Raw genomic sequence first — 57,109 nt, 5'->3', positions numbered from 1 at the left:
TTCATGTCCGTTTGTGACTGTTGCATTTCGACCGTGCTACGCGGCTTGTTCCACATGAAACAATCCGCGGTTAGGTTGGGCGCGGATAACGGAATCCGGCGGATGGGCCCGGCAGCGGGCCCGATGGCGGGACGACAGGACGACGGAATGGAAGGGAAGAGAACGAGATGAGTTCGATCGTGCTGGGAATGGGCAACGGCAAGGCGATGTTCGGCGACGAGAAGGTGAGCGACGCCGATCTCATCACGCTGGTCGACCCGAACGGGCTCAACATCAATGCGTTCGATCTGAGCGTGCTGCGCGGCGACGGCATCTTCGAGGCGACGACCGTGTGGAAGGGGTACCCGGTCTCGCTGGAGAACCATCTGCGTCGTCTCGCCCAGTCCGCGGCGATGGTCGACCTGCCCAAGCCGAACTTCGACGCGATCACGCGCGGCGTCGAACAGGTCATCGACGCGTACGACGACCCCGAACCCGGCCCGCTGCTGCGCATCATCGTCTCGCGCGGCCTCGATCCGGACACCGGCGTGGGCAAGGCGTCCGACCGCACGCCCACCGTCTTCATCTTCCTTGATGCGAAGGGCACGCTGCACGAGACCGACCCGATCACGATGGCCTCGATGACCCGCGGCTACCCGTCGGACATCACCGAACGCGCGCCGTGGCTGCTCAACGGCGCGAAGACGCTCAGCTACGCGTTCAACTGCGCCGTGCACCGCGAGTGCGCGCGCCGCGGCATCGGCGACGCCGTGCTCTACACCGAGGACGGCTACACGCTCGAATGCCCGAACTCGTCGATCGTGGCCCGCTACGGCGACACGTTCGTGACGCCCGACCCGTCGATCGGCATCCTCAACGGCACGTCCCAGCGCGAACTGTTCGCATGGGCGCGGCAGGAGGGCAAGTCCATCGAATACCGCAAGCTGCCGATCGCCGAACTGCGCGAGGCCGACCGTCTGTACATGACGCACGGCGGCTGGATCATCCCCGTCAACGAGCTCGACGGCCGCGCGCTCGACTATTCGGCCGACGAGATCGCCCAGGCCAACGAGGCGATCCACACCGGCCGCACCCACGACGACGCCCTCACCATCGGCCCGGACTACCGGTACTGAGGGTTCCGGCTGTTCGGGGTTTCCTGCGCCTTCTTGAGGGGGAGCCGTCCGGCGCACGCCGGACCGAGGGGGTGCCCCGACAGTCCGGTTGGAGTAAGGTAGCTCGTATGACTGAAACGACGAGCACGACCGCATCCGAAGACGGCGGCGACTGGCTGAGCGCCACCGTCACCCGCAATCCCGGCGAACACGCCACCGTCATCGACTCCGCGAAGGCCGCGGAGGATCCCGAGACCGCCGAAACCGTGGTGAAGATCAAAGCGCTGCGCCAGTCCATCGACAACGTGGACACGGCCATCGTCTCCCTGCTCGCCGAACGCTTCAAATACACGTCGCAGGTGGGCGTGCTCAAGGCGCGCGCCGGCTTCGCGCCCGCCGACTACAAACGTGAGGACTACCAGATCGAACGCCTCCACCGCATCGCCGTGGCCGCGGGTCTCGATCCGGACATCGCCGAGATGTACCGCGAATTCGTCGTCACCGAGGCGAAGAAGCGCCACCAGCGCATCGCCGAGGCCGGGGGAGACCCGGGCGTGCTGGACGTCTTCGCCTGATTTCTCCGTTTCCCCAGGCGGCTGCGCCCGATTCCATTCGACTATGCGACGGCCGAGTGCACTCACCGGTCGACTATATTTACTGACGTACGCGCGATGAGGCCGCGACACCATGCCGGTGCGCGGCCTTTCGCATGGAGGAACGGGGTCGCGCGACACGCGGCGTCGGGAATCCGGTACAAGGATTCCGGCCGCCGGATTCCCGTGGGAGGATGCCGGTAACGGGACGCCGGAAACGGGAACGTCGGCAACAGGAACACCGGAACAAAGACACCGGAAACAGTTGGGAGGTGAGGTGCCATGGGCCACGCTACGGACCGCCGCCGCAACGCGTTGACCTGCGCGATTGCGGTCGTCGTCGCGGCGGCGCTCGCCTTGGGCGGCGCGGTCGGCTCGGCGGCGCTCGCCGCATACCGCGCCATCCCGGCGCTCGCCGGCCACGACGTGCTCACCGTGACCGAGGTGGGCGGCGGCGCCGGCGCATTGTATCTGACGGACGGCGGCGACGCGGCGTCGGCGGCATCGCGCGCGGTCACGCGCGTGCGCGCCGGCGCGCGACGGCTGCCGGTCGGCGCGCACGTCACCTATTCGCTCGACGGTCCGAACGTGAGCCGCGAGAAGGTCGCCGGTTCCAGCGGACTCGTCGGCGTGCACATCGAACTTTCACCGTCGTTGTTCGGCGGCGATGCGGCGCGTGCCATGCGATCGCGGCGCATGCTCGTCGCGTTCACGATACCGACTCGCGTCGCCGACGATGTGAACGCGAACCATGACGCCGTCATCACGACGCAAGGCTCGAGCACTGTCGTCGCCGCCCTGCTGCGCGTCGGCGAACGCCTCGACTGTTACATGACCGCGGAGAAATTCACAATGGGCGATCTCGTCGTCGCCTCGGCCGGTGACTCCGACGATGTCTCCGCGCTCGCCACGACCGCCGCGGCGATGGGCGACGGAACGCTGGATCCGGATTCCGGTGCGGGCGTCGGGGGCGGCGTCGGTGCGGGAGCCGGGAATGCGGGCGCGCATCAGGACCTCATCGACAAGCTCACCGCGTTGCGCGACCTCGAACGGTCGCTCGCCACCAGCGAAATCGCCGCGAAACAGGCCGATTACGACAAGGCGTTCGCCGAATACATGACCGCCTACGTCGGGTCGTACACGAACCACCTGTCCGGATCGATCGGGTCGTCGACGCAGCTGACCGCCCTGATGGGCACGGCCGGCGAACTCAGCGGCGACACTCCGCTCGCCGCCGCCGTGCTCGGCGAGGCGGACGCGACCGACGCGCTCGCCTCCGCACACCAGCACACGGGCGCCGCCGACGCGCTCGACCAGGTGATTCGCATCGTGCGCACGCAGGGCACCGTCGGACTTGCCGACACGTTGCGTCGTCGCGCCGGCGAAGAGACCACCGAAGGCGCGAAGGAGTACGCGGCCGGGCAGTCGCAGCTCTCGCAGGCGATGATCCCGTATTCGATGGCCTACACGGACGCGTACACGAAGCACTTGAGCGAGCTGACCGGCGGGACGTCGGCGGAGGCGTCCGTGCATGCGGGCGAGGCGAACGAGGCCACGGCGAAGGAGTTCGGAATCACCGGCGTCGGCGGTGATGGTGGCGATGCTGGTGCGGCGGATGGTGGTGCAGATGGTGGCGCCGCTGGTTCTTCCGGTAATGCGCATGCGGATGATACCGCGAAGGTGGATGCGGCGATGGCTGCGCTCGCCGCGGCGCGCGAGCGTACCGGCGCGGGTAGTGCGTATCGGCAAGTGCTGCTGCGATTCGCGGGGGAACTGAACGGTTCGGGTTCGGCTCGTTCCGGCGCGGGTGCTGGCGTGGCTGATGGCGATACGACTGGCGGCAGTGACGGTGCTTCTGGTGACGGTGCCAAGAGTGCGGGGGCCGCATCCGGTGCCGCGTCGGCGGGACGGTTCGTTGATCGTGCCATGGCCGGCGACGACTCGCTCGCCGCACGCGCCGAGACGACACGTCTACGGCGTCAGGCCGCGGCCGAGCGTCGCGCCGCGAAACAATCGAGCGACGACGTGACGACCACCGTGGTCGACGAGAACGCGGGCAAAGCCGATGCCGGCGACGTGATGAAGTTCGCCGGCGGTGTGCCGGGCGTCAGCGGCGGGAAGTCGGATTCGAACGGTTCGGGCGACTCGGCCGGTTCAGCTGGTTCGGATGATGCGGCGGACTCGGGTGACGCGGCTGGCTCGGGCGATGGTGCGGCGGATGGTGCATCCTCGGCGACGGGCACGGCGGGTGACGCGACGAAGTCGGCGTCGGATTCGTCCTCTGCGGCCAGCGCGGTGGCATCCGCGCTGGCGCAACTGTCGCCGTACATCGGCATGAACGGTGCCGCCGGTGCGGCGGGTTCGGGTGCGGCGGGTTCGGGTGCGGCGGGTTCTGCTGGTGCCAGTGGTTCCGGCACGCGTCTCGTCATCGACACCACGCAGCTCATCGACGATGCCGCGTCGCTCGGCGACGCCGGCGCACTCATCCAAACGCTGCTCGCCAATGCCGACGTTCAAGCGAAGCTGGGTGGCAGGACGTCCGGTGCCGCGGACGCTGCGGGTGCGGACACCGCGGGTGCCGCCGACAACACGTCCGCTGCATCCGCCACGGGCTCCCTCACCCGTTTCCTCATCATCCAGCCCGGCCTATGAGCTCCGCGCATAAATAACCCCATGATGCGGTAACCACACCCGTGCAATACCTCCCACCGTGCGGTGATTCTCCCATGGTGCGGTAAATCCCTCATGGTGCGGTGCGCGAAAATGGCGGAATTCCAACGTTGTGGAGAAAGTGTGTTGCCGCACCATGGGAAGGCGGAGCCGCATGTGGGCCGCGCATGTGGGCTACGGAAGCAATGCGGATGTGAAGAAAATGTGTTTTAGACTTTTTTAGAGTTTTTAGATTCTTTAGACTTTTTTAGATTCCTTGGCACTTCAGAATCGTTGGTTCCGTCGTCGGGATTTTTAGCACTGCCTCGAATCGCTCGGATGATGGAGGCACCGGCAATGGCGACTCCGGCGGCACCACCGAGAATAGCCGCGGCACTTTGCCCGTTAAGCAGTCCTACGATACACACAATCCATGGCAGCGTGGATGACGCTATCGATGCGACGATGACGGCAGTTACGTCTCCAAGTACCAGACGCGAATCGTTGGTGATATTGGCATTCAGCTGTGCTTTCGCCATACCCACGATTTCTCCGGGAAGAGCTGGATCTATGCGATGGTATGCTTCCAACGTTTCGGGAGCCGGCAACGGTCCTGAGAAACGTCGTTCCAATACGAGGTTCAGCTCTTGGGGGTCATGTCGTAGGAGTTCATCGATTGCGTCAAGCTCCTGCCTACGGCGGTCCAGGATTCCGCCATCAGATTCCTGTTCCGGAGTTCTTCGCGGCGGTGGTGCAGTATGTCCATCGGCATCGGTCTGGTCACGATGTCCAGCCCACGCAGAGTGCCGGTTGATATGGCTTTCAGCATCGTTTTGGCCGTCATAGGCATCTCCTTCGTTGTTGGTTTCGATAGTACCCTCTTGCTGATCGTGTGGAGGATTATCGGGCGCTGGCTTCTTTACTGTACCCTTCCTTTCCGTGGATTCCGTGATTCGGTAGCCGAACATTGGGTGGTACGGACAACGGTAAAGGAGCAGGGATGGGAGAGGGAATCTTATCGGAAGGATGTGGATAATGCCCTCCGGACGCTTATTCCGCAACGATGCGGTACCTCTTGCAGGGATGTGGATAACTCAGGCGGTGCGTTATCGCCCGGAATAAGAGAGGGGCTCCGACCGGGTGTAGTGGTCGGAGCCCCTTGAGGTGAGGTGGGTGGAAGGGTTGGGCCTTCTTGCCCCCCCTCAGTCCGGCCTTTGGCCGGACAGCTCCCTCTGAAAGGGGGAGCGGGAATCGGATGCGCGGAGCGCGGGTCTTTGGCGCCTGTGGCGCCTGTGGCGCGGTCTCTCCCTCCGGCGCTGCACGCCACCTCCCTCATCAGAGGGAGGCAAAGGGCAGGGACACTCGCTGCGCGGCGGGAGACCGCCGCGCCCGCTGCTACTTGCGCGGCTTCTTGGCCGGGGGCTCGCCGAGTTCGGACTGCTCGACGATGATCTCGGCGGCGGCTTCGGTCTCGGCCTTGGCTTCCTTGGCGGCGTCCTTCGCTGCCGCACGGGCGGCTTCGACGGTCTCCTTGACGGCCTTGGCCGCGGCGGCGAGACCGGCGAACTGGATCTTGCCCACCACGCGGCCGGCCTCGGCGATGTCGTCCAGCGCACCGGCCAGCGATTCGCGTACGTCGTCGGCCACGCCCAGCGTGACGGACAGGATCGGCGTCTTCATCGAGACCTTCGCCTTGGACTTGATGCCACGCAGCGCGGCCAGCGCCTCGCCGGCGTGGTTGAGCAGCTCCGGGGCCACCTTGAACGCGGCCGCCTCGTACACGTCCGGAGTCGGCCATGCGGCGCGGTGCACCGAACCGGAACCGGCGTGCATCCAGCTCCACACCTCTTCGGTGGCGTACGGCAGGAACGGCGCGAGCAGGCGGGTGAACGCGTCGAGACCGAGGCCCAGCGCGGTACGCGCGGAACGCACAGCCGCCTCGGAAGGCACGTGGCCGGTCGCATCGGCGGTGCCGTAGGCGCGGTTCTTCACCAGCTCGATGTAGTCGTCGCAGAACTGCCAGAAGTAGTTCTCGATGGCCTCGAGCGCCTTGGAGTGCTCGTAGTTGTCGAGCGCGGCGGTCGCCTCGCGCACCACGAGCGCCATGCGGGCCATGGCGGCGCGGTCGAGCGGCTCGGTCACGTCGGCCGGATCCCAGACCGCCTCGGCGCCTTCCGACACGTGGTGGTTCTCGTCCTCGCGGCCGATGGCCAGCGCGAACTTCGTCGCGTTGAGCAGCTTGATCGCCAGACGGCGGCCGATCTTCATCTGACCCTCGTCGTAGGTGGCGTCCAGGCCGAGGCGCGCGGCGGCGGCCCAGTAGCGCACCGCGTCGGCGCCGAACTGCTCGATCGGCTTGTTCGGCACGACGACGTTGCCCTTGGACTTCGACATCTTCTTGTGGTCCGGGTCGAGGATCCAGCCGGAGAGCGTCGTGTGCTTCCACGGCAGGCACTTGTTCTCGAGGTGCGCGCGGTCCACGGAGCTGAACAGCCAGGTGCGGATGATGTCCTGGCCCTGCGGGCGCAGATCCATCGGGAACGTGGCCTTGAACAGCGCCTGGTTCTCCTCGCCGGGCTCCTCCCAGCGGGTCACGATCTGCGGGGTGAGCGAGGAGGTCGCCCACGTGTCCATGATGTCCTTCTCGGCGGTGAAGCCGCCAGGCACGTCACGCTGGTCCTCGGTGTAGCCGGACGGCACGTCGGTGGTCGGGTCGATCGGCAGGATGTCCTCGGACGGGGTGATCGGATGGTCATAGTCGGCCGAACCGTCCTCCTTGACCGGGTACCACAGCGGGAACGGCACGCCGAAGAAGCGCTGGCGGGAGATCAGCCAGTCGCCGTTCAGGCCGTGCACCCAGTTCTCGTAGCGCACGCGCATGAAGTCCGGGTGGAATTCGAGCTCGCGGCCGCGCTCGATGAGCTCGGCGTTCAGCTTCTGGTCGGTGCCGCCGTTCTTCAGGTACCACTGGCGGGAGGTGACGATCTCGAGCGGCTTGTCGCCCTTCTCGTAGAAGTTCGTCATACGCTTCGTCGGCGTCGGCTCGCCGTCCAGGTCGCCGGACTCGCGCAGGTGGTCGACGATGATCTTGCGGGCGGAGAACGTGGTCTTGCCTTTGGTCTCCGCGAAGATCGCCTTGCCGCCCTCGTCGGTGATCCAGTCCGGCACGTTCATGATGATGCGGCCGTTGCGCTGGATGATCGGGCGGGTCGGCAGGTCGAGGTCACGCCACCATTCGACGTCGGTCACGTCGCCGAAGGTGCAGCACATGGCGATGCCGGCGCCCTTGTCCATCTCGGCGGCCGGGTGCGCGAGGATCGGCACCTTCACCTTGAACAGCGGGGAGTAGACGTACTGGCCGAAGTACTGCTTGTAGCGCTCGTCGTCCGGGTGTGCGATCAGCGCGCCGCAGGCGGCCAGCAGCTCGGGGCGGGTCGTCTCGATGTAGATCGGGGTGCCGTCCTCGAAACGGAACGCCACCTTGTGGTAGAAGCCCGGGTATTCGCGGGATTCGAGCTCGGCCTGGGCCACGGCGGTCTGGAAGGTCACGTCCCACAGGCCGGGGGCGTCCTTCTGGTAGGCCTCGCCGCGGGCGAGATTGCGCAGGAACGCCTTCTGGGCGACGCGGCGCGGGTGCTCGCCGATCGTGTGGTAGGTCTGCGACCAGTCGATCGACAGGCCCAGCTTGCGCCACAGCGCCTCGAACAGCTTCTCGTCCTCGGCGGTGAGCTTCTCGCACAGTTCGATGAAGTTCTGGCGGGAGCACGGCACCTGGTCCTTGGCGTCGATCTTCTTGCCGTCGGTGCCTTCGAACGGCGGCTTGAAGTCCGGATCGTACTTGAGGGAGGTGTCGACGCGCACGCCGTAGTAGTTCTGCACGCGACGCTCGGTCGGCAGGCCGTTGTCGTCCCAGCCCATCGGGTAGAACACGTCGAAGCCCTGCATGCGCTTGAAGCGGGCGATCACGTCCGTGTGCGTGTAGGAGAACACGTGGCCCACGTGCAGGTGGCCGGACACGGTGGGCGGCGGGGTGTCGATGGAGTACACGGCCTTGCGGTCGCGGGTGTCGTTGAACTTGTAGGTGCCCTGTTCGTCCCAGACGGCACGCCACTTGTCTTCGAGGCCGTCCACGCCCACGCGGTCGGGGAGCGGGGTGAGGTTGGCCGTGATGGATTTGGCTTCAGTCATACACGCGAGTTTATGCGGCTTAGGTGACATCAGGGAATACGCGGTCATTCGGTCTCTCCCCCACCTGCTGCGCAGGAGCCCCCTCGTCAGAGGGGGGCCAAAACGGGGTCAGGAGAGGGCGAGGTCCTTCAGCGGCAGTCGGGTGTCGGTGAGCTGGGTGGGGTAGCCGTTCAGCGTCTTCTTCACGACGACCGCGTTGCGCTTCGCGTACAGCCAGTCGCTGGCCGCGTCCTCGCTCACCGTGCGCGCGTACGTCTTCAGTCCGTTCGCGTAGTCCGTCTCGTTCGTGGCACCCGCCGCCGCCGCGTACTGCGATTGCGCGTCCGCGTTCGTGTAGTGCGGCGTCGAGTCGGGCGTCGCGAAGATCGCCGATCCGTCCTCGCCGTCGAGTTCGGTGAGCATGAGCTGGAAGTCGCGTGACTGCGCGCGCTGGTCGAGCTGCGTGGCGTCGACCGTCTCCACGTCGACGGGGATGCCCACCGTCTGGTACTGCGCGGCGATCGCCTGCGCCAGCGCCGTGTACGTGGCCGTGGTGACGAGCTTCAGCGTGCCGATGTACCCGGAGGAGAAGTAGCTCATCATCGACCGTCCCTTCGCGCTGTCGAACGGCAGTATGGAGGTGAGGTCCTCGTAGCCGGGTTCGAGCGGGCCGATCGGGCCGCCGAGCACCTGCGCGACGTCCGCGCGGCCGTTCGCCAGCGCGGACTTGTCGAGCATGAGGCGCATCGCCTGCCGCGCCTGCACGTCGGAGAGGATCGAGTCGGCGTCGTTGTTGTAGAGCAGCGTCACCTTGCGCGTGCTGGAACCGGTCGTCGTCGTGAACGAGGAATCGCCGTTGAGATGGTCGGCGGAGGTCGCGGAATCCGGCAGGACCATGTCGAGGCCGCCGAAATCGGCCTGCTTCATCATCGTGTCGTCGTCGGCGTAATACTTGAGCGTGACGGTGCCGACCTTCGCGCCGCCGCCGGAACGCGCCTTGAGCGTCATCACGCCGTCCTTGAACGAGTCGACGGTGAACGGGCCGGAACCGGCGGTCCGCTTCGCGTAGTCGATCTTCGCCTCCGAATCGTAGACGATGCCGAGGCGGCCGGTGAGCGTGCGCGTGAGCGTCGGATCCGGCTCGCTGAGCGTGATGACCACCGTCGTCGGATTCGGGTTCGTGACGGAGGCGAGGCGCTTGAACTTCGCCTCCGCGTCCGGCCATTTGCCTTCCACGGCCTGCTGGATCGACCACACGGCGTCGGTCGAGTCGAGCGTGTGGCCGTTCGCGAACGTGAGGCCGGAGCGCATCGTGAGCGTGAGCGTTTTGCCGTCCGCCGACGTCTCCCACTTCGATGCGAGACCGCCGGTGATCTGGTTCTTGTCGTCCACGTCGAGCAGCGTCTCGTACACGTTGCCGAGGAGCACGCGGCTCAATCGGTCGGACTGCGCGCCGGACGCGGTGCGGATGTCGAGCGAGTCGGGCGCGCCGGTCAGTCCGATCGTCACGGCACCGTCCGCCGCGTCGCCGCCTTCGAACACGGCGGCGACGTCGCGGTTCCGCACGACCGTCCAGCCGAGCCAGACGAGCGCGGAGAGCGCCAGCGCGACGCCGAGGAAGACGCCCCAGCGTCTGAGTTCGTCGAGGGCGTTGCCGTTGCGTGGATTGCGTGTGCCGTTGCCGTGATTCGCCATGTGGCTCAGTCTACGCGGAAGTCCGCCGGCGGGAGCGGAAGGAGCGGGAGGCTACGCGACGGACGGTGCGGACGGACAGGTGGCGGCGAGCGGACAGTCGGCGCAATCGGGCGTGCGCGCGTGACAGACCGCACGGCCGAACAGGATGAGCCGGTGGCTCAGATCCGTCCACTCCTCGGGCGGGAAGCACGCGGTGATCTCCTTCTCGACGGCCACCGGATCGGGGTGACGGTCGCGCCAGTCGCTGCGCCAGCGCAGGCGTCCGGTCACGCGCATCACGTGCGTGTCGACGGGGAAGCCGGGCACGTCGAACGCGTTGCCGAGCACGACGTTCGCCGTTTTGCGGCCCACGCCCGGCAGGCTCGTGAGTTCCGCCATCGTGCGTGGCACCTCGCCGCCGAAACGCTCGTCGAGCGCGGCGGCGAGTCCCAGCAGATGCTTCGTCTTGGACCGGTAGAAGCCGAGTGGATGGATGATGTCCTCCACGTCCTCGGGATTCGCGACGGCCAGCGCCGCGGCGTCCGGGTAGCGGGCGAAGAGTTCCGGCGTGACCGTGTTGACACGTTTGTCGGTGGTCTGCGCGCTCAGGACGGTCGCGATGAGCAGTTGCAGCGGCGTCGAGAAATCGAGTGCGCACTTCGGTTCGGGGAACAGTCCGGTGAGGATCGCGTATTCGCCGTGCATGCGGGCGATGCGGGCCCGCTTTGATTCACGTGGCATATCGGATGCTTTGGGTGATTGGGATGATCGCGCTCGGATGATCGATGACGGCGCGGACCGTCACTCGCCCTTCGGCGCGTTGCGCGCGGCGGATTTGGCGGCCGACTCCTCGGACTCCTCGTCCGGCGGATCGAAACGGTAGCCGACGTTGCGCACGGTGCCGATGAGATGCTCGTATTCGCCGCCGAGCTTGGCGCGCAGACGACGGATGTGCACGTCGACGGTTCGCGTGCCGCCGTAGTAGTCGTAGCCCCACACCTCCTGCAGCAGCTGCGCGCGCGTGAACACGCGGCCGGGATGCTGCACGAGATACTTGAGCAGTTCGAACTCCTTGTACGCCAGATCGATCGGGCGGCCGTGCAGGGAGGCGGTGTAGCCGTTCGTGTCCACGATGAGGTCGCCGGAACGGATCTGGCCGTCCTCCGTGGTCACGCCCTTGTCACCCGCGGCCGTGCTCGCGCTCGCGGCAGGTGCGTTGCCGCGTTCGGAGACGAGGCGCAGACGGCCTTCGACCTCGGCGGGGGAGGCGGTCGCGACGACCACGTCGGCGATACCCCACTGCGAGTTGACGACGGTGAAGCCGCCCTCGGTGAGGATCAGCACGATCGGCGTGGACAGGCCGGACGCGTGGATGAGATTGCACAGGGTCTTCGCGGTGGCCAGATCGTCGCGCGCGTCGAGGAACAGGATGGTGTTCTCCGGCATCTTCACCAGACTGGCCGCGTCCATCGGCAGGACGCGTACGCGGTGGGAGAGCAGGGCGAGCGACGGCAGCACGGAGGCGGGGTTGCTTGCGAACGTCATCAACGTCAGATCAGTCACGTCTTGCCCCTCTCTTGTATCGGGCTCCGGCGCGGGCCGGGCCTTGTCAGATGGAAGGCGACCATTGCGGGAATGACCGAGACGGGTGTGGCGCACCGAATCGGAGATTCGTGATGGAGACCCTTACGAATTCTGCGCCTCATTGTACGCGCACAGATGGGACACATGATGTTAACTTCTGTGACAACAAGCGGCAATATGCGTGCGGAAAACGTTGCGTTTCCGGGGGTCGGCGGCTGCTCCGACGCGGACCGGGATGGGAAAACCGATGCGAAAACGGGGGAAATCGGGGCGGGGATGCATCCACCATGTGGTCATGTCCACTATGCGATGGCGTCTGCGATGCGGTCGCGGATATGGCCGGCGTGCGGTGCCGTGGGTTCGGCGGCGTGCGGCGGGAGCTTGCGCGGATGTCCGGCGGGTGGCGGCCCGGCATCCGCCGCGGCGGGTAGGATTGGTGCAGTTAAGAGGCCGCATTGTGGATTCGGGAGTGGATTGGTATGACCGGTGAAGCCGTAAGCCAGTGGAACGCCAAGCGCGGGGCGATGCTCGGCGTGCAGGCGCTCGCGTACGCGTTGCTCATCGTGGTCGGCGCCGTGTGGGGGCTGGCCGGCGCGGGAGCCGGCATCGTCGCGCAGATGGCCGTGATCGTGCTGTTGGCCGTGGCGCTTGTGCTGTTCCACGTGTTCTGGCCGTTCCGCGCGACGATCGTGGACCGGGTGATCGGAATCATCGCCGGCGCGCTGTCGCTGGTGTTCGTCGCGTTCCCCGCCGCGGGCGGACTGTTCATGGTGAAGGATGACGCGCGTGGCGCCCTGTTCGACGCGAACTCCGACGAGATTCGCTGGGCGGCCGCCGTGGCCGGCCTGCTCGTCGTGCTCACCATCGTCTCGTTCGGACGGCAGATGCTGCGCGAGGAGCGTTCGCATCTCATCCGCGCCCTGTCGCATTGCGTGACCGGCGGCGCCGCGTCGATCTCGCTCGCCGGCTGGTACTTCATCCCGTACGTGGTCTCCGGCGGGTTCAGGGTGTCCGACGGCCTGTTCGCCGGCGTGGTCGTGGTGATGGTGCTGTTCGCGCTCGTGCTCGCCTACACCTCCGTATGGTGGCTTAGGGAGCTCGATCCGGATCCGGCGCAGCGTGCCCCCTGGATCGGCGTCGCACTGCTGCCCGTCATGTTCTACGGTCTCGTCGTCTTCGCCGCCGCCCTGCTCCTGCAGATCGTCGGTTGAGGCTTATCCGCATCCGGCCCCTTCTGACGAGGGGGCTCCCGGCGAAGCCGGGTGGGGGAGAGACCGCGGCCGTAGGCCGCGGGGGAGACAAGGCATCGGCCGGAGGCCGATTCAGTTTCCCCCGCGGCCTACGGCCGCTCTTCTTCTCTCCCTCCGTCATCGCTTCGCGATGACACCTCCCTCGTCAGAGGGAGGCAGCGAAGTCCGAGCTCAGAACGCGATGATGCCCAGGTGTTCGAGGAGCACCTTGACGCCGATGAGGATCAGCACCACGCCGCCGGCGATCTGTGCGGGCTTCTGCCAGCGGGCGCCGAACGCGCGGCCGATGTAGATGCCGGCGATCGAGAACAGGCCGGTCACCACGCCCATCGCGGCGACCGTGAACGCGATGTTGACCTTCATGAGACCCAGGCTCACGCCCACGGCGAACGCGTCGATGCTGCACGCCACGGCGAGCGGCAGCATGTGCTTCCAGTCGAATTCGGGCGTCTCCTTCGCGTTCTCCTCGTCCTCCTCGAACGATTCGCGGATCATGTTGCCGCCGATCACGGCCAGCAGGAAGAAGATGATCCAGTGGTCCACGCTCGTCACGTAGGAGGCGAACGCGGAGGCGGCGAAGATGCCGAGCAGCGGGAACAGCGCCTGGAACCCGCCGAACCACAGGCCGTATTTCAGGGCGTCGATGAACCGTGCCTTCTTCACGGTCAGGCCCTTGCCGATGGACACGGCGAACGCGTCCATCGAAACGGAAACGGAAATCAGCAACGATTGGATAATCATCGAAATCATGGTGTGTGCGTGAATGGTTCATCCCCCGGCGGCCCGATGGCCGTCACCACGGGATGGGCCTCGACCAGCGTTCCCACACGCCGCCTACGCCTAGGTGAAATTACGGTATTCGATTATATACCGATGCCGGTCTTTCGGCTCCCCTTGCAGAAGGGCCGTCGTCGTTCGATGGGGCATGTAGCTCCAGTGAAACCGGCTCCCCTTGCAGGGGAGCTGTCGTCGGAGACGACTGAGGGGTAGTGGATGCTTGATCCGACTACCCCTCAGTCCCGCTTCGCGGGCCAGCTCCCCTGCAAGGGGAGCCTAATCACGCGAAATCACTTCGCGTCACGCGTTTCACGCGTGCTTCGCGGCAAGCCGCTCACTTCGGCTAGTGACAGTCCACTGGACTGTCACTTAGACGCCTCAGCAAGGCGCTCGCGCGCTTCCTTGATTTCCTTCTCGGCGACGTCCGCACCGGTCCAGTAGTCGCCCGGGAGGACTTCCTTGTTGGGCTCGAGGGCCTTGTACTGCTCGAAGAAGTGCTTGATCTCCTTCAGGTGGTACTCGTTGACGTCCTTGACGTCCTGGATGTCGTCGTAGCGGACATCGGCCGGCACGCACAGCACCTTGTCGTCGCCGCCCTCTTCGTCCTCCATGTGGTACAGGCCCACGGCGCGGCACTCGATGACGCAGCCCGGGAACACGGAGTTGCGGACCATGACGAGCGCGTCCAGCGGATCGCCGTCCTCGCCCAGCGTGCCCTCGATGTAGCCGTAGTCGTCCGGGTAGCCCATGGCGGTGAACAGCTCGCGGTCCAGGAAGACGCGGCCCGTCTCCTGGTCGACTTCGTACTTGTTCTTCGAACCGCGCGGGATCTCGACCACGACGTTGAAGGTTTCAGCCATTTCGGTTTCTCCTTGATTGGTTGTTGTTCGCTAATCACCTTACCGCGAAACACGCGGCGGGCGGAATCATTCGCCGTATTCGTGCACGACGCTGAACACGTGCGCCACATCCGCCCACGGGGCGAGCGAGACGAAGTTGTCCCAGCCCCAGGCGAAGTCGCGGCCGGTCAGCTCGTCGCGCAGATGCGCGCCCCACTTCGGATCGACGCCGAACTCCGGCATCTCGAAGTGGACCATCGCCTGATGCGCGTTGTGGCAGTCGAGGTTGACGACCACGATCAGCGTCTCCGGCTTGCCGGACTTCGTCAGGTTCGCCGGCGTGTGGCGCGCGAACGCGACGATGTTCGGGTCGCTGGTCTCCAGCACGTGCAGGTTGTGGTAGCTGAACGCCTCCACATGCTCGCGGCGGATGCGGTTGAGCGAGGTGAGCAGCTCGGCGATGCCGAACTTGTCCGCCTCGGACCAGTCGCGCACCTTGATCTCGTACTTCTCGTTGTTGCGCTGCTCCTCGAAGCCGTCGCGCTGCTGGTTCTCGATCAGCTCGAAGCCGTTGTAGATGCCCCAGCTCGGCGAGCCCATCGCGGCGAGCACCGCGCGCACCGCGTGGCCGGCGATGCCGTTGTCGCGCACGTAGGCGGTGAGGATGTCCGGCGTGGTCGGCCAGAACGTGTTGTGCTGGTAGTAGCCGTCGTCGCCGTTCGTGGTGCCGAGGTACTCCTCCAGCTGCTCCTTCGTGTTGCGCCACGGGAAGTAGCAGTGCGATTGGGTGAAGCCCACGTAGCTCAGCGCGCGCATCATGCCCGGGCGGGTGAACGCCTCGGCGAGGAACAGCACCTCCGGGTGCTTCTTCGTGACCGCGGCGATGACGTCCTGCCAGAAGCGCACCGGCTTCGTGTGCGGGTTGTCGACGCGGAAGATCGTCACGCCCGCCTCGACCCACAGGTCCATGATGCGTTCGACCTCGCGCTCGATGCCCGGCATGTCCGCGTTGAAGTCGATCGGGTAGATGTCCTGGTACTTCTTCGGCGGGTTCTCGGCGAACGCGATCGTGCCGTCCGGCTTGGTGCGGAACCAGTTCGGGTGCTCCTTCACCCACGGGTGGTCGGGCGAGCACTGCAGGGCGAAGTCGAGCGCGATCTCCAGCCCCAGCTCATGCGCCTTCGCGCACAGGGCCTTGAAATCGTCCATCGTGCCGAGCAGCGGGTCCACGGTGTCGTGGCCGCCGAGCTCGGAGCCGATGCCGAACGGCGAACCCGGATCGTCCGGGCCGGCGACGAGGGAGTTGTCCTTGCCCTTGCGGTTCGTGTGGCCGATCGGGAAGATCGGCGGCAGGTACACGATGTCGAAGCCCTCGGCCTTCGCGCGCTCCAGGCCGGAGACGGAGGTCTTCAGCGTGCCCTGCACGATCTTGCCGGTCTCCTCGTCCACATACGCGCCCTCGGAACGCGGGAAGAACTGGTACCAGGCGGCGAAGCTGGACTTCGGGCGCTGGACCAGGAAGCGCTGCGGGGCGCTCTCCGACAGGCCGTCGCGCAGCGGGTTCGTCTCATGCAGCTCGGTGACCTCGGCGGTCGTGGCGGCGGCGAGACGATCCTCGGGGGAGAGGGTCTCGTCGGCCATCGTCTTCGCGGCGGCCTCGAGCACCTTGCGCTGGGCGGCCTTGAGCTTCGCGTCCGGGGTGTGCGCCCAGCGGTCGAGCAGCTGCGCGCCGGAGATCAGCGCGTTCTCGACGTCGTCGTTCACCTTCACCTTGATGGCGGCGTCGTGCAGCCAGGAACGGTAGGTGTCCTCCCAGCCCTCGACGGTGACGGACCATTCGCCAAGCTGGCGCTTGATCTGGGCGAACTCCGGCTCCCACGGCTTCACGTCGGAATGCTCGCCGCAGGTCAGGGTCACGGCCCAACGGTCGAGACCCGGGTTGGCGCAGGTCATCGGGATGCGCTGCATCTCCTTGCCGCGGTGGTTGCGCACGACCGCGGTGGCGCCAACCTTCGTGCGGCCTTCGATGAACACCTGCGCGGTGACTTCGAACGGCTCGCCCAGCTCGACGCGCGCCGGGTAGACGCCGCGCTCCTCGTTCGGCGTGACGTCCATGATGTTGATGCGGCCGAACTGGCCCGGTTCGGTGACGGGAATCGACTGCGCCGGGGTCTCGCCCACGACGGTGACCTCGACCTGGGTCGGCTTCGCGGCCTTGCGGCGGCGCGTGGTGGTCCTCTTCCTCGTGGTCTTCGCGGTCTTGACGCCCTTCTCCGCCGTTGCCGCCTCGTGATCCTCCGACTTCGTATCGGCCACGGCGTTGTTCGTATCGCTGTTGGTCGTCTTCGACATGGCGACCTCCTCCTTACTTCTCACACGTATCGCACGGACCGCAGCGCAATGTTGCGGCCACGCGACCTTGGATGTGCCACGGCACCCATTGTAGGGGCGGGTGTGCCGGAAATACAGCCTTTTCGGCCCGTCGCGGTGGATAACCCGGTGGACGGGCGACAACGTTTGTGGACGACCGTCGCGGGAAGCGCCCCGAATCGGCGGAATGTGGACAAGCAAACGTTTGAACTTATCCACAACACGCCCGGCCTCGGGGGCTCCGACCACAAGGCCCGGAAAACGGGGTGCGCGCCGCCCGTTTCCGCGAACATGAACGCATCCGTCCGACGGCCCCGGCACGAGGGCGGACGTAGGGAACAAGCAGCGCCCCATCGGGGCGCAGGACAGGGAGGACACGAGCATGACCGACGAATCGAATCTCGGGTCGCATGGTGAGACGCGCGCACGGAAGCGCCCCAGTCTCGCCGCGATCATCGCGGCCATATCGGCGATGATGACGATGATGGCCGTCGGCGTACCCGCGGCGCTCGCCGACGGCGGCATGAGCTGGGCGCCGGTGAACACGTATCTCGAATACGACGTGGGCACGCTGAAGGGGCAACGGATCGGCGCGATCACCAGAACCGCCGACGGACGCCTCGTCTACTGCATGGAAGCCGGCAAGACCGCCGGAACCAGCTACTCGTCGTCGCACATCCGCGACGACGGCGAGGCGGCGAGACGCATCGGATGGCTCGCCGACCACTATCGGGAGAACCGCGACGCACGCACCCATGCCGCCATCGGCATCCTCGTGCACGACCACTTCGACGCGGATCCGGGCGAATGGCAACGGCACTACGCGGCGATCCTGCAACGGCATCCCGGACTCGACGCGCGGGCCGCCGAACTGTGGCAGGAGGCGGGCGCGCGCGTGCCGATGGGCATCCGCGTCGAATCCGAAACGGTCGACGGCGTGCGCAACGGATGGGTCGACGTGCAGGTGACCAACGCCGGCGGCCAGGGCATCGCCGGCATCCGCTACGAACTGCGCATCGAAGGCCCGGCGCGGTTCGACGCGGGCGACGGCGGCGCGGCGGGCGCCGTCGTGAGCGGCGTGACCGATCTGAAACCGATACGGCACACGTGGACCGCCACCGGCAAAGGCGAGGTGAAGGTCCACTCAAGCTACGACCGTCCGCGCATCGAACAGTTCGTCAGCGACCAGGACTACATCGGATTCGGCAAGCAGGAAAGCGTGTCCAACGTGGGCGTCGCCTTCCGCGTGCGCAAGGACTTCACGCCGACGCTCGCCACCGTCACCGCGGCGAAGATCGTCGACGCCGGGCAGGAGGTCGGCGACCAGGTGACCTCCGGCGTGGCCGGCGACGACGATCACTGGAAGGACGGATTGAAGCTCGTCGCCGACGGCTGGTACTTCGACGACATCCCCGCCGACCGGCTCGTCGACCGCATGGAACCGAAGGAAGGCGAAAGCGTCGAGGACTTCCTCGCGCGCGTGAAACGACGCGGCTACGAGCCGGCCGCCCAAGGCGAGGCGACGTTCACCGGCGCCGGACAGCAGGTGACCGCGAAGGCGACCGGCAAGGACGGCAAGCCGTACCACGCGCCCGCGCGCGGCGGCTTCGGCACCTGGGTGTGGGCGATCGACGCGTCGAAACAGAGCGACGAAGCCAAGGAATACGTGCTCGCTGACGTGGTCACGCCGTTCCTCGACGCGACCGAAAGCAACTCGAACCGCGCGAAGCTGGAGGTCGAATCGACCGTCACCGAGCACGCGGCGCAGGTCGGCTCGCACCTGAGCGACACGATCACGGTGAAGGGATTCCCCGACGACCACGGCACGTTCGCCGGCGACGAGGCCTACGGCATCGGCGCCGACCAGCCGCTCGCGCAGGTGAGCGTCTGGTGGTCCGGCGACCCGGACGATCCCGCGAACGATGACGCATACGAGCCGAAGGGTGCCGAGGAGCCCGCCGAGGACGCCAACCACCGACTCGTGGGCACCTGGGAGTATCCGGCCGTCAACGGGCGGATCCGCGTGGGAGCGGGATCGCCCGACGCGCACGGCAATCCGGTCGAGATCAAGGCGGACGGCCACGGCTGGTACGTGTTCGTCTGGAAATTCGCCGGCGACGACCGCGTGATGCCCGCCGCCAGCCGCTACGACGACAAATGGGAGCACACGCGCGTAACCGTCGAGGAGCCGGACGAGCCGTGCGAGCCCGAGGAGCCGTGCGAACCGGAGGAGCCGGAGGAACCCTGCGAACCGGATGAGCCGGTCGAGCCATGCGAACCGGAGGAACCCGAGGAGCCGTGCGAGCCCGAGGAACCGGTCGAGCCATGCGAACCCGACAACCCCGACGAGCCGTGCGAACCGGTGGAGGAGGAGTGCAAACCGGACGAGCCGAAGGAACCGCTGCCCCAGACCGGCGTGAACGTGGGATTCGTGTTCGGCGTGGGCATCTCCGCGCTCGCGGTGGGCGCGTTCATCCTCGCCGTGATCAAGCGCCGGAGCCTGTAGCAGAGGTCCGCCTCCGTGGCGGCCCACCTACAGTGGACTGCTTCTCTGAAGGGTGACCAGCGGTTTGCGCCCCCTTCAGGGGGAGCTGGCGGCGAAGCCGGCTGAGGGGGTATCTGCCCGGCAAGCGCCCGGCTCGGAAAACGAAAAACGCTAGGAATCGTTGTGATTCCTAGCGTTTTCTGTTGGTAGCGGGGCATGGATTTGAACCATGGACCTCTGGGTTATGAGCCCAGCGAGCTACCGAGCTGCTCCACCCCGCGTCGGCTTGTCTTTGCGACAGCTCTATCTAAGATACCGGCGAATCGGTATACGTCAAATCGGAGCGCTATCGGCGTGTCGCGTTTGCGTGGTTCGCGGGGCGGGGGTTGATAATCCGCGATAAGAAAGAAGTATGGCGTCGGGGAAGCCTGCGACGTGCGGCAAATCCGCGTTATGGCCATAATGAAGACATGCCTATCAAGATTCCCAGCGGCCTGCCGGCCAGAGCCATCCTCGACTCGGAGCGCATCTTCGCGCTTGAGAAGCCCGAGGCGGAGCGTCAACGCGTCCGCCCGCTCAAGCTGGTGATCCTGAACCTCATGCCCAAGAAGATCGAGACCGAGACCCAGCTGCTGCGTCTCATCTCGAAATCCCCGCTGCAGGTCGAGGTCGACTTCATGAAGACCTCGACGCACGAGGCCACGCACGTGTCCGCCGACCATCTGCTCAAGTTCTACGAGAACCTCGACGCGTTCGCCGACAACTACTATGACGGCTTCGTCGTCACCGGCGCCCCCGTCGAGCACATGCCGTTCGAGGAGGTGGACTACTGGGAGGAGTTCCAGACGATTCTCGACTGGGCGTCCACGCACGTGTTCTCCACGATGTACCTGTGCTGGGGCGCGATGGGCGCGCTCTACCGGCGCTACGGCGTGCGCAAGGTCGACTACGCCGAGAAGGTGTTCGGCGTGTTCCCGCAGTATCTGCAGGACGAATACTGCTTCCTGACGAACGGCTTCGACGAGATCGCGCTGCAGCCGCACTCGCGCCTCGCCGGCGTGGACGAGCGCGATGTGCGCGCCAACCCCGATCTGCAGATCCTCACGTGGGGGCCGGAGTCGGGGCCGGGGCTCATCGCCACGCGCGATTTCTCCGAGGTGTTCGCGCTCGGGCATTGGGAGTACGGCAAGTACACGCTCGCCGAGGAGTACGAGCGCGACATGGCGAAGGGCATGAGCAACGTGCCGTTCCCGAAGAACTACTTCCCGCACGATGACCCGTCGATCGAGCCGCTGTTCGCGTGGCGCGCGCACGCGAACCTGCTGTGGCGCAACTGGCTCAACTGGGTGTACCAGACCACGCCGTACGACCTGACGGAGGTGCCGGAACTGCGGGCCGAGAAGCGGCTCGGCACGGACCGGTCGATCCGGCATGAGCCGGGCGGACCCCGCAAGGACGGTTTCGCGCCGTTCGCGCACGACGGCTACGGGGTGATCCGGGGCTGATCCAAGGCCGATTTCGGGTTGCTTCGGAGCCGGCCTGCTTGCGATGCGGACAGTGAACGTCCATTATTTGGTCTGGTAAATGGTCACAATATGGCAACGGATTACTTCTGGAAAACCGCTTGAAAAAGCCGGAAACCCGCGTCGTTCCAACGATGTAATACGACAACACGCCGATGTGGCGGCCATTTGGTTTTGTCCCAAGACCGGCCAATAATCGGCAATCAGTCAATTTCGGAGCTCGACGCCGGCCCGACCCCATGCCGAGGCCGGTGGTTCCGAAGAGGGAAGACGGAAGACGAATTCATCGACACGTCACATTCGCCGACCCAGTTGGTCTAAACTGACACCTGACTAGAAGAAGCAGGAGGCGCGAATGATTGGTGCTGCACTCAACTCGCTGACGTTGGCGAGTGCCACGCAACCGGAGTACCCGAGCATCGACGATTTTCTCCCTCCGGAACTGCTGTTCCAGGGAACCCCGTTCGCCATCAACCGAATCATCCTGGTCCGCATTCTCGCGACCATCATCATGCTGATTGTGCTGGGCATCACCGCGCACCGCGTGAAGCTGATCCCGGGCCGTTGGCAGGGCGCGGTCGAATGGCTGATCGAGTTCGTGCGCGACCAGATCGTCTACCAGGTGATGGGCGAGGTGCGTGGCAAGCGCTACGTGCCGATGGTCACCACCGTGTTCTGCACGCTGCTGGTGTTCAACCTGTGCGGCATCATCCCGGGCTTCAACATCGCCGCCTCCGCGACGATCACGCTGCCGCTGGTGTTCGCCATGTGGTGCTTCTGCCAGTACTGGATCGCCGGCATCCGCGAGAAGGGCCTCGGCCACTTCCTGCGTGACGAGCTCTTCCCGAAGGGCGTGCCCGCGCCGATCTACATCCTGCTGTCGCCGATCCAGCTGCTCGAGCTGCTCGTCATCCGCCCGTTCTCGCTGACGATCCGACTCTTCGCCAACATGGTCTCCGGCCACCTCATCCTCGGCCTGTGCCTGTCGGCCACCCAGTTCTTCCTGATCGACATCGCCAACAAGGCGATGGCCCCGTTCGGCGTGATCACCTTCGCCGCCGGCATGTTCATGTTCCTGTTCGAGGCGCTGGTCGCCTGCCTGCAGGCCTACATCTTCGCGATCCTGACGACCGCGTACATCAATATGAGCTTCCCCGAGGCCGACTGACCCAGGGACAACAAACTGTTGCTATCACGGCAATAACCAGAAAGGAAACAACCATGGATATCGTTACCCTCGCTGCGGTTGCGGGCAACCTGAACGTCGTCGGCTACGGCCTCGCGGCCATCGGCCCCGGCATCGGTCTGGGCATCCTGATCGGCAAGACCATCGAGAGCACGGCCCGCCAGCCCGAGCTCGGCGGCCGCCTGCAGACGCTGATGTTCCTTGGTCTGGCGTTCGTCGAGGTGCTGGCGCTGCTCGGCTTCGTCGCCGCCTTCATCTTCCAGTGATCGATAGCCCATCCGAAACGAATCTCCAAGGACATGAAAGGAGGAAGACGTTATGGTGACTGAAGCCGCGAGCGGCGTCGAGCTGTTCCTGCCTGAGACCTATGACATCGTGTGGTCGCTGATCATCCTCGTCATCGTCGCCGTATTCTTCTACAAGTTCTTCCTGCCGAAGTTCCAGGCCGTGTTCGATGAGCGCGCCGCCAAGATCGAGGGTGGCATCGCCAAGGCCGAGCAGGCCCAGAAGGACGCCAACGCGGCCAAGGCCAAGTACGAGGCCCAGATGAGCGAAGCCCGCGTCGAAGCCGCGAAGATCCGCGACGACGCCCGTGCGGAAGCCTCCCACATCGTCGCCGACGCGCGCACCCGCGCCGAGGCCGATGCGGCGCAGATCACCGCCAACGCTCAGCGTTCCCTCGAATCGCAGCAGCAGCAGGCCCTCGTCTCCCTCAAGGGCGAGGTCGGCACGCTCGCAACCGCGCTGGCCGGCAAGATCCTCGGCGCCAAGCTCGAGGACAAGGACGTGCAGTCGTCGATGATCGATTCGATGCTCGACGATCTGGACGCCAAGAAGTGAACATCCGCAACGAGAAAGGGAGGTGACCATGCGAGGAGAGGCATCTCGTATTGCAGACCGCGAGTCGCGTGATTCGCTGGCCCCGAAGCTTCGCGACACCCGTGAGGACGCGTGGCGGATCGGCAACGAACTGTTCACGATCACCCGTGTGCTGGATGACAACATCGCGCTCGAGCGCGCGCTGACCGACCCGTCCCGTCCGGTCGCCGACAAGGTGGCCGTGCTCAAGGAGATCGTCGGCGACCGCGTGCACCCGATGACGATGGAGATCCTGACCGATCTGGTCGGTCGCCAGTGGAGCAAGGCCCGCCACATCGCGAACGCCGTCGAGGACTTCGGCGTCGACGCGATGATGTACTACGCGGACGCCACCGGTGCCACGCTCAAGGTGTCCATCGAGCTGTCCCAGCTGAACTCGGCGCTGCTGACCCTGCCGGTCGTGCGCGCCAAGCTGTACGACGACCAGGCCACGAGCCAGGCGCGCGTCGCGCTGTTCCGCGAGTTGTTCGGCGGCAAGGGCCTCAACAAGGTCACGATGCGTCTCGCCGAGCACGCCACGTGCAACCTGCGCCGTCGCCGCTATCTGGAGACCATCCAGTGGCTGATCAACAAGTTCTCCCGCCACATGGGCGAGTCGATGGTCACCGTGACCACCGCCACCCCGTTGACGAAGGAGCAGATCCTGCGACTGGTGAAGATCTACACGGCGAAGGTCGGACGCCCGGTGCACATCAACGCCGTGGTCGACCCGTCCGTGCTGGGCGGCATGCGCATCCAGGTCGGCGACGAGGTCACGGACAACACCGTGGTCGCGCAGCTCGAACATCTCCACCGCACGGTGAAGGCCGGCACGAACTGAGCACCGACTGACAGGCCCGCGTGCGCCGGGCGGGGCCATCGGCCTCCGCAAGCGCCGCACGGCTGAACACACAAGCAAAGACTTGCACTGAACAAGAAACCAAATGAAGGAGTGATCATGGCAGAACTGACCATCGATCCCGCCTCGGTACGCAAGGCCTTGGACGACTTCGTGTCGTCCTACCAGCCGAGCGACACTCCCACCCAGGAAGTGGGCTATGTCGCCACGGCCGGTGACGGCATCGCGCACGTGACGGGGTTGCCTGGTTGCATGGCCAATGAGCTGCTGACGTTCGAAGACGGCACGCTCGGCCTGGCGTTCAACCTTGACGCCCGTGAGATCGGCGTGGTTATCCTCGGCGATTTCGCTGGAATCGAGGAAGGCCAGGAAGTGCGCCGCACCGGCGAAGTGCTCTCCGTGCCCGTCGGCGACGGCTACCTCGGCCGCGTCGTGGACCCGCTGGGCAAGCCGATCGACGGCCTCGGCGAGATCAAGAGCGAAGGCCGCCGCATCCTCGAAGCCCAGGCTCCGGACGTGATGCACCGCCACCCGGTCGACGAGCCGCTATCCACCGGCCTCAAGGCCATCGACGCGATGACGCCGATCGGCCGCGGCCAGCGCCAGCTCATCATCGGCGACCGCCAGACCGGCAAGACCGCCATCGCGATCGACACCATCATCAACCAGAAGGCGAACTGGGAATCCGGCGATCCGAAGAAGCAGGTGCGCTGCATCTACGTCGCGGTCGGCCAGAAGGGCTCCACCATCGCCTCCGTGAAGCAGAGCCTCGAAGACGCGGGCGCCATGGAGTACACCACCATCGTGGCCTCCCCGGCCTCCGATTCCGCCGGCTTCAAGTACATCGCCCCGTACACCGGATCGGCCATCGGCCAGCACTGGATGTACAACGGCAAGCACGTCCTCATCGTCTTCGACGATCTGTCGAAGCAGGCCGAGGCGTACCGATCGATCTCCCTGCTGCTCCGTCGTCCGCCGGGGCGCGAGGCCTACCCGGGTGACGTCTTCTACCTGCACTCCCGTCTGCTCGAACGCTGCGCGAAGGTCTCCGACGACCTCGGCGGCGGCTCGATGACGGGTCTGCCGATCGTCGAGACGAAGGCGAACGACGTGTCCGCCTACATCCCGACCAACGTGATCTCCATCACCGACGGCCAGATCTTCCTTCAGTCCGATCTGTTCAACGCCAACCAGCGTCCCGCCGTGGACGTCGGCATCTCGGTCTCCCGAGTCGGCGGCGCCGCACAGACCAAGGCTCTCAAGAAGGTCTCCGGCACGCTGAAGATCTCCCTGGCGCAGTACCGTTCGCTGGAATCCTTCGCCATGTTCGCGTCCGATCTGGATGCGGCGTCCAAGGCCCAGCTGACCCGTGGTGCCCACCTGACCGAGCTGTTGAAGCAGCCGCAGTTCCATCCGTACTCGATGGAGCAGGAGGTCGTGTCCGTCTGGACCGGCACCCACGGCAAGCTCGACGACCTCGAGCTCAAGGACGTGCTGCCCTTCGAGCAGGGTCTGCTGGACTACCTCGATCACAACACCGACATCCTCAAGACCATCCGCGAGACCGAGGACTTCACCGCCGACACCGAGGCGGAGCTGGCCAAGGCCGTCGATGCGTTCCGTGCGACCTTCGTGTCGTCCACCGGCAAGCCGCTGGTCGACAAGAAGCCGGACGTGTCCAAGGCCGCTCCGGTCGAGCAGGAAAAGATCGTGGCGGGAGAGAAGTAAGCCATGGGCTCGCAACTCGCATTGAAATCACGCATCCACTCCACCGAGTCGTTGGAGAAGATCTTCAACGCCCAGGAGATGATCGCGTCTTCGCACATCGCCAAGGCCCGTGACGTCGCCTTGAACGCGAAGCCGTACACCGATGCGATTTTCGATGCCGTGCAAGCGTTGGTGGCACACACCCATATCACGCATCCGATCGCGGTGAAGGACGAGAACAACCCGCGCGTGGCCGTTCTCGCCCTCACCTCGGATCGTGGCATGGCCGGCCCGTACACCTCTTCGATCATCCGCGAGACCGAGTCGCTGCTGGCTCGTCTCGAGGATGCCGGCAAGAAGCCGGAGCTGTTCGTGTACGGGCGTCGCGGTTCGACGTACTACAAGTACCGCAACCGCGACGTCGCGGCCACATGGGAGGGCGACACCGACCAGCCCGGCGTGGAAATCGCTGAGACGATCTCCAACGCCCTGATGGACGCCTATATGAAGCCGGCGGACCAGGGCGGAGTCTCCGAACTCTACATCGTCTACACCGAGTTCATCAACATGGTGGTCCAGAAGGTGCGCGTGCTGCGCATGCTGCCCGTCGAGATCGTGGGCGCGCCGACGGCGCGCGCATCCGAGGAGGAGTCCTCCGATTCGGACGACGTCTCGCCGCTGTACGCCTTCGAGCCGAGCCTGGACGAGGTGCTGGATGCGATTCTGCCGAAGTACATCCAGTCCCGCATCCACGAGTGCCTGCTGACCGCCGCCGCCTCCGAGACGGCGAGCCGTCAGAACGCCATGCACACGGCTACGGACAACGCACGCAATCTGATCGACGATCTCACGCGCAAGCTCAACGCCTCGCGTCAGGCCTCGATCACGCAGGAACTTACCGAGATCATCGGCAGCGCCGACGCGCTGAATACAAAGGAAGAGTAGGAACGCACTATGGCTGAGAATCAGACCACTGTGGCTTCCGAGAGCAACGGCGAGCCGATTCACGGACGCGTCACCCGAGTCCAGGGTTCGGTCATCGACGTTGAGTTCCCGGTGGGCCATCTGCCCGACATCTACAACGCCCTGAAGGTGACGATCGTCAACACGGGCGCCAAGGAGGAAGGCGAGGCCAAGTCGACCACGATCACCCTCGAGGTCGAACAGCACCTCGGCGACTCCACCGTGCGCTGCGTCGCGCTGAAGCCGACCGACGGCCTGGTGCGCGGCGCCTCCGTGTTCGACACGGGCGCGCCGATCTCCGTGCCGGTCGGCGACGTGACCAAGGGCCACGTCTTCGACGTCGCGGGCAACGTGCTCAACAAGAAGCCGGACGAGACCATCACCGTGACCGAGCGTTGGCCGATCCACCGCAACCCGCCGGCGTTCGACCAGCTGGAGTCCAAGACCCAGATGTTCGAGACCGGCATCAAGGTCATCGATCTTCTGACCCCGTACGTGCAGGGCGGCAAGATCGGTCTGTTCGGCGGCGCAGGCGTCGGCAAGACCGTCCTCATCCAGGAGATGATCCAGCGCGTGGCGCAGAACCACGGCGGCGTCTCCGTGTTCGCCGGCGTCGGCGAGCGTACCCGTGAGGGCAACGATCTGATCGGCGAGATGGACGAGGCCGGCGTTCTCGAGAAGACCGCCCTGGTCTTCGGCCAGATGGACGAGCAGCCGGGCACCCGTCTGCGCGTGCCGCTGACCGCACTGACCATGGCCGAGTACTTCCGCGACGTACAGAACCAGGACGTGCTGCTGTTCATCGACAACATCTTCCGCTTCACGCAGGCTGGTTCCGAGGTGTCCACGCTGCTGGGCCGTATGCCTTCCGCCGTGGGCTACCAGCCGAACCTGGCCGACGAGATGGGCGCGCTTCAGGAGCGCATCACCTCGACGCGAGGCCACTCCATCACCTCGCTGCAGGCCATCTACGTGCCGGCCGATGATTACACCGACCCGGCCCCGGCCACGACCTTCGCCCACCTCGACGCGACGACCGAGCTTTCCCGTGACATCGCCTCGAAGGGCATCTACCCGGCCGTGGACCCGCTGAGCTCCACGTCGCGAATCCTCGATCCGCGTTACGTCGGCCAGAAGCACTACGAGTGCGCCAACCGCGTCAAGGCGATTCTGCAGCGTAACAAGGAGCTGCAGGACATCATCGCCCTGATCGGCATCGACGAGCTCTCCGAAGAGGACAAGACCACCGTCAACCGTGCCCGCCGCATCGAGCAGTTCCTCGGCCAGAACTTCTACGTGGCCGAGAAGTTCACCGGTCGCCCGGGCTCCTACGTGCCGGCCGACGAGACCATCGAGGCCTTCACCCGCATCTGCGACGGCGTGTACGACGACGTCCCGGAGCAGGCGTTCTCCGGCATCGGCGGCATCGACGACCTCGAGGAGAAGTGGCACAAGATGCAGAAGGAACTGGGTGCGTGATGGCAGGATCGGAAAAGACCACGATGAAGGTGAACATCGTCGCGGCCGACCACCCCGTGTGGCACGGCGAGGCGAAAAGCGTGACCATCCCCGCCTCCGAAGGCGGCATGGGCATCCTGCCGAACCATGAGCCGGTGCTCACGGTCATCAAGCAGGGTACGCTCACTGTGGTCGAGCCCGACGATGCCCGTCACACGTTCGAGGTGACCGACGGATTCATCTCCTTCGACTCGAACAAGCTGACCGTCGCGGTCGAACGCGGCCACGACGTGCAGTACTCCGGTCCCGAGCAGTGACCGGGTCCCCATTGACCCGCTGACCTCGGCGTCCTAAAGCCCTCTTCAGGATTCAAGGAATCCCGAAGAGGGCTTTTTCGTCCCATGGTGCGGCAACACACTTTCTCCATATCCCCGGAATCATGCGGTTTTCGGCGACCGCACCATGGGAGTTTTACCGCACCATGGGAGTTGCGCCGGGGGTGTGAGTGGGTTGTGGGTGAGGTGTGGTGAGTGGGGTGGGGAGGATGCGGTACAGTGAGCCGTTATGCGCATTCTTGTGGCCGATTGCTCGGCGGAATACTCCGGACGACTCAACGCATCCCTGCCGTTCGCCAGGCGCGTCCTGCTCATCAAGGCGGACAACAGCCTGCTGATCTTCTCCGAACTCGGCTCGTACAAGCCGCTGAACTGGATGAGCGCCCCCTGCACGATCCGCGAAATCGTCCCGGAAGCGGGGGAGAAGGGCGCGGACGCGACGGATGCAGACGCGGCGGACGCAACCGCACCGCAGCCCGAGAAGGTGCTGCGCGTCACGGCGGACAAGTCATCGGACATCCTGGAAGTCACGCTGTACCACGTGTATTCGGACGAAAGCTATGATCTGGGCGTCGATCCCGGTCTCGTCAAGGACGGCGTCGAGGACCATCTGCAGCAGTACCTCGCCGAACAGATCCACCGCATCGGCGACGGCGCGAAACTCGTGCGCCGCGAATACCCGACCGCCATCGGCCCGGTCGACATCATGGCCGTCAACGCGGACGGCGAACACGTCGCCATCGAGATCAAACGCCACGGTGGCATCGACGGCGTCGAACAGCTCACCCGATACTGCGAGCTGCTGAATCGCGACCCGCTGCTCGCCCCCGTGCACGGCATCTTCGCCGCGCAGACCATCACCCCGCAGGCGCGCGTCCTCGCCGAGGACCGTGGCTTCCGCTGTCTGATCCTCGACTACGAGGAGATGAAGGGTACCGAGGACGACTCCCTGCGTCTGTTCTGAACAGGCCGTGATGGCGCGTCGGCCGCGTTGCTCCTCGGTCGACGTGCCTGCGCACGCCTTCCCTCGGTGCGCCTTGCCGACACGCGCATCACGGCCCGTTCTAGCCCAACAGCAAAGCCCCCTCTGACGCAGTTCAGTCAGAGGGGGCCGACATGTGGGACGTAATCGTGCGACCGATCAGTAGGCGCCGAGGATGTCGATGACGAAGACGAGGGTCGAGTTCGCAGGGATCGAACCCTGGGCGGTGTCGCCATACGCCTTGTCCGGCGGGATGATGAGCAGCACCTGCGAGCCGACGGTCTGGCCGCGCAGACCCTCCTGCCAGCCGGTGATCACCTGATGCTGGCCGTTCGTCGAATCGCTGAACAGGTCGGCGTCGAGCGTCGTGTTCTTCGACCAGGAGGAGTCGAACTGCGTGCCGTCGGTCAGCCAGCCCGTGTACTTGACGACCGCGGTGTTGTCCTTGGTGAGCTCCTTGCCCTTGCCCTTGACGAGCGTCTGCACGACCAGCGAATCCACGGAGCCCTGGCCGTTCATGTCGATGGACGGTTTGCCGTTCTTGGCGCGCGTCACCTTCGGCAGGTTCGACGGGATGTCGGTCACGACGTCGCCGGTGGCCTTGGTCAGGTCCTTGGAGCGGGAGACGAGCGTGTAGGCGAGCAGGTAGGACGTGCCGGAGCTGTTCGAGTCGTTGACGCCGAACACGATCGTCGAGTTGAGCTTCAGTCCCACCATCTTCGTGTACGGCGGAATCTGCTTGAGGTTCGAGTCGGACAGCTGGATCGAGCAGTCGGGCGTGTTCTTCTCCCACGAGCTCATCAGCTCGGAGCCGTCCTTCGCGTTGATCGCGATGCCCTGGGCGCACACGCGGTCGCCCTTTTCGATGGTCTCGCCGTCGCCGTTCTGTACGACCGCGTACGTGTTGTTCTGCACGGTCATCGGCGTCTTGAACTTGATGCTCGGCTTCGAGCCGAGGTCGCCGGTCGCCGTCACGCCGGCGATCTGGTCCATCTTCGTCGACGACGAGCTGGAGGAGGAATCGGACGAGGACTTCGAGGAGTCCTTCGAATCGGAGTTCGAACCGCCGCACGCGGCGAGCGTCGCGCACATGGCGAGCGAGCAGATGGCCGCCAGAGCGGTGCGGATCACGGAATGAGAAGTGTTGCGCATGGGCACCACCCTAGCCGCCAACCGCGATTTTCCCGCCGTTCCCACCCGGCTTTCAGGCCTGGCTTGTAGAATGGCGCTCATTATGAGTGTTGAGGAATCCAAGAACGAGAACGAGCGCGCGGACGAGGCCGGCCGCAAGGACGGCCGCACTCCGCACGATCGGCGCCGTGCGACCATCATGCGCGGCGTGGTCACGCCGTTCGTCGGCCTCCTGGCCGTCGCGGCGATCGTCGTCGGCGTGCTGAACGCCACGATCTGGCAGCCGAGCCGCATCATCACCGCCGATGCCAAGGTCAGCGGCTCCCGCTACATCGTCACCGATCCGAACGTGCTCGGACTGGTCGACAGCACCGTGAACATGAACGTGGACGCGGGCGGCGGCGACGTGTGCGTCGCGACCGCCTCGTCGAAGGACGCCTCCGGGTGGCTGTCCGGCGCCGCCTACACGCGCGTCACCGGACTGGCCGACTGGGCGACGCTGTCCACCGAGAAGGCGGACGGCGGCCAGGACGAGAGCGCCTCGGGCGCCGCGTCCGCCGCCGGCGACTCCACCGAAGTCGCGTTCAAGGACTCCGACATGTGGACCGCCGTCAAATGCGGCAAGGGCGAGGTCACGATGAAGGCGACGTCGCGCAGCTCCACCGACGTCGCGATCGTCGACCTCGGCTCGTCGACCGCCGCCGACGTGTCGTTCACGTGGACGCGCCGCACGCTGCCCGACTACGCGACCCCGCTGTACTTCATCGGCGGACTGCTCGCCGTGCTCGCCGTGTTCACCGCCACCGTCTTCGCGATGCCGCCGCACAAGCGCCGCAAGCGCCACGTCGAAAGCGCCCCGGTCGAGCCCGAGGAGGAGGTGTCGATCGGCGCGGCCGTCGCCGGCAGCCTCGGTCTCAGCCCGAGCTACGAGCCGAAGACGAAACGCGGCGGGCGCGGCCGTCGCCGCCGCCACGCCGTCGGCACCGACACGGGCACGATCGAGCCGGTGAAGGTCGATTCGCCGGTGGTCGTCGATCCGACGTCGCGCAATCTCGTCGCCGACGCGGCGGGCGCGGCCGAAGCCGCCGCCACGCCGCAGCCGGCCGCCGCCGCGCAACCGGACGTCAACGACGAGGCGACGTCCGTGATCTCCCCCGACGAACTGCAGGCGTACTTCGCGCGTCTCGCGCAGGAGGTCGGCGGCGACGGTTCGGATGATTCCGGCGATTCGGGCGCGGCCGGAGACGCCGCGACCGACGACACGACCACGGACGGGGAGGAGAACCGATGACGAAACGTATGGGAACCATCGCGGCGAAACTCACGGCGCTCACCCTCGCCGCCGGCATGCTCGTCTCGCTCGGCGCGTGCGAAGGACAGGTGCCGAAGGTCGCGACCGCGGAATCCGCGGCCCGCACGCCCGACCTGACCGTCGCGCAGGAGAAGAGGATCCGCACGGACATCCTCGACGTGATCGATGCGGCGAACGAGTCGAAGAACGTGGACGGACTCGCCGCGCGACTGACCGGACCGCAGCTCGAGGTGCGCACCAGCGAACTCACCATCGCCGCGGCGACCGGCACGCTCGACGCGAAGGCGACGATTCCGCGCAAGATCACGCAGACCGTCATCCCCGTCGACGACGGATGGCCGCGCACCGTGTTCACGATCACGACGACCACCGAGGACCAGCAGTCGAAGCGGCTGCTCGTCATGACGCAGGATTCCGCGCGCGAGAACTACAAGCTGTGGGGCGTGGCCCGCCTGTTCCAAGGCGCGAAACTGCCGAAGTTCGAAGTGCCGAAGCTCGGCACCGAGATGGGCACCACGAAGGACACCAAGCTCGTCGCGACCCCCCAGGACGCGGTGGACTGGTACACCGATCTGCTCAACAACGGCGACTCCAGCCAGTACAAGGACAAGTTCGCCGACGACCTGTTCCGCTCCGACCTCCAGCAGCTGAACGCCACCGTGCAGCAGGGTATGGAGGCGAACAAGGGCACGCAGGAGCAGGAGTTCACCGCGCCGAAGAACCAGCTCGCAATCATGCGGTCCACGGACGGCGGCGACCTAGTCGTTGCGCGCATCGACTCCACCTGGACGCGCCAGGCCGGCGAGGGCCGCGAATCGCTGCCCGCCTCCGACCAGGAGAAGGCGCTGTTCGGCGATGGCAAGGCCACCAGCACGATGAAGGTCACGTACGTGAACGTGATCGCCATGTACATCCCGCCGGCCGGTGCCACCGGCGACGCCGCGAAGATCACCGCCGTCGGCGCCGAACGCCAGCCCGTCAAGGTCGAAGCGCTGTAGTGAACGCTGTAGGCGAAGCGGGGATGCCGTCACTAAGATGAGTGGCGGCATCTTTTTGTATTCTCACGACAAGTTGGAGGCGTGGCATGGCCGATCAGCCGAAGTTCAATCCCGGGGTCTCGTTGGCGGGAGCCGTCGATCTCGAGGCGCTCGCGCATCAGGTGAAGGCCGAACCCGGCCAGGAGGGCGGCGCGCCCGCGGCCGGCGGCTACGTGATCGACACCACGGAGAACACGTTCCAAGCGATGGTGCAGACCTCCGCCACGTTCCCGATCCTGCTGCTCCTGTGGATCCCCACCGACGACCGCCTCTTCCCGATGGCGCGCGCGCTCGCCGACGCGGTGAACGCGATGAACGGCCAGATCCAGCTTTCCCGCATCGACATCAACGAGAACCCGTCGATCGCCCAGGCGCTGCAGGTGCAGGGCGCGCCCGCGCTGTTCGCTCTGATCGGCGGCCGTCCGATGCCGTTGCTGCAGGGCCTGCCCTCCGATGACGAGCTCGACCAGATCAAGACGCAGGTGCTGCCGAAGATCGTCGCGATGGCGCAGCAGTCCGGCGTGACCGGCACCGCGCCGTACTCGGGCGACCCGTCCGCGGCGGGCGCCGACGGTTCCGGCACGGACGGCGCGGGTGCCGCCGCGGCCGCCGTCGTGCCGCCGGAGCATCAGGAGGCGCATCAGCTGGCGCAGGCCGGCGACTACGCGGGTGCCGCCGCCGCGTACGGCAGGGTGCTTGAATCCGATCCGAACGACGCGCTCGCCGCGCGCGAACGCGCCAAGGCGCTGCTGCTCGCGCGTTCGGCCGACGCCGATGTGCGCGAGGTGCGCGCCGCCGCCGCGGCCGCGCCGGACGACGTGGAGGCGCAGCTCGCCGTGGCCGACATCGACATGATCGGCGGGCAGATCCAGGACGCCTTCGACCGTCTGCTCGACTTCGTGGCCGCCGGCCACAAGGCCGACATCGAACCGGTGCGCAAGCGCCTGCTCGAATACTTCGCGATTCCCGAGCCGACCGACGCGCGCCTCAAGGCCGCCCGCCGCCGCCTCGCCACGCTGATGTACTGATTTCCGCTTCCTTGCCTCCCTCTGACGAGGGAGGTGGCCGCCGTAGGCGGTCGGAGGGAGAGAAACGGAAGTGACCGTAGGTCGCGGGAATATCGCATCGGCCGAAGGCCGATTCCGTTTCCTGCGGCCTGCGGCCGCTGTCTCTCCCCCAGTCCGCTTCGCGGACAGCCCCCTCGTCAGAGGGGGCCGGGTGCGCGGTCTGCCCGCCTTGCTCACTCCATCTTGTTCTTGCCGAAGAACTGTTGGAATTGGGGGCCGGTGGCGGCGAGTTCGCGCTCGAAATCGTCCTTCCATTCGCCGAATGGGCGACCGGCGAGACCATCGTTGTTGAAGCGCGGCTGGTCGGTGATCTCGGTGACGCAGAATTTCGGGATCGTCAGGTTCGTGACGGGCGTGGCGCGCTCCGCCTCGGCGACGATGAGCGGCGCGTTCGCCCCACCGAACACGTCCACGCTCCACCCGTCCTCCGCGATCCACACGGAATACCGGTTCTTGATGATCGGCCTGCCGCCCCGCCGCACCAGTTCGACGGCGATGCGCGTGTCGATCTCGCGTTCCGCCTCATAGCGTGTGCCGCCCACGGACGGTCCTTTCACGGTGACGTAGGCGCGTTCGAAATCGTCGCAATGCTCCTCGAGCACCGCGCGCGGGTCGAGGTCGGGCGTCATGTCGATGCGCACACGTCGCGTCTTCAGGCGCACGCGCAGCGCATAGTTGTCCTCATAGACGAAATAGCTTTGCAGGATGAGGGCGGGTGCATCGCCGTCATCGTATTCGGGCGGCAGTTCACGACAGAAGAACCGCCGCTCGAACTCGAATTCGCTCACAGTCTCGGACATAATCCCAGTGTAGCTTTCACGGCGTCATATTCGCCCGATATCGCCGCGGATCACATGCCTTCGAACAGCACGCTCTTCTTGATCCAGTCGATCACGTCGTCGACGCCCGCGCCGCCCATCAGGTCGGTGAAGATGAACGGGCGGTCGCCGCGCATCTTCCTGGAATCGCGGGCCATCACGTCGAGGTCGGCGTGCACGAGCGGCGCGAGGTCGGCCTTGTTGATGACGAGCAGGTCGGAACGCGTCACGCCCGGGCCGCCCTTGCGCGGGATCTTGTCGCCCTCGTCGGTGGCGATCACGTAGATTGTCGCGTCGGCGAGGTCCGGGCTGAACGTGGCGGACAGATTGTCGCCACCGGACTCGACGAACATGATCTCGACGTCCGGGTGGGTGCGCGCCATCTCCTCGCACGCCTCCAGGTTCATCGAGCAGTCCTCGCGGATCGCGGTGTGCGGGCAGCCGCCGGTCTCCACGCCGACGATGCGGTCCGGCGCGAGACGCGAATGTTCGATGAGGAATTCGGCGTCCTCCTTCGTGTAGATGTCGTTGGTGACGACGCAGATGCTGTAGTCGTCGGTCATCTTGCGGGTGAGGCGTTCGATGAGCGCGGTCTTGCCGGAACCGACCGGGCCGGCCACGCCGATGCGCACGTAGGACATGTGTGCTCCTTGGGTTTGTAGATGGATGTGGGTTGCGTGTTGTGGTTGTGTGGTTTGTTTTTTGGTTGGTGATTGCGGATCGCGTCAGCTCATGTACAGGCGCGAGTACAGCGTCTCGTGCTGCATCGCGGCGATGTCGAGGAACGCGCCGGAGATGCCCAGGTCGTCCGGTCCGAGCGTCATCGCGATGTCGACGGCGCGCACGAGCCGTGGGAACGAATCGTGCAACGCGACTTGGCCCGCGTACTGGCTTAGTGGAATCGCCTTCGCCGCGCACATGGTGAGCGCGCTCAGCAACGAATAGCCGTACATGATGGCCGCGTCGCGGATGTCCGGCGCATGGTCGGCCGCGTACAGGCCCATCGCGATCGAGTGCAGGCCGCGGCAGCGCCGCGTGCGGATGAGCTCCGCGTACAGGCCGAGCGCGGGGGAGCGCCCGAGCCCCGGATCCATCTCGCCGGCGAGTTTGATGAGGCGCGTGCACATGCGCTCGCCGCCCTCGCGGATCTCGCGCGCCGACTGCAGCGCGCCCGACAGTTCGTCGAGCGCGGCGAGCCGTTTCGTGAGCCCGTTGCGCGACAGCCGCGCGTCGGTGGCCGCCCTGCCGGCGAGCACCATCTGCCCGATCTCCTTGTACGGCGCGACCTCGAGATAGTTCTTCATGTACTGCTCGAAGTCGGGGCCGCGGCGCAGGAAATCACGCTGCACGAAGGTCTCCATGCCGTTGGACAGCGCGAACGCGCCCACAGGGAAGACGCTGTCGCACACCTGTAGCATGGCGAGGCGGCGTGCCTCGGTCTCGTTGACGTTCATGGTTTCGGCTTTCCTGGGGCGGAATCGGGAATCAGTGCGTGTGCCAGGTGCGGCCGCCGTCGTGGCTGTGCGAGCCGTCCGGGCGGTGCAGCACGCCGTTCGACTCGTATTCGCCCGGCTTGAGCTGGTACGGGTGGTCGGCGTCGACGCCGGGCTCCTCGACGACATGATGGTGGTGATGGCCGTGCTCGTCGGCGTGCTCGCCATGCTCGGCGTGCTCGTCGTGCTTCCCGCCGGCCTCCTGCGCGGCCCACGCGGCGTCCGCCTCGGCCTCCTGCTCCTCCTCGGCCACGTCGCCCGTCGTCTTGTTCGTGCCGGGGATGATCGTGCCCGAACCGGCGTGCGCCTTGACGATGAGGAATCCGTCGAACCCGCCCTCGATGATGTGCGGCTCGTAGCCGATCTTCTTCGTGTACTCCATCGTCGGATGGTCGTAGGGGACGAGCACGCGGTCGTCCTCCACCTTGAGGCTCAGGTGACGGTTGCCGAGCTCGAAGCACAGGCGGCCCATCTCCTTCATCGAGTCCACGGGGATCTCGATGAGCTGCGCGGTGCGGATACGCGCGAAATAGCGCTTGTCGTCGGTCTCGGCGAGCACGTCGCCGTCCTTGATGGTGCGGCCCACCATGATGCCGAACTCGGTGCCGTCCTCGGCGACCTTGCGCATGCGCTTCTTGTCCGTCTCGAACCAGTCGAACGCGATTGGCACGGCGAGCTTGCCGTCGTCATACCGCTGGCTGATGATGTTGCCGGTGATCTCCTTGGCGATCATCCGCCCTCCTTCAGTGTCGGGGTGCATGGCCGTCCGACTGCCGGGCGGCGATCTGCGAACAGTGTAGGAGCGTCGCCGCGCGCGCATGTAACGGATGGGAATCATCGGGGAAATATCGCCGGAAAATACCGTCCGGCATATGGACGGCTCGCGTCCGCGCATCGGCGTTTCGCAATGATTGCAACGGGCGGCAGGCCGCCGGACCCTGCCCGAATCACGGATGTGATATTACGTCACACGATACGACACGAAACCCACGAACCGAAGCGGAACCGACCGCGGCGGAGCAGAAGGAGCGCGCATGATCACCGACACCCCATCCGCACAGGCCGCCACGCTGGCGATGCACATCCCCGACAACTTCGTCTCGCCGTCCACCGGCGCGTTGTTCTGGGCCGTCATGATTCCGATCTGGGTGCTGTGCCTGCGTCATGTCATGCGTGACGCCACGCCGGAGCGGATGGCGTACCTGGGTGCCGGCGCCGCGTTCTCCTTCCTCATCATGATGTTCAACGTGCCCACGCCCGGCGGCACCACCGCGCACGGCGTCGGCGGCGCGCTCATCGCGCTCCTGCTCGGACCGCAGTACGCGACCGTCGCCGTGTCCGTCGCGCTGCTGCTGCAGGCGCTCCTCTTCGGCGACGGCGGCATCATCACGCTCGGCGCGAACTGCTTCAACATGGCCGTCGTGCTGCCGTTCGCCGCATACGGCATCGCCGCGGCGGGTCGTGGCGTCGCGCGTCTCGCCGCCGGGCGCCGCGACGGCGCGGACGGTGCGGACGGTGCGGACGCGAACGCGCGTGCGCGTCGCGACGGCACCGCGCGCGCGGCCGGCCGCGTCGCGACGTTCCTCGCCGGCTACGTGGGCCTCACCCTCGCCGCCCTGTGCGTGGCGCTCGAACTCGGCGCGCAGCCACTGCTCTTCCACGACGCCGACGGACAGGCGCTCTACTTCCCGTTCCCGTTCGCCGTCACCATTCCCGCGATGCTCGTGCCGCACCTCGCCGTCGCCGGCGTCGTCGAAGGACTGCTCACCGTGGTCGTCGTCGAATTCGTGCGGCGCACCGCACCCGAGATCATCGCGACGGGCGTGGGCGGCATCGATGCCGTGACGGTTCGTGGGGAACGTGACGGACTTGTCGGACATGACGAACGTGATGGCCGCGACGGATTGCGGCGCAGCGCGTGGATCGCGCTCGGCGTCGTCGCGCTGCTCTCGCCGATCGGACTCATCGCCACCGGCGACGCGTGGGGCGAATGGGGAGCCGAGGACTTCATGACCGCGACCGGACTCGACTACGTGCCGCGGTACATCGCGCACGGATTCAGCTGGAACGCGCTCCTGCCCGACTACGCGCTCGCCGGGCTGCCGGACGTCGCCGGATACCTGCTGAGCGCCGTGATCGGCATCGCCGTGCTCACCATCGTCTTCCGCTTGCTCGCCTTCGCCGTGCGCGGGCGTGCGCGGCGCAAGGCCGCGTCCGCGGCATGACCGGCGAGACGGACGCGCGCTTGACCGGACATTCGACCGGGCGCTCGGCCGAGCGCCTGGCCGGGCCGACGACTGGCGGTGAGACCGATGCCGTGACGATTCCCGCGTGGCTGCGCGCGTCCGAACGCTACGATCCGCCCACGGACCGGTCCACGTTCATCGAACGCAATCTCGCGCGGCTGGGCGGCATGCTCGGACAGGTCGGCGCGCCCGTGTCGGTCGCGGACAGTCCGCTCGACCGCGCGCTGGGGCGGGTCTCGCCCGGACTGCGGCTCGTCGGCATCATCGCGATCATCGTCTGCGTGAACGCGACGCGCGGCATGGCGTTCTCCTATGCGGCGCTCGCGCTCGTGCTCGTCATGCTGGCGGCGCGGCCGGCGCGGCTCATCCTGGCGATTCTCAGGCCGGCGTTCGCCGTGACCCTGCTGAGCGTCGTGATCGGGCTGCCGGCGCTGCTCGTCGGACAATCCGGGGCGGTCGTGGTGCGGCTCGCCGTGCGCGCGTTCGTCGCCGTCGCGCTCGTGGTCGCGCTCGCGCGCACCGTCGCGTGGAACCGGCTGCTCGCCGGGCTGCGTGGCGTGGGCGTGCCGGACAGCGTCGTGTACGTGTGCGACGTGACCATCCAGTTCATCGACATCCTCGGGCGGTCCATGGTGGGGCTGCTCGACGCGTTGCGGTTGCGTAGCGTCGGGCGGGACCGGCGCAAGATGATGTCCGCGGGGCGTGTGATCGGCGCGGTGTTCCTGCGGGCGCACGTCGAGGCGAAGGCCATGGCCGAGGCGATGACCTGCCGCGGGTTCGACGGGCAGTACCACGTGCGGCGCGAACCGCTGGTCACCTGGGCGAACGCGGCGTATGCGGCGGGCGTGGCGGTTGCGGTGGTTGTGGCCGTGGTGACGGGGTGACGGGATGATGGATGTGGTGATGAAGACGATGGTGAGGGACTGTTATGGAGGTGGTCGATGATGGCTGACGGGGCGCTTCGCGAGGATGCGATTCGAGATGACGCGTTCGGCGCGGGGAAGTCGGGTGCGGCTGGAACGACCGGAACGGCTGACATGGCTGGCGCGGCTGGAACGGCTGGGACGGCTGGCGCGGCTGGAACGCCGCTGGTGGAGCTGGACCATATCGGGTTCTCGTACCGCGATCCGTATGACGATGGTTCGCATGCGGTGTTGCGCGATTTCTCGTTGGCCATCATGCGCGGCGAGTGCGTGGCGCTGCTCGGCCCGAACGGGGTGGGCAAGACCACGATCATGCGCATCATCAACGCGTTGGAATTCCCCGATGCGGGCGAATACCGGTTCGCTGGCACGCCGGTGACGCGCGCGGCCGTCGAGGCGCGGAACAGCCGGTTCGCGAAGGCGCTGCACCAGCGCGTCGGATTCGTGTTCCAGAACTCGGATACGCAGCTGTTCTGCCCGTCCGTTGAGGAGGAGATCGCGTTCGGACCGATGCAGATGGGATTGCCGGACGACGAGGTGGCGCGGCGCGTGGACGACATGGTGGCGTTGTTCGGATTGGAACGTCTGCGCGGCCGCGCGCCCTACCGGCTGTCCGGCGGCGAGAAGAAGCGCGTCGCCATCGCGTGCTGCCTGTCGATGAACCCGGATCTGCTCGTGCTCGACGAGCCCACCGACGGCTTGGACGAGCGCAACACCGATGTGGTGGTGCGCGTGCTGCGCGCGTTCGTGGATGCCGGCAAGACCGTGCTGCTCTCCACCCACCACCATGACATCGTGGAACGTCTCGCCGCGCGCGTGGCACAGGTCACGCCGCTGGAGGAGTGAGTCAGAAGAGACAAAAGAGAAAGCGCCGAACCGTGAAAGCGCCTGTCGGCGCAAGGGCTGACGCGTCGAGCGGGGAATCCGGTGGATTCCCCGTAGCGTCAGCCTGAGTGAGCCGACAGGCGAACGAAGGCAGAATTGAGGCTTCGCGTAGCGAAGTCCGTAATTGCAAGGCCCGAAGGGGCTCGCGGCGGCGGATTCCGTGTGCGCGGCGTGGCATGAGCTTGTCAATGCTTATACTGTTATCCGCGTCGGGCCGTGCTTAAGCCCCGGGCTCCATTTTTTGCCGCCGCGAGCGGCCCTTGCGCCGACAGGCGCTTTCACGGTTCGGCGCTTTTCTTTTTGCTTTTTTCTTTCCGCTACTCCAGCTTGCCGCGCCGCCAGAGGTTCGCGGCGTGGTGGAAGTCCTTGGCGGTGACGAACAGGTTCGCGGCCGTGTGCATGAGCCGCGCCGCCTTGTCGGCGTTCGACTTGGCGCCCAGCGTGGCAGCCTGTTCGGCGAGATGCTTCGCCTCGATGCGCAGTCCCAGCGCCACCACGTCGGTGAACGCGGCCGCGCGTTCCATCGCCACGGCGAAATCGCCGGTGAACGCGCCGGACAGAATCGAATCGGCGAGACGCGCGATGTCGTCCTCGGTCGGCGCTTGGTCGACGCCGGCGATCGCGGAGGCGGACGTCGCGACTGGCTCGCCGACGCGCCACAGCCGCGCGATCGCGTCACGGTGCGTGCGCATCCACGTGCGCAGCATGTACAGGCGCCACAGCACGCCGGGCAGCGTGTCCGCCGGCGACGAGCTCCACAGTTCGGCGATGTCGTCCACGCCTTCGCGCTCGACGACGGTGAGCACGCGCGCGACGACCGCCGGATCCTCGCTGTGGCGCACGCGGTCGAGCAGCGCGGAGGCGGAGGAGTGCGCGATCTCGTTGACGACGCCCGGGTCGTTGCCGCCCGCCATCTGCTCAAGCAGGGCGGGGGCGAGCTGGCCGGGGCGCGACGGGCGCGGCGCGGAGCCGGGCGTGGGCACGAAGCCGGAGCGGGAGGCGAGCACGGAGCCGTTGCCCGTGTTGCCGGTGATTCCGGCGGTTCCTGTGGTGGGGAAGCTAGTAGACAAGCGGAATGACCTTCTGGATATCGATGATGCGGGGGCCCTTCGGCGTGGCGATGGCGAACAGCGCGAGCGCGCTGCCGGTGGGCATGTAGGGCGACTTGGCGATCAGACGCTTCGCGAGCGAATCGGAGACGCACAAGGCGCGCAGATGGTCGAATATACCACCGATCACCGGCCGGTGCATGCAGACCGCGGCCGGATTGCGGTGTTTGAGCGCATAGTCGATCTCGGACTTGAAACATTCCCATGCGGCCTGCGGGTCCGCGGCGAACGCGTCCTCGGTGAGCGGGTCGAGCTTGACCATGTCGCGGCCGGTCTGCCAGGAGAACGTCTCCAGGGTCTCCATGCAGCGGATCCATGGGGATGTGGCGAGGCGCACCGGGTTGAAGCAGGCGAGTTCGTGGCTCAGGGCGAACGCGGCGGCGGCTCCACGCGGCGTGATGGGACGGTTCGCGTCCGTGCCCTTCCAGGATTTGCGGGCCTCCGCCTTGCCATGGCGCACGAGAATGACCGGCACCGCGTCGGCCGCGCCCTCCTGGAGGCGATCGATGAACAGGGCGAGGATCTCCTTGTCCGTGGAATGGGTGAGCTTCTTGCGCGCCTTGTCCGGGGTGAGCCAGATCGCGTCGTCGATCTCGCCCACGTCGGCGCGGTGCACGGGGCCGAGTGCGGCGGTGCGCTTGAGCTTGTCGACGGGGGAGATGGCGGTGGCCGTCCAGAAGCGGATGTGCTTCGTATTCACGTCCGGGGCGTAGTTCTTCGTGTGGCGGCGCTTGCTGCCTTCTTCGGACTGCGGGTATTCGACGTCGCCGAGGTACGGGCCGAGCGCGACGGGCAGGCCGGTCTCCTCGCCGATCTCACGCACGGCGGCGTGCATATGCGATTCGTTCGGGTCGACCTTGCCTTTCGGCCAGCTCCAGTCGTCGTATTTCGGGCGGTGCACGAGGCAGACTTCGATGTCGTCGAACCGCGGGGTGCCGAATGCGGGGGAGGCGGTGGAAGCGGTGGTGACGGAATTTTCCGTGGTGGTTGCGTTGCTTGCGGCGACGTTCGCGGTGGTTGCGGTCGTCGCGGGGACCGCGGCGGTGGCCGTGGCCGTGATCACGGAGGAGCCTTCGTCGGCGCGTCGTCGCGCAACGTCGTCAGGAAGACGGCGACGTCTGTAGAGGATTCCGCCGGCCGCTTCCACGATCTTGCTCATTTTCTTGTTCACCCTTCGATTGTACGCAGGGTCGCAGGCGGGGGCTCGCGTAGGACTCTACGTAGTTTTCCCGCTGCAACGACGAAGGCCGACCCATTTCGGGTCGGCCTTCATTTGCGTTAACGTTCACGAATTCCGGGTTTCATCATACGCCGTTTGGCGTGAATCCGTCGCGCCGGTGGCCAAAGGTTCCACCGGCGCGACCGCTATGCGAACGTCGGGCGACGGGGTCTCATGCGAGGCCCGTCGCTTCAGCTGCGGCGTCAGCTGTGGTTGTCTCAGCTGTGGTTGCCACGACGACGCGTGTGCTTGCGGATCAGGTACTCCTGGCAATCCACCAGCGGGCGTCCCTCCTCGTCCTTCGAGTGGCGCTCGTAGGAGCCGTCCGGCAGCATGTGCCAGCTGGAGGTGGAATCGGCCATCTGCAGGTCGATGTAGTCCAGCAGCTCCTGAATCTGCTCGGGCGCGGTGATGCGCACCAGCGCCTCGACGCGACGGTCGAGGTTGCGGTGCATCAGATCGGCGGAACCGATCCACACCTCCGGGCCGGACAGCGGACCTTCGCCGATCTGCGGGCCGTCCGCGTTGCAGAACGCGTAGATGCGGCTGTGCTCGAGGAAGCGGCCGAGGATCGAACGCACGCGGATGTTCTCGGACAGGCCGGGAACGCCGGGCTTGAGCGAGCAGATGCCGCGCTCGACGATGTCGATCTTCACGCCCGCCTGCGAGGCGCGGTACAGGGCGTCGATGGTCTTCTCATCCACCACGGAGTTGACCTTGATCTTGATCCACGCCTCCTTGCCGGCGCGGGCGGCATCCTCCTCGCGGCGGATGCGCTGAATCAGACCGGTGCGGATGGTGCGCGGCGCGACGAGCAGACGGTGGAAGCTCGACTTCGGCGCGTAGCCGGACAGCTGGTTGAACAGGCGGGTGAGGTCCTGGCCGACCACCGGGTCGCAGGTGAGCAGGCCCAGATCGGTGTAGATGCGGGCCGTCTTCGGGTTGTAGTTGCCGGTACCCACGTGGCAGTAGCGGCGCAGGCCGTCGGCCTCCTGACGCACCACCTCGATGAGCTTGCAGTGGGTCTTGAGGCCCACGATGCCGTACACGACGTGCACGCCGGCGCGTTCCAGCTTGCGCGCCCACGCGATGTTCGCGTCCTCGTCGAAGCGGGCCTTGATCTCGACCAGCGCCAGCACCTGCTTGCCGGCATGCGCCGCGTCGATTAGCGCGTCGATGATCGGCGAGTTGGAGCTGGTTCGGTAGAGCGTCTGCTTGATGGCCAGAACCTTAGGATCCGCAGCAGCCTGCGCCAGAAACGCCTGGACGGACGTGGAGAACGAGTCGTAGGGGTGGTGCAGCAGGATGTCACGCTCGCGGATCGCGGCGAAGATGTCCTGCGCGCGGCTCGACTCGACCTCGGCGATTTGACGGTTCGTGGTCGGGATGAATGGGCGGTTCTTGAGGTCCGGACGGTCGATGCCGCCGAGCTCGAACAGCACGGTCATGTCGAGTGGTGCCGGCAGACGGTACACCTCCTCCGGCGTGACGCCGAGCTGGTCGGCGAGCAGCTGGGAGAGGAACGGGCTGGTCTGGTCGGAGATCTCGAGGCGGATCGGCGGTCCGAAGCGACGGCGGAGCAGTTCCTTCTCCATCGCGTTGAGCAGGTTCTCGGCGTCATCCTCTTCGACGTCGATGTCCTCGTTGCGGGTGACGCGGAAGGAACGGGCCTCCTTGATGATCATGCCCGGGAACAGGGATTCCAGGTGGGCGATGATGAGGTTCTCCATCGTGATGAACCCGTAGCGCTCCTCCTTGGACTCCTCGTCGGTCATGTCGTCGACCGGCACGAGTCGGTTGAGGTTGCCCGGGATCTTCACGCGCGCGAAGTGGGACTTGCCGGAGGCCGGGTTCTCGACGATCACGGCGAGGTTGATGGAGCCGCCGGAGATGTACGGGAACGGGTGGGCCGGGTCCACGGCGAGCGGGGTGAGCACGGGGAACACCTGCTGGCGGTAATAGCGCGACAGGCGCTCCTGCTCGGCGGTGGTGAGCTTGTCCCAGCTGAGCAGCACGATGTGCTGTTCGGCGAGGGCCGGGAACAGCTCGTCGATCACGTAGTGGGCGTGCTCGTTCTGCAGCGCGTGCGCCTGCTCGCTGATCGAGCGCAGCAGCTGGCGCGGGCTCAGGCCGGCGGCGGAGGGCACGGCGATGCCCGAGTCGATGCGGCGCTTGAGACCGGCCACACGGACCATGAAGAACTCGTCGAGGTTGTTGGCGAAGATCGCCGCGAAGCTGGTGCGCTCCAGCAGCGGCTGGTCCTTGTCTTCGGCGAGTTCGAGGACGCGCTTGTTGAACTTGAGCCAGCTCAGCTCGCGGTCGAAGAAGCGGTCGGTCGGCAGCGGGGCCTCGCCTTCAAGGGTCTCGCGCCGATCGTTCTTGTCGGTTTCGGCGATGTGCTCTGCGATTTGGCTTCGCAGGATCGCTTTCGATGGTGCGTCAAAAATCTGTGCCATGATTGTCATCCTAGGCCTTGAGACGGTTGGGTTGTGGGTATACGCGCCAAAGTTCAACGCGAGTTCACATTTTGGGCGTCGCCCGGTGGGCGGGAGACGGTGCTGTGAGCGGTAACGCGTGGCCGGACGGCCGGCGTATGCCTCACAGCGCGAACGAGACGATGGCCGGTACCACGCCGATGAGCACGAACGCGGGCAGGAAGCACAGTCCGGTGGGCGCGAGCAGGCGCACCGAGAGCTCGGCCGCGGCCCGCTCGATGGCCGCGGTCTCGTCCCGGCCGTACCGCTCGATGGCGAGTTCCAGCCGTGCCGTCGGCGAGACGCCGTGCGTCCACGCCTCGCCGAGGCAGTCGCGGACCGATTCGAGCGGCAGGCCTCCCGCACCCGCGCCGATCCATGCCTCATGCCAGGTCGCGCCGCGCGTGAGCGCATAGCCGGCCGCGCGCAGACACGTGGGCAGGTCCCGCGCCGGGCCGCGGCGCTTCGGTCCGTCATGTCGTGGTCCGTCATGCTTCGGCCCGTCGTGCCGTGTGCCGTCGCGTTTCGCCCGGTCGCGCCCCGTATCGTCCAGCGCCGGGCGCTCGATCGCCTCGCCCACGGCGATCAATGCCCCTGGGATGGATGCGCCCTGCCTGAGCGCGGCATGGAGCATGGCGAGCGTGATCGGCAGGTCGGCGTCCGTGTCGCCTCCCGCATCGTCGAACGACGTCAGCATCCGATGCGTCCACACCAGACCGGCCGCATACCACAATCCGCCCAATCCCAGGCACAGCAGTCCCTGCGGTGAGCCGAACAGGAACGCGACCGGTCGCGCTCCCAACAGCTCGCCGAGCGCCACGGTCACGGCCGGCAGTGCGGAAAGCAGCCGTATCGTCGCCTTCGGCATCGCGAACGTCTGCCGTTTCAGCTCGGCGGCGCGACGTGCCCGGCTCTGGTCCGAGGCCACCGCCTCCAGGCAACGCGCCAGCTCGCATCCCGTACGTTCGCTCAACCGGCATGCCGCGGCGAGATGCCGTGCCGCCGTCGCGACGTCCGTTTCGGATTCGTCGTCCTTGGCGCGCACGCGCAGCACCGTCGCGGCGCGCGCGACGGTCACGCGCGGCGTCGCGAACCGTACGCCTCCCTGCTCTTCAAACGCTTCGACGGCGGTGCCGCCGCCTTTCACGCGCGCGATGACGGCGGCGATTGTCGCATCGATGCCGATGCGCGGCGTCGCGACGGGGGCGACGACGTCGTTCCCAAGCCGTCCGCGCGTCCCGCGCGCCCGGTTCCGCGCGCCCGGCGGCATGACGGGGCGCACGATGGCGGGCATGACGATGGGCGCGACGGCGACGGCCGCCGCCGCTATCGCGAGAACCGCGATGAGCGGGCCGATGACGCCCGGCGCGATGCCGGCCGAGGCGATGATCGTGGTCGTCGTCATGGCAGCCTCCACCGGTCGGTGAAACGACGCCATTGCGGCGCGTATGAGGGTTGGTCCGCGCCTGTCCACGTGGCCAACGGCACTCCCGCGAGCGCGGCCGGGCGGACAGGGGTTCCGCCCGTCGCCGTGACGCCCGTCGCCATGCCGATCGCGTCATCCGCCGGCGCGCCGCCCGCCGTCCCGCCCAACAGGCCGATCTGCGCGATGCGGCGTCGTCCGTCGACGCGTTCCAGGTGCAGGACCGCGTCGAACGCATCACGGGCGAGCATGGCCGTCGCTTCGGGCGCGAGGCCCGCCAGCAGGCCGAGCGCGATCAGACGCGACGGCACGCGCGCGACGCTGTCGGCGTGCAGCGTGGTCATGCCGCCATGGTGGCCGGAATTGTAGGCGCGCAGCAGGTCGGCTATCTCCTCGCCGCGGCATTCTCCCAGTACCACGCGGTCGGGTCGCATGCGCAGCGTCGCCTTCACCAGTTCCGGCAATCCGACCGCGCCGGCGCCCTCCACGTTCGCCTCACGCGTGACCATCGACACGTGATCGTCGAGCGGCAGGACGCCCAGCTCGCGCACCTCCTCCACGGTGACGATGCGTTCCGCCGGGTCGCATTCGGCGAGCAGCGCCTTGAGCAGCGTGGTCTTGCCGGCGCCGGTGCCGCCGGTGAGGAGCAGCGTGGCGCGTCGCGCGACCAGACCGCGCAGCACGGGCAGCCAAGGCGCGGGAAACAATCCACGGCGGCACAGGTCCGTGAGCGTGGACGCCGTGCGGTCCGGCAGACGGATTGACAGGGACGCGCCATACGGCACGATCGGCGGAATCACGGCGTGCACACGGATGCCGCCGCCGCTGGAAGCATCGGCGATGGGGCATGCGTCGTCGAGACGGCGGCCGAGTTGCGCGCACAGGCGCACCGCGTAGTCGCGCACGGTCCGCGCATCGCGGAACGGTATGCGCGGCCGGCGCTCGCGCATGCCGTTTCCGTCGTCCGCCCAGACGCGTCCGTCGCAGGTCACCGCCACGTCAGTGACGCGCGGATCGCGCACGATGGAGTCGAGCGGCCCGAACGCGATCGCCGTGACGTCCGTCATCGCGTCCGTCATCGCGCCCGCCATATGGTTTCCGCTCATGATGGCCTCCGTTCCCCGTCCGCCGCACGGTTTCCTCCCGGCACGCGGATGCCGGCGGCCGCGAGGATGCCGTCGGCCAACGCGTCGACCACGCGCCGGTTGCGTTTCGGCACCGTGCGGATGCCCAACCCCGCGAGCATGTCCGCGCACAACGCCGGTGCGCAGCGTACGGGGCCGAGCATGTCCTCGCCGATATAGGCGACCGCCTCCGCCACCGCGACCGACGAGGAGGCCTTGGATCGGGCCGGTCCGCGCGGCTCGACGCCGACGACGAGCGGCTGGGGAGGCACGGCTCCCGTCGTGCCGGCGCTCCCGGTCGTGCCGCCTCTGCCGCCGCGCATGGCGTCACGCAGCCGGTCGAGCATGGCGAGATGCGATTTCGCGCGGGCCATGCCCAGCACGGACAGGTCGACGGCCACCACCTGATGCGCGGCGGCGAATCGGGGCATGCGCGGGATGACCGTGCCCCGGCCCGCATCCACCATCACGATGTCGTTCGCTTCGGCCAGCGCGTCCGCCGCGGCCTCGAGCTCCCACCATTCCGGATTCCCGCCCCGCCACGGCGTATGGGCGAGCACGCGCATGCCCTCCCAGGCGGGGAGTTCGTGGTTCAGCGCCGATCCCTCGATATGCCCGAGCGGCGCGTCGAGATCCTGCAGGGTGAGGCCGGGCTCGTGCTCGATACCGAGCAGCACGCCGAGCCCGCCGCCATCCAGATCGGCGTCGAGCAGCGCGCAGTCGACGCCGTGTCCGTCCAGCGCCAATCCGGTGAGCGCCATGAGCGTGCTCGTGCCGATGCCGCCGCTGGGCGAGGTGAACACGACGAGATTGCCCGGGGGCGAGGTCTCCGGGAGCGGGCATGGTACGGACGGCTTGGCGCGATGTACCGTCGCGATCGCGCCCCGACGAGACATGAGGCGTTGCGGCGTCGCCTTTCGTCTGGGGCCCACGGCCTTGGACGCGCCTTTGCGCCGTCGCCGGTCGAGTGGCGTGGAAGCGGCGGACTGCGGTGGTACCGGCGTAACCGGAGCCGGTACCGTCACGGTCGGGACCGGCGTCGGCGTCGGCGCGAGCGTGGATTGCGGAAGGGCGTAGTGGCGCCGTGGCGTCGGCCCATGCGCCGTGGTCACGATTCGCGGCGTGGCCGGGCCGCGTCGGGGCAGGGCGACGGACGGCGGGTCGGCCGGCATCGGGATGGCCGGCGTCGGCGCGGCCGGAGGAGCGGCCGATGAGGCGGTCGATGGAACGGGCGATGGGACGACGGCGGACGACGTGATGTCGGCGTGAATCGTCCGGTCATCCATCGGCGGTGGTATCGATGGCGATGGCGTGAGTGGTGCTGGCGTGTTCATGATTCGATTGAAGCGGTGTGGGCGGGTGCCGGGCAAGCCGTGCGGGGTGATGTGGTCGGAGCCCATGGTTTACCCGCGTAAACCGCCGGATTGTCCACCGTGTTCCGGCAGGTTGTCCACAACCGCCGACGGGTTGTCCACAATCGGGCGTTGTTGTCGTCCGGATGGTGACGGTCCCTCGTATCGGTCAGGCGGCGGCCGGATGTCAATCGGACAGCGCTCGGCGCCAATTGGGCGACACGCCGCGATGACATCCGAAACGCACGCAATGGCACAGAACGCCGGCGAAAAACGAACAGGAAACGCCAAAAAAGCGTTTTTCCGACGGTCGAACGACCAATTGCGCAAAGAAACGCACAACGCCCTTTCCCAGGTTGCGTGGTGCCGCCCGCACGCCTAGATTATGAACTACAAGGAAAACCGAACAGAGCAGAGCCCACAAAGAGTAATGGTCACGAGGACTGATACGTTGGACGGGCATTGGAAAGACTTACCGTTGCAACGATGATGTTGTGCTGAGATTCTGCTCCTAGGTTGGACTTGTGGAAAAGGCCCGCTTCGGCGGGCCTTTTCGTTTGTCCGAGCCTGGTTCCGTATGTATGTATCCCTGCATGTTTCGGAATCGGGGGTTATCGGCGGAAAGCCGGTGATATCACGTGCCCTGTTATCCACAACGATGTGGATGACACGCCCGGGATGTGGAAAACCAGGGGGGTACTGACCACATGCCCCGGAATCCGTTGCGAGTTCCGGCACCCATCGCGCACAGTGGAACGACCGATCGGTCCATAACTCAATATCGTGCCTCCTCCGGCGTCGCCGCCGACCTTCATCGCCAACCCCTATGGCAGCTGCCACCCCATCCTCCGTCGATTCCCGCCAACCGGCGAACATCCACATCCATGCCAACCCCACCACCCACCATCCTCAAGGAAAGGAACTCCCATGAACACCGTCATCCCCGTCAACGGCGAAGGACGGGCCGGCATCTTCACCCATGCCCGCGAGCGCGCCGAACGCCTGCGCGAGACGTGCCGCGCCCGACTATGCGTAATGGACGCGCGCATGCGCACGCTCGCCGCCGAACCCGAGGAGGGCGCCGCCACCGCCGAATACGCGGTCGTGCTGGTCGCCGCCACCGGTTTCGCCGCCCTGCTCGTCGCCATCCTCAAATCCGACGCCGTGCGCAAGATGCTGCTCGACATCGTCAAGAAGGCGCTGATGATGGGAGGCTGATCGCCATGATCGCACGCTATATGCGGCGTCGGGCCAGACGCCCGCCGCATGCCGATCCCGGCGCGGTCACCGCGGAATTCGCCACGGTGCTGCCCGCCGTCGTGGCGCTCGCGCTGCTGCTGCTCGCGCTTGCCCGCACGGTGATGGTGTCCATCGGATGCCAGGACGCCGCTTCGGCCGCCGCGCGCACGGCGGTCACGGCCGGCGACGACGCCGATCCCTCGGCCGTCGCCCACGCCGTCGGCGGTGGCGGCATCACGGTGAACGTGAGCCGCGCCGGTGATCGGGTGACCGTGACGACGCATTGCCCGGTGATCCCCGATCCGATGGGCGTGCTGCCCACCCGGGTCGAGGGTCGGGCCGTGGGGGTGATCACATGAGCCGCGCCGCGATCGGACATGCCGACGAGGGATCCGGCACGATGGCCGGCATCGCGCTCATCATGCTCGTCGCCGTGCTGCTGACCGCCGCCGCCTCGGCCGGCCACCTGCTGGTGCGTCGCGCCGTCGGCCGGTCTGCCGCCGACCTGGCCGCGTTGTCCGCGGCGGTCGCGCGGAACGTCGGTGGCGGCGAGCCGTGCGCCGTCGCCGCCACCGTCGCGACGGCGCACGCCGGCCGCCTCGCCTCCTGCGAGGTCGGCGGCGAGGACGGCGGCGACGTGACGGTGCGCGTCGCGCTCGCCACCGACGTGCCGTTCATGCCCGAGATCACGGTCGACGCGCGCGCCGGACCGGTGCCGTGCGACGGCTGAACGCCATCGCCTCATCGGCACTGGCGGTTCCGCCGGCTTTCCGGTTATCGTGAAGGCATGACGGAGAGCAAGGATTACGGCGTGGTCGCGATGGTCGGCAACCCCGCGTCCGACAAGGGCAAGGGGACCGCGGTCGGTGAGCGCGTGCGCGGGCTGCTGGCCGCGGCCGGCGAACGGTACGGGTTCGACGTGATCGATCTGACCGGCGACGGTTTCGACGATTCCCTCGCCAACGCGCGCGGGCGTATCGCCGACTATGACCATCTCGTCGTGGTCGGCGGCGACGGCATGATCGCCCTCGGCGCGAACGCCGTCGGTTCCAGCGGCAAGCCGCTCGGCATCGTCGCCACCGGATCGGGCAACGATTTCGCCCGTGGCCTGAAGCTGCCGGTGAACCGTGTGGATACCGCGGTGGAGGGCATCGTCGGCGCCATCGTGCGCGGTTCGCACATCGACGTGGACATGGGGCGGGTGACGGCGCTGGCCGGTGCCGTCGCGACCGACCCGACCACCGGCGAGGAGGTGAAGCCGTCTAGCGAGGCGCATGCCGGAACGGCGTCCGCGTTCGACCGCTACTATGCGGGCATGCTGTCGTGCGGATTGGACGCGAGCATCAACGACCGGGCCAACCGTTCGCGGCTGCCGGGCGGTTCGCTGCGCTACTTCGCCGCCGTGCTCGTGGAGGTCGCGCATCTCGAACGGTACGGCTACCACGTGAAGGCCACGTTGGCGGACGGCTCGGTGGAGGAGCGGGACATCGTCTCGCCGATGCTCACCGTGGCGAATTCGCGGCATATCGGCGGCGGGCTGGAGGTCTCCCCGTATTCGCGGCTCGATGACGGTCTGCTCGACCTGATCTGGATCGACCACATGCCGAATGTGGTGGAGATCGCCGATGCGATCTCGAAGGGCTACAACGGCAAGCTGCTCGGCTCGAAGGTGTTCGGCTGGAAGCGTGTGCGCGACGTCGAGATCACGCGTGCGGGGGAGGGCGTCGAGCCGCCCGTGCTCATGGCTGACGGCGAGTACGTCGGCCGGCTGCCGGTCGCGGTGCGGGCGTGCGGCCATGCGTTGCGCGTGCTCGTGCCTCCCGCCGTCGCCCGGCTGCAGGAACGCGAGCATGGCGAGGACCGTGTGCTCGCCATGCTTGGGCGCGACGGCCGCGACCCGGTCACCGGCGCGTTCGTCTAGTCCGTGCCGATGTATTCGGTGAGGTGCAGGGTCTGCGCGAGCAGGCTCTTCACCGTCTCGTCCGGCGTCTCCGGGTGCGAGCGCAGCAGCGAGATGAGGCCCACGATCAGCGTGAAGAACGTCTCGTGCACGTTGCTGATCGGCAGCCCGTGGAGCGCTTCGAAATCGCGTACGGTGGTCCGTTCGAACATGTCGGCGATGCGGTCGGCGATGCGGTCGATGAACCGGATGTACAGTTCGGCGTTGCCCTCGTGGATCATGCGTGCGGAGAACGGGCTCTCGTCCGCGATCAGCGCGCGGGTGAGGCGCACGATGTCGTCGAGCGCCTTGCCGATGTTGCCGGGTTCGCGGGACGCGTCCCAGACGGCCAGCTTGGTCAGGATGTCTTCGACCACGTCGTCGAGGACGGCGTCCGCCACCGCGTCCTTGTCGGGGAAATAGTGGTAGAACAGCGATCTGGTCATGTGCACGCGTCCGGCGATGTCGCTCACGGTGATCTTGGAGAAGCCCTTCTCCAAGCAGATCTCCCGTGCCGCGCGCACAATCGCGAGCCGTCTCGCGTCACCTTTGACCGTCATTGTTGACGTCGTGTCAATGCCCATATGCCCAGTGTATGCGCGGCGGGACGGCGGACACGCGCGGTCGCCGCGGCCGTGTGCGACCCCGTGCGCGGCGTCCCGTCCGGCATCGCGCGTGCGATGCGTAGTCGCACGTGCGCCGGTTGGGATAGATTAGAGGGCAGTGCAATGGACGTCCGGGCGGGCAGCGGCCCGCGGAATCCGGCGCGGGCCCGCGTTCCGGACGATCCGATGGAAAGAAAGTAGGAACCAGCGATGGCTTTGGCGCTGTACCGCCGTTATCGACCCGACACCTTCGCGGGGGTGATCGGCCAGGACCAGGTCACGGTCCCGCTCATGCGCGCCCTCGACGAGGGCAAGCTCACGCACGCCTACCTGTTCTCCGGCCCGCGAGGTTGCGGCAAGACCAGTTCGGCGCGCATCCTCGCCCGATGCGTGAACTGCGCGAAGGGCCCCACCTCGCATCCGTGCGGCGAATGCGAATCCTGCAAGGACCTCGCCACCGGCGGTCCCGGCTCCATCGACGTGGTGGAAATCGACGCCGCCTCGCACAACGGCGTGGACGACGCCCGTGAACTGCGCGAACGCGCCGGCTTCGCCCCCGCTCGCGACCGCTACAAGATCTTCATCCTCGACGAGGCCCACATGGTCACGCCGCAGGGCTTCAACGCGCTCCTCAAGATCGTGGAGGAGCCGCCGGAGCACGTCATGTTCATCTTCGCGACGACCGAGCCGGACAAGGTGATCGGCACGATCCGCTCGCGCACCCACCACTACCCGTTCCGACTCGTGCCCGCCGAAGTCATGGGGCCGTATCTGGAACAGATCTGCGAGAAGGAACACATCACGGCGGAGCCGGGCGTGCTCAAACTGGCGATGCGCGCCGGCGGCGGCTCCGTGCGAGACACGCTCTCCGTGCTGGACCAGCTCATGGTCGGCGCGGTGGACGGCGTGATCACGCACGACGCGTCCGTGGCGTTGCTCGGCTTCACGCCGGAGGCGCTGATCGGCGAGGCCATCGACGCGGTGATCGACGCGAGCGGCGGGAACCTGTACGGCGTGATTCAGAAGGTCGTGGTCGGCGGATTCGACCCGCGCCGGTTCGTCGAGGACCTGCTCGCCCGCGTGCGCGATCTGCTCGTGCTCACCTTGGCCGGCGACCGTGCGGAGACCGTGCTCTCCGACACCGCCGAAGTGGAGGACATGGACGATCTGCACCGTCAGGCGGCGGCGCTCGGACTGTCTCAGCTCACCGCGATGGCGGACATCATCAACGCGACACTCGGCCAGATGACCGGCGCGATCTCGCCGCGCATGCGCTTGGAACTGTTGGCCGCGAGACTGCTCGCCGGCCGTGAGAACGGTTTCGCGGCACCGGTGGCCAGTGTCGGTGCGCCGGGTGCCGGTATGCCGGGTGCCAGTGCTACGTCCGGTTCCGGCGCGGGGACTTCTGTCTCCGGTTCCGGCACCGCATCCGGCACGACCGGTGCGCGTGGCGGTTTCGCCGGAGCGACGTCGGGCTCGCGTGGCGGCGGTTTCGCCGGTGCCGCCCGCAACCAGCATCACGATGCGGCAGACGGCCAATCGCAGGATTCGGGGCGGTCCACCGCCTCTACGAGTCAGGTGGCCGGTAGCGGTTTCGCGGGGTCGGCCCGCAACCAGCACCCCGAAACCGGTAGTGTCGTCGTGCAGGGCGCGACCACGGGAACGCCCGGCCGGTCTTCGTCCGGCGTGACCGGGGCGGAAACGACGACCGCACAACCCGCCGCGCAGCCTTCCGCACCTGTTCAGTCTTCTGCGACCGTACAGCCTTCCGCGCCCGCCCAGCCCGACAACCGCACGCCCGATCAGAAGTGGGATGCGATGCTCTCCTCGCTGCCCGAGGATGTGCGCCGCTACGTGGCTCGCGACAGGGCGCGCATCAAGTTCGTCCCCACCTATGCGAAGACCGGCCGCCCGCGCGTGTGGCTGCGCTTCGACACCGCGTTGAACAAGTACGCGTTCGCGCTCGCCGTGGCCTCCGAGCCGGTGGACGGCACGAACAAGGTGGTGTCGATCGTGCGCGCCGAAGTGCGCAAGCTGTTCGGCCCGCAGGCCGATCTCGCTCCCACGCCCACCACGGACGACGGTCAGAAGACGCCGCCGTTCAGCAAACTGTCGCAGGGCGAGCAGCAGAAGATCAAGGCTCAACTGTTGCAGGAGAACCTGCAGGCGGCCGCCGCGAAGGCGCAGTCCGGCGAGACGAACGCCGGTGGCGCCAAGGAAGGGGCGCGTGAGCAGTCCGCGGCCTCCTCGGCACCCGACCAGGCGGAGGACGACGACAGCCACCGAGGCGCGGCATCCGGTCCGGCGTCGCCCGGCACCTCGGCGCGAACCGCATCCGTGAACGACGACCCATGGGCGCAGCCGGCGACGACATCGCGGGATGATGACCCGTGGGCGCATCCTCTGCCGAAGCAGGGTGGATCGTCAGCGGCTCAGGAACCGGAGCATCACCGCAAGCAGGTGGCGGTGCCCGATTTGAGCGACGACACGGACCCGTGGGCGCAGCCCGCGCCCGCTGCGACGAACGACCGGAGAGCACGGTCCGCGGCCGCGTCGGATTCCGCCGATCCATGGAATACGCCGCTTCCGGCGAACGGCGGCTTTGCGAACGGGGGCCGGTCGGCTCCCGTCATGGGACAAAACGGCGGACAACCCGCGGTACGCGATCCGGGCGCGTCGAACGGGCCGGCGGAACCGGTCGAACCGGACGACCCGTGGAAGGACGTGCCGCCGCCGGCCGAACCCGATGATCCGTGGAATGCGTCCATGCCGGCGCGGAACGCGGGCGGCATGGGGAACGGCTCCGCGGCATCGCCGCAATCCGGCATGCCCGGTATGTCCGGTGTGCAGTCCGGGCAGGACGGGCGGGCGAACGACCCGTGGAACACTCCGCCGGTGCAATCCGCGGGCTCCGCGAAACCGCAGGTAGACGCGGACGATGACGAGTATTCGATGGACGACGAATCGCTCGGCAGCGCCGTGGCGATGAACCGCGACGAACTGCGCAGACTGTTCGAAGTGAAGAAGGTCGAGACGTTTGCGGCCGATGACCCGCGCAACCCGCGCAACATGCACGCCGCGCCCAAGCACGACGAGTAGATGACGGAAGGAAGATGACCACATGGCATTGGCGTATGACGGCGCGATTCAGCGTCTCATCGACGCGTTCAACAAGCTGCCTGGCATCGGGCCGAAGGGCGCGCAGCGCATCGCGTTCTATCTGCTCAGCGCCGACGAGCAGGAGGCGGCCGACCTGACGGACGCGATTACCGAAGTGAAGGCGAAGGTGCGGTTCTGCGACGTGTGCGGCAACGTGTGCGAGGCGAGTCCGTGCCCGGTGTGCGCGGACCCGCGCCGCGACCATACGGTGATCTGCGTGGTCGAGGAGCCGAAAGACGTGATGAGCATCGAGCGTACGCGCGAATACCGAGGCCTCTACCACGTGCTCGGCGGCGCCATCAACCCGATGGCGAACGTGGGCCCCAGCGATCTCAATATCGCGAAACTGCTGGAACGGTTGAAGGACGACACGGTCAAGGAGGTCATCCTCGCGCTCGACCCGAACATCGAGGGCGAGGCGACCACCACGTATCTGAGCCGGCTGCTCTCGCCGCTCGGCATCAAGGTGACGCGTCTCGCCAGCGGCCTGCCCGTCGGCTCCGACCTCGAATACGCCGACGAGATCACGCTCGGCCGGGCCCTCGCCGGCCGCCGCGAGGCGTAGCGGCGGCAAACGGGCTAGGAACGAACGAAAGGGTCCGGCGGATGCGTCCGCCGGACCCTTTCGAGAAGGAGAGAGAGGAAGAAGAAAGAGGGTTTTCAGTTATGGTTATGGGGCCGGGAAGAAGGGGTACGGCCTCGCCGGTTCGCTTTCGTCCGCCCGATGGTCTGTTCCGTCGTGGCGGTCTGTCGTTCGCCGGTGATTCATATGTAACCGCGTGAACCTCCAAGCGACGATGCGGAAGCCCGGGAAAGCCGATGCGATTCGCTGGGAAAACCCTGCGAATCGCGTATCGGCGATGGGTGCCGGTGAGGCGATGGGTGCCGGTGGCGGGCATCGGCGATGGCATTGGCGGCAAGCGCCGGCCGCAATCCCAGCGCGCCGTGAAAGCGGTGGATATGTACCGCACTCGATACGGGAATCTATACTGTGGCCTATGGCTGAGGAACCTTGGAACGACGAACCGCATGACGACGGCGACGCCGGTTTCACGCCTCCCGAAGAGGACTTCGGCGGCGCGGACGGCGGCTTCGACGAGCCTGCGGACGGTGCGCCCGCAGATCGCCCGTACGGCGACGACGCGCCCGCGGACCGCCCCTACCGTGGCGGCGACCGTGGCGGCCGCACGCGCACGGGCCG

49 protein-coding genes and 1 tRNA gene (1 of these 50 running past the window's edge) are annotated in these 57,109 nt (G+C 66.8%); 28 read left to right on the top strand and 22 right to left on the bottom strand.

Going from position 1 to position 57,109, the window contains the following annotated elements; genetic code table 11:
• Positions 1-167: 167 nt before the first annotated feature.
• The 3 genes from AC1AYX_RS06240 to AC1AYX_RS06230 all read left to right on the top strand — a co-directional run bounded on the left by AC1AYX_RS06240 (position 168) and on the right by AC1AYX_RS06230 (position 4,339).
• Positions 168-1,115, top strand: coding sequence for an aminodeoxychorismate lyase (locus AC1AYX_RS06240; RefSeq protein WP_476502702.1), 948 nt, complete (start codon positions 168-170; stop codon positions 1,113-1,115).
• Positions 1,116-1,222: 107 nt separating this feature from the next.
• The gene (locus tag AC1AYX_RS06235; protein ID WP_476502701.1) at positions 1,223-1,669 is read left to right on the top strand and encodes a chorismate mutase; all 447 of its coding nucleotides are present in this window, start codon (positions 1,223-1,225) and stop codon (positions 1,667-1,669) included.
• A 300-nt stretch (positions 1,670-1,969) separates the two neighbouring features.
• Positions 1,970-4,339, top strand: coding sequence for a hypothetical protein (locus tag AC1AYX_RS06230; RefSeq protein ID WP_476502700.1), 2,370 nt, complete (start codon positions 1,970-1,972; stop codon positions 4,337-4,339).
• 227 nt (positions 4,340-4,566) lie between these two features.
• On the opposite strand, the gene AC1AYX_RS06225 is transcribed toward AC1AYX_RS06230, so the two are convergent.
• From AC1AYX_RS06225 to AC1AYX_RS06200, 6 genes are all read right to left on the bottom strand, one after another.
• Positions 4,567-4,875 carry a hypothetical protein gene (locus AC1AYX_RS06225; RefSeq protein WP_476502699.1) on the bottom strand — a complete coding sequence of 103 codons (309 nt, stop codon included), beginning with the start codon at positions 4,873-4,875 and terminating at the stop codon, positions 4,567-4,569.
• Between the two features lie 101 nt (positions 4,876-4,976).
• Positions 4,977-5,180 (bottom strand): hypothetical protein, encoded by a 204-nt coding sequence (locus AC1AYX_RS06220; protein WP_476502698.1) that lies wholly within the window; start codon positions 5,178-5,180, stop codon positions 4,977-4,979.
• Between the two features lie 551 nt (positions 5,181-5,731).
• A complete protein-coding gene (valS, locus tag AC1AYX_RS06215; protein ID WP_476502697.1) occupies positions 5,732-8,524 on the bottom strand; it encodes a valine--tRNA ligase in 2,793 nt (930 codons plus the stop codon).
• 108 nt (positions 8,525-8,632) lie between these two features.
• A complete protein-coding gene (locus AC1AYX_RS06210) occupies positions 8,633-10,198 on the bottom strand; it encodes an ABC transporter substrate-binding protein (RefSeq protein WP_476502696.1) in 1,566 nt (521 codons plus the stop codon).
• A 51-nt stretch (positions 10,199-10,249) separates the two neighbouring features.
• On the bottom strand, positions 10,250-10,918 hold the full coding sequence (nth, locus tag AC1AYX_RS06205) for an endonuclease III (protein ID WP_476502695.1): 669 nt from the start codon (positions 10,916-10,918) through the stop codon (positions 10,250-10,252).
• 60 nt (positions 10,919-10,978) lie between these two features.
• On the bottom strand, positions 10,979-11,722 hold the full coding sequence (locus tag AC1AYX_RS06200) for a winged helix-turn-helix transcriptional regulator (RefSeq protein ID WP_476502715.1): 744 nt from the start codon (positions 11,720-11,722) through the stop codon (positions 10,979-10,981).
• 518 nt (positions 11,723-12,240) lie between these two features.
• Between AC1AYX_RS06200 and AC1AYX_RS06195 the strand changes: the two genes are divergently transcribed.
• Positions 12,241-12,972, top strand: a complete 732-nt coding sequence (locus AC1AYX_RS06195; protein WP_476502694.1) for a hypothetical protein — start codon at positions 12,241-12,243, stop codon at positions 12,970-12,972.
• A gap of 210 nt (positions 12,973-13,182) precedes the next feature.
• Here AC1AYX_RS06195 and AC1AYX_RS06190 read toward each other — a convergent pair whose 3' ends face one another.
• The 3 genes from AC1AYX_RS06190 to AC1AYX_RS06180 all read right to left on the bottom strand — a co-directional run bounded on the left by AC1AYX_RS06190 (position 13,183) and on the right by AC1AYX_RS06180 (position 16,979).
• Entirely contained in the window at positions 13,183-13,761 is a 579-nt protein-coding gene (locus AC1AYX_RS06190) for a manganese efflux pump MntP (protein WP_476502693.1), read from the bottom strand.
• A gap of 392 nt (positions 13,762-14,153) precedes the next feature.
• Entirely contained in the window at positions 14,154-14,648 is a 495-nt protein-coding gene (locus tag AC1AYX_RS06185; protein WP_476502692.1) for an inorganic diphosphatase, read from the bottom strand.
• A 66-nt stretch (positions 14,649-14,714) separates the two neighbouring features.
• Positions 14,715-16,979: an alpha-1,4-glucan--maltose-1-phosphate maltosyltransferase gene (locus AC1AYX_RS06180; protein WP_476502691.1), complete on the bottom strand. Its 2,265-nt coding sequence runs from the start codon at positions 16,977-16,979 to the stop codon at positions 14,715-14,717.
• A 400-nt stretch (positions 16,980-17,379) separates the two neighbouring features.
• On the opposite strand from AC1AYX_RS06180, the gene AC1AYX_RS06175 reads away from it, so the two are divergent.
• Positions 17,380-19,503 (top strand): hypothetical protein, encoded by a 2,124-nt coding sequence (locus tag AC1AYX_RS06175; RefSeq protein WP_476502690.1) that lies wholly within the window; start codon positions 17,380-17,382, stop codon positions 19,501-19,503.
• 183 nt (positions 19,504-19,686) lie between these two features.
• Here AC1AYX_RS06175 and AC1AYX_RS06170 read toward each other — a convergent pair.
• Positions 19,687-19,763, bottom strand: a tRNA-Met gene (locus tag AC1AYX_RS06170).
• Between the two features lie 189 nt (positions 19,764-19,952).
• Between AC1AYX_RS06170 and AC1AYX_RS06165 the strand changes: the two genes are divergently transcribed.
• The 10 genes from AC1AYX_RS06165 to nucS all read left to right on the top strand — a co-directional run bounded on the left by AC1AYX_RS06165 (position 19,953) and on the right by nucS (position 29,335).
• The gene (locus AC1AYX_RS06165) at positions 19,953-20,987 is read left to right on the top strand and encodes a homoserine O-succinyltransferase (protein ID WP_476502689.1); all 1,035 of its coding nucleotides are present in this window, start codon (positions 19,953-19,955) and stop codon (positions 20,985-20,987) included.
• Positions 20,988-21,360: 373 nt separating this feature from the next.
• Positions 21,361-22,173, top strand: coding sequence for a F0F1 ATP synthase subunit A (atpB, locus tag AC1AYX_RS06160; RefSeq protein WP_476502688.1), 813 nt, complete (start codon positions 21,361-21,363; stop codon positions 22,171-22,173).
• A gap of 53 nt (positions 22,174-22,226) precedes the next feature.
• A complete protein-coding gene (gene atpE / locus AC1AYX_RS06155) occupies positions 22,227-22,457 on the top strand; it encodes an ATP synthase F0 subunit C (protein ID WP_034528870.1) in 231 nt (76 codons plus the stop codon).
• Positions 22,458-22,512: 55 nt separating this feature from the next.
• A complete protein-coding gene (locus AC1AYX_RS06150; RefSeq protein WP_476502714.1) occupies positions 22,513-23,031 on the top strand; it encodes a F0F1 ATP synthase subunit B in 519 nt (172 codons plus the stop codon).
• Positions 23,032-23,059: 28 nt separating this feature from the next.
• Positions 23,060-23,890, top strand: a complete 831-nt coding sequence (locus AC1AYX_RS06145) for a F0F1 ATP synthase subunit delta (RefSeq protein ID WP_476502687.1) — start codon at positions 23,060-23,062, stop codon at positions 23,888-23,890.
• Between the two features lie 117 nt (positions 23,891-24,007).
• On the top strand, positions 24,008-25,636 hold the full coding sequence (gene atpA / locus AC1AYX_RS06140; RefSeq protein WP_476502686.1) for a F0F1 ATP synthase subunit alpha: 1,629 nt from the start codon (positions 24,008-24,010) through the stop codon (positions 25,634-25,636).
• Positions 25,637-25,639: 3 nt separating this feature from the next.
• A complete protein-coding gene (locus AC1AYX_RS06135) occupies positions 25,640-26,560 on the top strand; it encodes a F0F1 ATP synthase subunit gamma (protein WP_476502685.1) in 921 nt (306 codons plus the stop codon).
• A 9-nt stretch (positions 26,561-26,569) separates the two neighbouring features.
• Positions 26,570-28,057, top strand: coding sequence for a F0F1 ATP synthase subunit beta (atpD, locus tag AC1AYX_RS06130; protein WP_034528882.1), 1,488 nt, complete (start codon positions 26,570-26,572; stop codon positions 28,055-28,057).
• Entirely contained in the window at positions 28,057-28,353 is a 297-nt protein-coding gene (locus AC1AYX_RS06125) for a F0F1 ATP synthase subunit epsilon (protein ID WP_034528884.1), read from the top strand. Before atpD ends, AC1AYX_RS06125 begins: the two co-directional genes overlap by 1 nt.
• Positions 28,354-28,600: 247 nt before the next feature.
• Positions 28,601-29,335 carry an endonuclease NucS gene (gene nucS, locus AC1AYX_RS06120; RefSeq protein ID WP_476502684.1) on the top strand — a complete coding sequence of 245 codons (735 nt, stop codon included), beginning with the start codon at positions 28,601-28,603 and terminating at the stop codon, positions 29,333-29,335.
• A 177-nt stretch (positions 29,336-29,512) separates the two neighbouring features.
• Here nucS and AC1AYX_RS06115 read toward each other — a convergent pair whose 3' ends face one another.
• Positions 29,513-30,505 (bottom strand): FKBP-type peptidyl-prolyl cis-trans isomerase, encoded by a 993-nt coding sequence (locus AC1AYX_RS06115; RefSeq protein WP_476502683.1) that lies wholly within the window; start codon positions 30,503-30,505, stop codon positions 29,513-29,515.
• 82 nt (positions 30,506-30,587) lie between these two features.
• On the opposite strand from AC1AYX_RS06115, the gene AC1AYX_RS06110 reads away from it, so the two are divergent.
• The 3 genes from AC1AYX_RS06110 (at position 30,588) to AC1AYX_RS06100 (ending at position 33,861) form a co-directional block, all read left to right on the top strand.
• Entirely contained in the window at positions 30,588-31,775 is a 1,188-nt protein-coding gene (locus tag AC1AYX_RS06110; RefSeq protein ID WP_476502682.1) for a hypothetical protein, read from the top strand.
• Positions 31,772-32,794 carry a DUF8094 domain-containing protein gene (locus AC1AYX_RS06105; RefSeq protein ID WP_476502681.1) on the top strand — a complete coding sequence of 341 codons (1,023 nt, stop codon included), beginning with the start codon at positions 31,772-31,774 and terminating at the stop codon, positions 32,792-32,794. The genes AC1AYX_RS06110 and AC1AYX_RS06105 overlap by 4 nt, the downstream gene beginning before the upstream one ends.
• Before the next feature lie 86 nt (positions 32,795-32,880).
• On the top strand, positions 32,881-33,861 hold the full coding sequence (locus tag AC1AYX_RS06100) for a tetratricopeptide repeat protein (protein WP_476502680.1): 981 nt from the start codon (positions 32,881-32,883) through the stop codon (positions 33,859-33,861).
• Positions 33,862-34,073: 212 nt separating this feature from the next.
• On the opposite strand, the gene AC1AYX_RS06095 is transcribed toward AC1AYX_RS06100, so the two are convergent.
• The 4 genes from AC1AYX_RS06095 to AC1AYX_RS06080 all read right to left on the bottom strand — a co-directional run bounded on the left by AC1AYX_RS06095 (position 34,074) and on the right by AC1AYX_RS06080 (position 36,944).
• On the bottom strand, positions 34,074-34,700 hold the full coding sequence (locus tag AC1AYX_RS06095; protein ID WP_476502679.1) for a CYTH domain-containing protein: 627 nt from the start codon (positions 34,698-34,700) through the stop codon (positions 34,074-34,076).
• Between the two features lie 50 nt (positions 34,701-34,750).
• On the bottom strand, positions 34,751-35,359 hold the full coding sequence (gene ureG, locus AC1AYX_RS06090; protein ID WP_476502678.1) for an urease accessory protein UreG: 609 nt from the start codon (positions 35,357-35,359) through the stop codon (positions 34,751-34,753).
• An 84-nt stretch (positions 35,360-35,443) separates the two neighbouring features.
• Positions 35,444-36,172, bottom strand: a complete 729-nt coding sequence (locus tag AC1AYX_RS06085) for an urease accessory protein UreF (RefSeq protein WP_476502677.1) — start codon at positions 36,170-36,172, stop codon at positions 35,444-35,446.
• 31 nt (positions 36,173-36,203) lie between these two features.
• The gene (locus AC1AYX_RS06080) at positions 36,204-36,944 is read right to left on the bottom strand and encodes an urease accessory protein UreE (RefSeq protein ID WP_476502676.1); all 741 of its coding nucleotides are present in this window, start codon (positions 36,942-36,944) and stop codon (positions 36,204-36,206) included.
• Positions 36,945-37,245: 301 nt separating this feature from the next.
• On the opposite strand from AC1AYX_RS06080, the gene AC1AYX_RS06075 reads away from it, so the two are divergent.
• Genes AC1AYX_RS06075 through AC1AYX_RS06065 form a run of 3 tightly spaced genes read left to right on the top strand, consistent with a single transcriptional unit; the run spans position 37,246 to position 40,226 of the window.
• A complete protein-coding gene (locus tag AC1AYX_RS06075; protein WP_476502675.1) occupies positions 37,246-38,436 on the top strand; it encodes an energy-coupling factor ABC transporter permease in 1,191 nt (396 codons plus the stop codon).
• Positions 38,433-39,341, top strand: coding sequence for an energy-coupling factor transporter transmembrane component T (locus AC1AYX_RS06070; RefSeq protein ID WP_476502674.1), 909 nt, complete (start codon positions 38,433-38,435; stop codon positions 39,339-39,341). The genes AC1AYX_RS06075 and AC1AYX_RS06070 overlap by 4 nt, the downstream gene beginning before the upstream one ends.
• Before the next feature lie 57 nt (positions 39,342-39,398).
• Positions 39,399-40,226, top strand: coding sequence for an energy-coupling factor ABC transporter ATP-binding protein (locus AC1AYX_RS06065; RefSeq protein ID WP_476502673.1), 828 nt, complete (start codon positions 39,399-39,401; stop codon positions 40,224-40,226).
• A 356-nt stretch (positions 40,227-40,582) separates the two neighbouring features.
• On the opposite strand, the gene AC1AYX_RS06060 is transcribed toward AC1AYX_RS06065, so the two are convergent.
• The 6 genes from AC1AYX_RS06060 to AC1AYX_RS06035 all read right to left on the bottom strand — a co-directional run bounded on the left by AC1AYX_RS06060 (position 40,583) and on the right by AC1AYX_RS06035 (position 48,546).
• The gene (locus AC1AYX_RS06060) at positions 40,583-41,179 is read right to left on the bottom strand and encodes a hypothetical protein (protein ID WP_243394372.1); all 597 of its coding nucleotides are present in this window, start codon (positions 41,177-41,179) and stop codon (positions 40,583-40,585) included.
• Between the two features lie 145 nt (positions 41,180-41,324).
• Positions 41,325-42,533 (bottom strand): NUDIX hydrolase, encoded by a 1,209-nt coding sequence (locus AC1AYX_RS06055; RefSeq protein ID WP_476502672.1) that lies wholly within the window; start codon positions 42,531-42,533, stop codon positions 41,325-41,327.
• A 278-nt stretch (positions 42,534-42,811) separates the two neighbouring features.
• Entirely contained in the window at positions 42,812-45,049 is a 2,238-nt protein-coding gene (locus AC1AYX_RS06050; protein ID WP_476502671.1) for an RNA degradosome polyphosphate kinase, read from the bottom strand.
• 142 nt (positions 45,050-45,191) lie between these two features.
• Positions 45,192-46,472 (bottom strand): type II secretion system F family protein, encoded by a 1,281-nt coding sequence (locus AC1AYX_RS06045; RefSeq protein WP_476502670.1) that lies wholly within the window; start codon positions 46,470-46,472, stop codon positions 45,192-45,194.
• A complete protein-coding gene (locus AC1AYX_RS06040) occupies positions 46,469-47,569 on the bottom strand; it encodes a CpaF family protein (protein WP_476502713.1) in 1,101 nt (366 codons plus the stop codon). Before AC1AYX_RS06040 ends, AC1AYX_RS06045 begins: the two co-directional genes overlap by 4 nt.
• 23 nt (positions 47,570-47,592) lie before the next feature.
• Positions 47,593-48,546, bottom strand: a complete 954-nt coding sequence (locus tag AC1AYX_RS06035; protein ID WP_476502669.1) for a hypothetical protein — start codon at positions 48,544-48,546, stop codon at positions 47,593-47,595.
• A 1,347-nt stretch (positions 48,547-49,893) separates the two neighbouring features.
• On the opposite strand from AC1AYX_RS06035, the gene AC1AYX_RS06030 reads away from it, so the two are divergent.
• The 4 genes from AC1AYX_RS06030 to AC1AYX_RS06015 are packed head-to-tail and all read left to right on the top strand — an operon-like array spanning position 49,894 to position 52,126.
• Complete coding sequence (locus AC1AYX_RS06030) at positions 49,894-50,184, top strand: DUF4244 domain-containing protein (protein WP_476502668.1); 291 nt, start codon at positions 49,894-49,896, stop codon at positions 50,182-50,184.
• A gap of 5 nt (positions 50,185-50,189) precedes the next feature.
• Positions 50,190-50,564 carry a TadE family type IV pilus minor pilin gene (locus AC1AYX_RS06025; protein ID WP_476502667.1) on the top strand — a complete coding sequence of 125 codons (375 nt, stop codon included), beginning with the start codon at positions 50,190-50,192 and terminating at the stop codon, positions 50,562-50,564.
• Positions 50,561-50,935 (top strand): Rv3654c family TadE-like protein, encoded by a 375-nt coding sequence (locus AC1AYX_RS06020; RefSeq protein ID WP_476502666.1) that lies wholly within the window; start codon positions 50,561-50,563, stop codon positions 50,933-50,935. Before AC1AYX_RS06025 ends, AC1AYX_RS06020 begins: the two co-directional genes overlap by 4 nt.
• A gap of 57 nt (positions 50,936-50,992) precedes the next feature.
• Positions 50,993-52,126, top strand: a complete 1,134-nt coding sequence (locus tag AC1AYX_RS06015) for a diacylglycerol/lipid kinase family protein (RefSeq protein WP_476502665.1) — start codon at positions 50,993-50,995, stop codon at positions 52,124-52,126.
• On the opposite strand, the gene AC1AYX_RS06010 is transcribed toward AC1AYX_RS06015, so the two are convergent.
• A complete protein-coding gene (locus AC1AYX_RS06010; RefSeq protein ID WP_476502664.1) occupies positions 52,123-52,704 on the bottom strand; it encodes a TetR/AcrR family transcriptional regulator in 582 nt (193 codons plus the stop codon). The two genes, AC1AYX_RS06015 and AC1AYX_RS06010, sit on opposite strands and share 4 nt — an antisense overlap.
• Positions 52,705-52,959: 255 nt before the next feature.
• Between AC1AYX_RS06010 and AC1AYX_RS06005 the strand changes: the two genes are divergently transcribed.
• The 3 genes from AC1AYX_RS06005 to dnaB all read left to right on the top strand — a co-directional run.
• Positions 52,960-55,848 (top strand): DNA polymerase III subunit gamma and tau, encoded by a 2,889-nt coding sequence (locus tag AC1AYX_RS06005; protein ID WP_476502663.1) that lies wholly within the window; start codon positions 52,960-52,962, stop codon positions 55,846-55,848.
• Positions 55,849-55,870: 22 nt separating this feature from the next.
• The gene (gene recR, locus AC1AYX_RS06000; RefSeq protein WP_476502662.1) at positions 55,871-56,473 is read left to right on the top strand and encodes a recombination mediator RecR; all 603 of its coding nucleotides are present in this window, start codon (positions 55,871-55,873) and stop codon (positions 56,471-56,473) included.
• A 433-nt stretch (positions 56,474-56,906) separates the two neighbouring features.
• A protein-coding gene (gene dnaB / locus AC1AYX_RS05995) for a replicative DNA helicase (RefSeq protein ID WP_476502661.1) crosses the window boundary here: on the top strand, positions 56,907-57,109 show its start. The gene runs 1,402 nt beyond the window's last position; the window shows 203 of its 1,605 coding nt (coding positions 1-203); its start codon is at positions 56,907-56,909; its stop codon lies off the right edge, out of view.

It is taken from the genome of Bifidobacterium sp. LH_419 (assembly GCF_056356955.1).
Note: the sequence above shows the minus strand (reverse complement) of the source record. Positions and strands in the feature narration are given on the sequence as shown.

Bases quoted from the DNA above. Each gene is read 5' to 3' on its own strand.
- AC1AYX_RS06075 (WP_476502675.1), top strand. From the start codon at position 37,246: ATGATCACCGACACCCCATCCGCACAGGCCGCCACGCTGGCGATGCAC.
- atpA (WP_476502686.1), top strand. From the start codon at position 24,008: ATGGCAGAACTGACCATCGATCCCGCCTCGGTACGCAAGGCCTTGGAC.
- AC1AYX_RS06180 (WP_476502691.1), bottom strand. From the start codon at position 16,979: ATGTCGAAGACGACCAACAGCGATACGAACAACGCCGTGGCCGATACG.
- AC1AYX_RS06050 (WP_476502671.1), bottom strand. From the start codon at position 45,049: ATGGCACAGATTTTTGACGCACCATCGAAAGCGATCCTGCGAAGCCAA.
- AC1AYX_RS06235 (WP_476502701.1), top strand. From the start codon at position 1,223: ATGACTGAAACGACGAGCACGACCGCATCCGAAGACGGCGGCGACTGG.
- AC1AYX_RS06185 (WP_476502692.1), bottom strand. From the start codon at position 14,648: ATGGCTGAAACCTTCAACGTCGTGGTCGAGATCCCGCGCGGTTCGAAG.
- AC1AYX_RS06220 (WP_476502698.1), bottom strand. From the start codon at position 5,180: ATGACGGCCAAAACGATGCTGAAAGCCATATCAACCGGCACTCTGCGT.
- valS (WP_476502697.1), bottom strand. From the start codon at position 8,524: ATGACTGAAGCCAAATCCATCACGGCCAACCTCACCCCGCTCCCCGAC.
- AC1AYX_RS06165 (WP_476502689.1), top strand. From the start codon at position 19,953: ATGCCTATCAAGATTCCCAGCGGCCTGCCGGCCAGAGCCATCCTCGAC.
- nucS (WP_476502684.1), top strand. From the start codon at position 28,601: ATGCGCATTCTTGTGGCCGATTGCTCGGCGGAATACTCCGGACGACTC.
- AC1AYX_RS06100 (WP_476502680.1), top strand. From the start codon at position 32,881: ATGGCCGATCAGCCGAAGTTCAATCCCGGGGTCTCGTTGGCGGGAGCC.
- AC1AYX_RS06190 (WP_476502693.1), bottom strand. From the start codon at position 13,761: ATGATTTCGATGATTATCCAATCGTTGCTGATTTCCGTTTCCGTTTCG.
- AC1AYX_RS06005 (WP_476502663.1), top strand. From the start codon at position 52,960: ATGGCTTTGGCGCTGTACCGCCGTTATCGACCCGACACCTTCGCGGGG.
- atpE (WP_034528870.1), top strand. From the start codon at position 22,227: ATGGATATCGTTACCCTCGCTGCGGTTGCGGGCAACCTGAACGTCGTC.
- AC1AYX_RS06095 (WP_476502679.1), bottom strand. From the start codon at position 34,700: ATGTCCGAGACTGTGAGCGAATTCGAGTTCGAGCGGCGGTTCTTCTGT.
- atpD (WP_034528882.1), top strand. From the start codon at position 26,570: ATGGCTGAGAATCAGACCACTGTGGCTTCCGAGAGCAACGGCGAGCCG.
- AC1AYX_RS06110 (WP_476502682.1), top strand. From the start codon at position 30,588: ATGAGTGTTGAGGAATCCAAGAACGAGAACGAGCGCGCGGACGAGGCC.
- AC1AYX_RS06040 (WP_476502713.1), bottom strand. From the start codon at position 47,569: ATGACGGACGCGATGACGGACGTCACGGCGATCGCGTTCGGGCCGCTC.
- AC1AYX_RS06145 (WP_476502687.1), top strand. From the start codon at position 23,060: ATGCGAGGAGAGGCATCTCGTATTGCAGACCGCGAGTCGCGTGATTCG.
- AC1AYX_RS06025 (WP_476502667.1), top strand. From the start codon at position 50,190: ATGATCGCACGCTATATGCGGCGTCGGGCCAGACGCCCGCCGCATGCC.
- ureG (WP_476502678.1), bottom strand. From the start codon at position 35,359: ATGTCCTACGTGCGCATCGGCGTGGCCGGCCCGGTCGGTTCCGGCAAG.
- AC1AYX_RS06055 (WP_476502672.1), bottom strand. From the start codon at position 42,533: ATGAGCAAGATCGTGGAAGCGGCCGGCGGAATCCTCTACAGACGTCGC.
- AC1AYX_RS06230 (WP_476502700.1), top strand. From the start codon at position 1,970: ATGGGCCACGCTACGGACCGCCGCCGCAACGCGTTGACCTGCGCGATT.
- atpB (WP_476502688.1), top strand. From the start codon at position 21,361: ATGATTGGTGCTGCACTCAACTCGCTGACGTTGGCGAGTGCCACGCAA.
- AC1AYX_RS06030 (WP_476502668.1), top strand. From the start codon at position 49,894: ATGAACACCGTCATCCCCGTCAACGGCGAAGGACGGGCCGGCATCTTC.
- AC1AYX_RS06010 (WP_476502664.1), bottom strand. From the start codon at position 52,704: ATGACGGTCAAAGGTGACGCGAGACGGCTCGCGATTGTGCGCGCGGCA.
- AC1AYX_RS06070 (WP_476502674.1), top strand. From the start codon at position 38,433: ATGACCGGCGAGACGGACGCGCGCTTGACCGGACATTCGACCGGGCGC.
- AC1AYX_RS06115 (WP_476502683.1), bottom strand. From the start codon at position 30,505: ATGCGCAACACTTCTCATTCCGTGATCCGCACCGCTCTGGCGGCCATC.
- recR (WP_476502662.1), top strand. From the start codon at position 55,871: ATGGCATTGGCGTATGACGGCGCGATTCAGCGTCTCATCGACGCGTTC.
- AC1AYX_RS06125 (WP_034528884.1), top strand. From the start codon at position 28,057: ATGGCAGGATCGGAAAAGACCACGATGAAGGTGAACATCGTCGCGGCC.
- AC1AYX_RS06015 (WP_476502665.1), top strand. From the start codon at position 50,993: ATGACGGAGAGCAAGGATTACGGCGTGGTCGCGATGGTCGGCAACCCC.
- AC1AYX_RS06045 (WP_476502670.1), bottom strand. From the start codon at position 46,472: ATGACGACGACCACGATCATCGCCTCGGCCGGCATCGCGCCGGGCGTC.
- AC1AYX_RS06210 (WP_476502696.1), bottom strand. From the start codon at position 10,198: ATGGCGAATCACGGCAACGGCACACGCAATCCACGCAACGGCAACGCC.
- AC1AYX_RS06020 (WP_476502666.1), top strand. From the start codon at position 50,561: ATGAGCCGCGCCGCGATCGGACATGCCGACGAGGGATCCGGCACGATG.
- AC1AYX_RS06080 (WP_476502676.1), bottom strand. From the start codon at position 36,944: ATGATCGCCAAGGAGATCACCGGCAACATCATCAGCCAGCGGTATGAC.
- AC1AYX_RS06105 (WP_476502681.1), top strand. From the start codon at position 31,772: ATGACGAAACGTATGGGAACCATCGCGGCGAAACTCACGGCGCTCACC.
- AC1AYX_RS06225 (WP_476502699.1), bottom strand. From the start codon at position 4,875: ATGGCGAAAGCACAGCTGAATGCCAATATCACCAACGATTCGCGTCTG.
- AC1AYX_RS06085 (WP_476502677.1), bottom strand. From the start codon at position 36,172: ATGAACGTCAACGAGACCGAGGCACGCCGCCTCGCCATGCTACAGGTG.
- AC1AYX_RS06240 (WP_476502702.1), top strand. From the start codon at position 168: ATGAGTTCGATCGTGCTGGGAATGGGCAACGGCAAGGCGATGTTCGGC.
- AC1AYX_RS06060 (WP_243394372.1), bottom strand. From the start codon at position 41,179: ATGGCGGGCGGCAACGACCCGGGCGTCGTCAACGAGATCGCGCACTCC.
- AC1AYX_RS06200 (WP_476502715.1), bottom strand. From the start codon at position 11,722: ATGACGTTCGCAAGCAACCCCGCCTCCGTGCTGCCGTCGCTCGCCCTG.
- nth (WP_476502695.1), bottom strand. From the start codon at position 10,918: ATGCCACGTGAATCAAAGCGGGCCCGCATCGCCCGCATGCACGGCGAA.
- AC1AYX_RS06175 (WP_476502690.1), top strand. From the start codon at position 17,380: ATGACCGACGAATCGAATCTCGGGTCGCATGGTGAGACGCGCGCACGG.
- AC1AYX_RS06135 (WP_476502685.1), top strand. From the start codon at position 25,640: ATGGGCTCGCAACTCGCATTGAAATCACGCATCCACTCCACCGAGTCG.
- AC1AYX_RS06065 (WP_476502673.1), top strand. From the start codon at position 39,399: ATGATGGCTGACGGGGCGCTTCGCGAGGATGCGATTCGAGATGACGCG.
- AC1AYX_RS06195 (WP_476502694.1), top strand. From the start codon at position 12,241: ATGACCGGTGAAGCCGTAAGCCAGTGGAACGCCAAGCGCGGGGCGATG.